Here is a 55,453-nt window from a genome sequence, read left to right on the forward strand (position 1 = left end):
ACCACTCTCAACTTCAAATCTCTGTAAGTACTTGATTTTCAAGTTCTTTCAGCGCTTCGTCGCTGGGAGTGGTGCGCATTATAGGGAGTTTAAATCGGCCGTCAACGACTAATTTAAACTTTCTTCACTCAGCGACCAGGGAGACGCGAGCGAAAGCCTTCTTGCCGGCCTGCAGGACATGGGTAGCGCCTACCTTGAAGACAAAGCTGCGATCCACAGCCTCACCATCCACCCGCACACCGCCGGACGACAGCAGGTCGCGAGCGACAGCCGAGTTCTTCACCAGGCCTGCCTTATTAAGGACGGCACCAATGGGCAGGTCTTCCGTAGCGGCGACCTCCACTTCCGGCAGGTCTTCCGGCAGCTCACCCTCTTTCAGGCGGTTGCCAGCAGACTTGTGCGCGGAAGCAGCCGCTTCCTCACCATGGAAGCGGGCCACGATCTCTTCCGCCAGCTTGATCTTGATGTCGCGGGGGTTGGCGCCAGCCTCGACGTCTTTCTTGAAGCCCTCGATCTCTTCCATGGAGCGGAAGCTGAGCAGCTCGAAGTAACGCCACATCAGGGTATCCGGAATGGAGACCAGCTTGCTGTACATGACGCCCGGCGCTTCCTGGATGCCGATGTAGTTGCCCAGGGACTTGGACATCTTCTTCACGCCATCCAGGCCTTCGAGCAGCGGCATGGTCAGGATGCACTGAGGCTCCTGCTCATAGGCACGCTGGAGCTCACGCCCCATCAGCAGGTTGAACTTCTGGTCGGTGCCGCCGAGCTCGACGTCCGCACGCAGTGCTACCGAGTCGTAGCCCTGGACCAGCGGATAGAGGAACTCGTGAATGGCGATGGACTGATTGCTGGCATAGCGTTTGCTGAAATCATCGCGTTCCAGCATACGAGCAACGGTGTACTGGGAAGCCAGACGAATGAAATCAGCGGGGGAAAGCTGGTCCATCCAGGTGGAATTGAAGGCTACTTCGGTCTTCGCGGGGTCGAGAATCTTGAAAACCTGGGCCTTGTACGTCTCGGCGTTGTCGAGAACCTGCTCGCGGGTGAGGGGTGGGCGGGTAACACTTTTCCCGCTGGGGTCACCGATCATCCCAGTGAAGTCACCGATCAGGAAGATCACCTGATGGCCCAGCTCCTGGAACTGACGCAGCTTATTAATAAGGACGGTGTGTCCCAGGTGCAGGTCGGGAGCGGTCGGGTCGAAGCCGGCCTTGATACGCAGGGGCTGGCCGCGCTTGAGCTTTTCGATCAGCTCGGCCTCCACGAGAATTTCGTCTGCACCGCGCTGGATCAGCGCCAGCTGCTCTTCGACCGACTTCATTGCAGGTTCCTGTACGTTGCGAATTGCGAAAGGGAACCAACGATACAAGAACAGGCACTAAAAACAAGTTTTGCCCAGCGCCAGAAGACAGGACGTCAGAAGCCCGACATCAGGGTTGCTTCAGAGGGAATTTGGTTATATTTTAGGCAGTTATTTCACATTCCAAAAACACCACTCACGCCATGACGCAATCCGATCAGAAAGCGCCGTACTACCCGAAGAGCCATCTGCTGGCCGCAAGCGGTGTAGCAGCGCTCCTCAGCCTGGCTCTGCTGGTGTTCCCCTCGGCCGAGGTCGAGGCGAAGAAGACCACGCTCAATCTCGAGCTGGAAAACAGCACCGAGCAGATCCTCCAGGAAAAAGACGATCTTCGACCCAATGCGGTCACGGAAGACGACGGCTCTTCGCCTTTTGCACAGATAGAAGGCCAGCCGGACAACCAGAACAGCGCCGGGAAAGACGCGGAAAAGAAGAACGATCTCGCCGATTCGAACCAGCAACCCTCCCCCTCCGCTTCCGCAGACCCTGCGTGGAAAAGCGTGACCGTGGGCAAGGGCGATACCCTTTCTACCGTGTTCGCGAAGGCCGGCCTGCCGGCGAACGTCGTGCACGACATGCTTGCCGCCAGCAAGGACGCCAAGCAGTTCACCCGTCTTGATATCGGCCAGGACGTGGACTTCCTCATCGACACCAAGGGCGAGCTACAGGGCCTGAAGGTCAAGCGCAGCGACCTGGAGACCATCAGCCTGAACAAGTCCGCCAAGGGCTATGACTTCAAGCGCGACCTGGTCAAACCCTCGGTGCACGCGAACTATGCTCACGGCCGCGTCGACAGCTCGCTGTTCGTCGCCGGCAAGAACGCCGGGCTGTCCCACGACCTGATCATGTCGATGGCCAACATCCTCGGCTACGACATCGACTTCGCCCAGGATATTCGCGAAGGCGATTCGTTCGACGTGATCTACGAGTCCCAGCAGGTGCAGGGCAAGCAGGTCGGTACCGGCAGCATCCTCGCGGTGCGCTTCGTCAACCGCGGCAAGGAATACACTGCGGTGCGCTACACCAGCAAACAGGGCAGCACCAGCTACCTGCGCGCCGATGGCAGCAGCATGCGCAAGGCGTTCATCCGCACTCCGGTGGACTTCGCCCGTATCAGCTCGCGCTTCTCTATTGGGCGTTTCCACCCGATCCTGAACAAGATTCGTGCACACAAGGGCGTAGACTACGCGGCGCCTATCGGTACACCGATCAAGGCGACCGGCGACGGCAAGATCCTCGAAGCCGGCCGCAAGGGTGGCTACGGTAACGCCGTGGTGATCCAGCACGGCCAGCGCTACCGCACCGTGTACGGCCACATGAGCCGCTTCGCCAAGGGCATCCGCTCCGGCGTGGCGGTGAAGCAGGGCCAGATCATCGGCTACGTCGGCATGACCGGCCTCGCCACCGGCCCGCACCTGCACTACGAGTTCCAGGTGAACGGCCAGCATGTCGATCCGCTGAGCGCCAAGCTGCCGACGGCTGATCCGCTGTCCGGCCCGGAGCGCAAGCGCTTCATGGCACAGGCGCAACCGCTGATCGCGCGCATGGACCAGGAGAAGGCAACCTTCCTGGCCCTGAACAAGCGCTGATCCATGCCGCTCTATCTGGGGGTGATGTCCGGTACCAGTCTTGACGGGCTGGACATCGCCCTGATCGAGCAAGGCGAGCAGACCACTCTGCTCGCCTCCCACTACCTCCCCATGCCTGCTGCGTTGCGCGCCGACCTTCTGGCACTCTGCTCTCCCGGCCCTGACGAGATCGCCCGCTCCGCCCTCGCGGAAAACAGCTGGGTACGCCTGGCTGCCCAGGGCATCAATGAACTCCTCGCCCGCGAGAAACTGAGCGCCAGCGCCATTCGCGCCATCGGCAGCCACGGCCAGACCATTCGCCACGAACCGCATCTGGGCTTCACCGTGCAGATAGGCAACCCGGCACTGCTCGCCGAACTGACCGGCATCGATGTCGTCGCCGACTTCCGCCGCCGCGACGTAGCCGCCGGCGGCCAGGGCGCACCGCTGGTGCCCGCTTTCCACCGTGCGCTGTTCGGCAGCGAGGGTCGCGAGTGCGCCATCCTGAATGTGGGCGGTTTCAGCAATGTCTCGCTGCTCAGCCCTGACAAACCGGTTCGCGGATTCGACTGTGGCCCCGGCAACGTCCTGCTGGATGCCTGGATTCAGGAGCAGCGCGGCGAAGCCTATGACCGAGATGGCGCCTGGGCTGCCAGCGGCAGCATCGACCAGACGCTGCTGCAGAAGATGCTGACCGATGACTTCTTCGCGGCAAAAGGCCCGAAGAGCACCGGACGGGAGCGCTTCAACCTGAACTGGCTGAACGCAGTCCTGGCCGGCCACGGCCCGGCAAAGGCTGAAGACGTGCAGGCAACCCTGCTCGAACTGACCGCGCAAAGCATCGCCGCCGCACTATTGGATGCGCAGCCCGGCTGTGAAGAAGTAGTGGTTTGCGGTGGCGGCGCCTTCAACGCGACACTCATGCAACGACTGGCCGCGCACATGCCTGGCGCCAGCGTGATCAGCAGCCTCGAGCGTGGCGTACCACCGGAGTGGATGGAGGCAATGGCCTTTGCCTGGCTGGCCCATCGCTTCTTCGAACGCGCGCCCGGCAACTGCCCGGAAGTCACGGCGGCGCAGGGACCCCGTATCCTCGGCGCGCTCTACCCCGCCTGAGTCCGACGCACAAACAAAAACGCCGCGCATCTGCGCGGCGTTTTCGCTGCTACGGCATCAGATCGAGAAGGACTGACCGCAGCCGCAGGTGGTCGCTGCGTTCGGGTTCTTGATGACGAACCGCGAACCTTCGAGGCCTTCCTGATAGTCCACTTCCGCACCGGCAAGGTACTGGAAGCTCATCGGATCGACCACGAGGTTGACGCCATCGCGCTCGACGATGGTGTCGTCGTCCGCGGTGTCTTCATCGAAGGTGAACCCGTACTGGAAGCCCGAACAGCCACCGCCCGTGACGAATACCCGCAGCTTGAGGCGCGGATTGCCTTCTTCGTCGATCAGGTTCTTCACCTTGTTCGCAGCGCCTTGCGAGAACATCAGCGGAGTGGGGGTGAAGGTTTCGATGGTCATGGTGAAAACTCTCCCGGCCGAGGCCGTACGTTACAACATTGCGGACCATTATCCGCTTACCCCAGAAAAACGGTCAACTAATCCGACTCATCCATTGGTCCAGATCAATCGACCGCCTTCCGGGGCAGTCTTTCCTTACGGCAGCAGCGCGACGTTGGACAGGCCCAGGTGCTCGTCCAGGCCGAACAGGATGTTCATGTTCTGGATCGCCTGGCCGGATGCACCCTTCACCAGGTTGTCGATGACCGAGAGGATCACCACCAGGTCTCCTCCCTGCGGACGGTGTACCGCGATGCGGCAGACGTTGGCGCCGCGCACGCTGCGGGTTTCCGGGTGGCTGCCTGCCGGCATCACGTCGACGAACGGCTCGTTGGCGTAGCGCTCTTCATACAGCTTCTGCAGGTCGACGCCACGGTCAGCGACGCGCGCGTACAGGGTCGCGTGGATACCGCGGATCATCGGGGTCAGGTGCGGCACGAAGGTCAGGCCGACATCGCCCTTGGCTGCGCGACGCAGGCCCTGGCTGATTTCCGGCAGGTGACGGTGACCTTTCACCGAGTAGGCCATCATGCTTTCACCGGCTTCGCAGAACAGCGAACCGACCTTGGCACCACGGCCAGCACCGCTGACGCCGGATTTGCAGTCAGCGATCAGCTGGCTGGCATCGGCCAGACCGTTCTCCAGCAGCGGGATGAAACCGAGCTGGGTAGCGGTCGGGTAGCAGCCGGGAACGGCGATCAGGCGCGCGGACTTGATCGCCTCGCGATTCACTTCCGGCAGACCATAGACGGCTTCGGACAGCAGTTCGGGCGCACCGTGGGGCTGGCCGTACCACTTGGCCCATTCCTCCGCGTCCTGCAGGCGGAAGTCTGCGGACAGGTCGATCACCCGGGTACCGGTCGCCAGCAGTTCGCCAGCCAGTGCGTGGGCCACGCCGTGCGGAGTGGCGAAGAACACCACGTCGCATTCGCCCAGACGCTTCACGTCCGGCACGCTGAAAGCCAGGCAGTCGTAGTGGCCTCGCAGGTTCGGGTACATGTCGGCGACTTTCACGCCCTCCTCGGACCGCGAGGTAATCACCTCGACGCGAGCCTGGGGATGCTGTGCCAGCAGGCGCAGCAGTTCCACGCCCGTATAACCCGTACCGCCTACGATACCGACCTTGATCATCTGCCTGTCACTCCACCTATGGGGCCAAATTCAGGGGCAGCCATGATATGAGCCGCTGCCCCCGCTGAACAGAGCGAATGCACGCAGGTTTAAGAGCCTTTGGTCGGAGCCAGGGTTTCCTGCATCTGACGAGCGAGCGCGTGATAGATCGGCAGCGGGTTCAGGCGCGCCGATACACCACTGGCCAGCAGCGTGGCGGCGAGGATGGGGATCAGCATGTCCGGGCTGTGGGACATCTCGACGGTGATCACCGTGGCGGTGAGCGGCGTGCGCGTGACCCCGGCGAGGTAGGCGGACATCCCCAGCAGCGCCACTGCTGGCAGGCTTGCGCCGGGAATCAGCGGCGTCAGCCAGGGCGCCAGACTGGCGCCTACGGTGAGCGAAGGCGAGAACAGTCCGCCTGGAATGCCGGCGATGAACGAGATCACGTTGGCGATGAACTTCCACAGGAGGAAGTCCTGCCCCACCACCGGCTGCCCCTCGAGGATGGACCGGGTCTCTGCGTACCCGGTGCCGAACACGTGCTGCCCGGACAACAGGCCGAGCAGCGCCAGCAGCAGACCACACACCGCCGCGAAACGGATCGGCCAGCGCCCGCGCCAGCGACTGATGAAGCCGAGCGGGCCGCGCTGGGTCGGCAGCACGAGCCGGCAGTAGAGGCCGCCAAGCAAGCCACCGAGCACCCCACAGACCACCACGGCGATCCATGCCGGGCCCAGAGGCATGCTTTCCGAGAGGCGACCGAAATAGCTGTAGCTGCCCATCAGGCCGAGCGTGACCATGCCGCCGAGCAGGACAGCGGTGAGCACCAGCCCGCTGAAGCGTTGCTCGAAGGTGCGGCTCAGCTCCTCGATGGCGAAGACCACCCCGCCCAGTGGCGTATTGAAGGCGGCCGCGATGCCCGCCGCACCGCCAGCGATGATCAGGCCGGACACCGTGCGCTTGTCGTAGAGCCCCAGGCGACGGCCAAGCGAATACATAAGTGCCGCGCCAATATGCACGGTCGGGCCCTCGCGGCCGGCCGAGGCCCCCACCAGCAGCGCCAGCAAAGTCATCGCCAGCTTGCCCACGGCAATCCGCACCGATAGCAAGGCATTGCGTGTGCGGCTGCTGCGCTGCTCCAGCGCCACGATGACCTGTGGAATGCCGCTGCCACGAGTGTTCTTCAGCGCTCCCTGGGTCAGCCAGACCAGGCCGGCGAAGCCCAGCGGGCAAAGCAGCCACGGCCACCACGGGCTATGCGCGACCACGCCGCGGAAGGTCGCGCTGGCGAGGTCCGCCAGGTGGGCGAAGGCCAGGGCCACCAGCCCGACCAGCAGCGCACCGAGCCAGAACGCCAGGTTGCGCCGCCACTGGCGCAGCAATGGGTGTCGCGCCAGCGGGCGCTTGGGGACGGTACGAGCAGACGAGTCACCAGTCGGCTCGCTGGAACTCTCCGGCGGTGCAGGTTCTGACATGGACACGAAGCCGGGCATCTTCCGGATGCCATGCGGCGCGCGCGGCAAACAGCCACGGACGGAAGAGCTCAGTGTAATAGACGCAGGGATGACGCCATTGCACGGCGCCACTACTATCGGCTCACCGTGATCCGAGGAAGTCCTGATGCTTTACCTGTGGTTGAAAGCCTTTCACATCATTGCCGTGGTCTGCTGGTTCGCCGGCCTCTTCTATCTGCCGCGACTGTTCGTCTACCACGCCATGAGCGAGGACGCCGCCAGCCGCGAGCGCTTCTGCATCATGGAGCGCAAGCTGTACCGCGGCATCATGGGCCCGTCGATGATCCTCACCATCATCCTCGGCGCCTGGATGCTCTACCTCAACCCGGCCTGGCTGACCCAGGGCTGGATGCACGCCAAGCTGACCCTGGTGGTCCTGCTGATCGGCTACCACCACGCCTGCGGCGCCATGCTCAAGCGCTTCGCCCGTGGCGAGAACGGCCGCAGCCATGTGTTCTACCGCTGGTTCAACGAAGTGCCGGTGCTGTTCCTGATCGCCATCGTGATCCTGGTGGTCGTCAAACCCTTCTGACCCCGACAAGGAGACTGTCATGTCCCTGCCCGCCCTGCTCGACCGCCGCCTGCGCATTCCCCTGGTGGCGGCACCGATGTTCCTGGTCTCCAACCCGCAACTGGTGCTGGCCTGCTGCAAGAGTGGCATCGTCGGCAGCTTCCCGGCGCTGAACCAGCGCGAGAGCAGCGGCTTCAAGGCCTGGCTGGAAGAGATCGAGGCCGGGCTGGCGGCCGACCCGCAGGCCGCGCCCTATGCGGTAAACCTGATCGTCCACAACACCAACCCGCGCCTGCAGGAAGACCTCAAGCTCTGCGTCGAGCACAGGGTGCCCATCGTCATCACCAGCCTGGGCGCAGTGCGCGAGGTGGTAGACGCAGTGCACAGCTATGGCGGCCTGGTATTCCATGACGTCACCACCCGCCGTCATGCCGAAAAGGCGGCGGAAGCCGGCGTCGATGGCCTGATCGCCGTGGCCGCCGGCGCCGGTGGTCACGCCGGCACCTGGAGCCCGTTCGCGCTGGTTGCCGAGATCCGCCAGTTCTTCGACAAGACCCTGCTGCTGGCCGGCTGCATCAACCACGGCCACGAAATCCTCGCCGCCCAGGTGCTGGGCGCCGACCTTGCCTACCTCGGCACCCGCTTCATCGCCACCCGCGAGAGCGCCGCCTCCGAGGACTACAAGCACATGCTGCTCAACGCCCGCGCCGCCGACATCATCCACACCCCCGCCGTCTCCGGCGTGCCGGCCAGCTTCATGCGCCAGAGCCTCGAGGCTGCCGGCTTCGACATGCAACGGCTGAACGACAAGGGCGCGCTCGACTACGGCGAGAAGCTCAAGCCGGTCAGCGACGAGGCCAAGGCCTGGAAGACCGTATGGTCCGCCGGCCAGGGTGTCGGCGATATCCGCGACCTGCCCGCAGTGGGCGAGTTGATCGCGCGGCTCGACCACGAGTACCGCCAGGCCCTGACCCGCAGCGCCGGCCTGTCCAACCAGTTGCTGGTCTGAGCTGCGGCACCGCTCACGATATATCCGCCGGGGCCGCTTGTTGGCCCTCGGCGGCCCGATTACGCTGTAGCGATTCCAACATAGCCAGAAGACAAGGATGCCCCGATGGATCAATCCCGCTTCAAGATCGTGTTCGACGGCGCGCTGATGCCGCAGACCCCCCTGGAAACCGCCAAGGAGAACCTCGCCCGCCTGTTCAAGAGCGACGCCGCGAAGATCGAAGCGCTGTTCAGCGGCCAGCCGGTCGTGCTCAAGCGCGACCTCTCCGACGATGAAGCCGACAAGTACCTGCGCGCCCTCCACGGCGCCGGCGCCAACGCCCGCAAGGAAGCCGAAGGCGTTGCCGGTTTCAGCCTGGTGGAGACCGATGACCATCCCAGCGAAGCGACCCTGGCCGCTCGTGCCGCCGGCGAAAACACCAGCAACGAGCAGATGACCTGCCCCAAGTGCGGCCATGAGCAGGCCGCCGCCATCGAGTGCAGCGCCTGCGGCATCGTCATCGAGAAGTACCTGGCACGTCAGGCCGAGCTGGCAGCCAACCCGGTGCCCACCGTGGCAGCCACGGCTCCGAACGCGCCGGCCTCCCCCTATGCACCGCCCCAGGCCAAGGTCGGCGACGACCTGCCGGAGTTCGGCGAACTGAAAGTCCGCAGTCTGTCAGGCCGGATCGGTCGCGTGCGCTACCTCGGCTGGTCCGCCGCGCTGTCCTTCATCGTCTTCGGTGCCTACCTGGTCGCCAGCCTGCTGATGGCCGTTTCGATGCCCCTGGGCGTGGTCGCCATCGCCGCAGTAGTCATCGCCGCCATGGTCTTCAGCGTCCCCATCGGCGTGCAGCGCCTGCATGACCTGGGCTGGTCCGGCTGGCTCTGGCTGGTCCTGCTGGTGCCCTTCGTCAACGCCGTCCTCAGCCTGCTGATGCTGTTCATGCCCGGCGAACAGAGCACCAACCGCTTCGGCCCGCCGCCGCCGCCCAACAGCACCGGCGTCAAGGTCTTGGCCTTCTCCTGGCTGCTGTTCCCGGTGTTTGGCGGTATCCTCGCCGCCATCGCGATCCCGGCCTATCAGAGCTACGTCGAACGCGCCCAGGCAGCGCAGGCCTCGCAATACCAGCAAGGCGACGAGGCTGCCGATCCGGCTGCCAGCGCGGAGCCCTCCGACGGCGACTTCAGCAGTGGCGACACCGAAGGCGGCGACTCGGATCAGTAATGCAACAACCCGTGGCGGGCGTGGTCGAACGCCACCCCGTCACAGAGACTCCTGAATGCCTCGTTTTGCCCTCATCACCGGCGCTTCCAGCGGTATCGGCCTGGCCCTGGCCGAAGCCCTCGCGCGCCGCGGCCAGGCACTGATCCTGGTAGCGCGCCAGCGCGATGCACTGGACAGCGCCGCCTGCGAGTTGTCTCAGCGTTTCGGGGTGGAGGTGCTGTTCCGCGTCTGCGACCTGTCAGAACCGCTGCAGATCTCAGGCCTGCTGCACGAGCTGGAACAGAGCGGGCGGCAGATCGAGCTGCTGGTGAACAATGCCGGCGTCGGCACTTCCGGCGCCTTCATCGACCAGGACTGGTCCCGCGAGCAGGAACTGCTGGAGCTCAACGTCCTGGCCCTGGCCCGCCTGTGCCACGGCATCGGCGCGATGATGGAGCGCACCGGCGGCGGGCGGATTCTCAACGTCGCCTCCATGGCCAGCCTGCTGCCTGGTCCGTGGATGAGCAGCTACTACGCCAGCAAGGCGTTCGTACTGCATTTCTCCGAAGGTCTGCGCGAAGAACTCAAAGGCCGCGGCATCAAAGTCTCGGTGCTGTGCCCAGGACCGACCCGCACGGCCTTCTACCGCAATGCCGATATGCGCCTGGGCAAGCTCGACGACGGCAAGCGCGTCATGACTCCCGAGGAAGTCGCCTTCCTCACCGTGAAAGCGCTGCGCCGCGCGCCCGCGCTGATCATCCCCGGCTGGCGCAACCGTCTGTTCGCCTGTGGCGTGCGCCTACTGCCACGCTGGGTCATGCGCAAGCTGGCCGGGCGCATCAACCGCCTGGCGCTGGCCAGCTGATTCAGGCTCAGTCCGCGCGCACGGTACGGCCGTCGGCCCACTGGCGCAGGGCGGCCAGCTCTTCCGCCATGACCACCGACAACGGTGCGGTGCGGCGGATTTCCTCCAGCAGCAGCGTCTGATCCACCGCCTTCTGCCGTGCCTGCGCGGCGTAGAAGGCGCCCACCACCGCCTGCTCGATCTCCGCCCCCGAGAAACCGTCGGCCGCTTCGGCCAGCTCGCCCAGATCGAACTGCGTCACCTCCAGCTCCCGGCGCACGAGGTGAATACGGAAGATGTCCATGCGCACGGCATGATCGGGCAGATCGACGAAAAACAGCTCGTCGAAGCGCCCCTTGCGCACCAGCTCCGGCGGCAGCCGATCGATGGCGTTGGCGGTCGCCACCATGAATACCGGCGCCTTGCGCTCGGCCATCCAGGTCAGCAGCGTCGCCAGAACGCGCTGACTGACGCCGTTGTCCTGATCCCCCGTGGCCACGCCTTTCTCGATCTCGTCCGCCCAGAGCACGCAGGGCGCCATGCTGTCCGCGAGGCGCAACGCCTCGCGCAGATTGCGTTCGGTCTCGCCGAAGTACTTGTTGTAGAGGCTGCCGAAATCCAGGCGCAGCAATGGCAGTCCCCAGAGGCCGGCAACGGCCTTGGCCGCCAGGCTCTTGCCGCCGCCCTGCACACCCACCAGCAGCACGCCCTTGGGCAGGTCCTTCTCCTTGCTCTCGGTGAAGGCGCTCTGCCGCTCGCCCAGCCAGCGCTTGAGGTTGGCCAGTCCGCCCACTTCGGCGAAGCGTGCGGTGTCGTGTTCGAAACTGAGGACGCCGTCGAGGTTGAGCAGCTCGAACTTGGTGCGATTGAGCTCCGGCAGGTCTTCCTGGGTGATCGCCCCGTCGTTGCAGATCACACTGCGCGCCAGCAGCCGGGCCTCGCCATGGGTCAGGCCGCGCAGGTTCTTCACGACCTGGCGCAGGGTCCGGTTATCCGTGCGTACCCGCGCGCCCTTGTTGCGCTCGCTCCAGCGGCTCGCCTCCTCGCGCACCAGCCCCACCAGCTCATCCTCGGAGGGCAGCGACAGGGCAAAGCGCGCGGCGAAGCGCTGGACTTCGGCGGGCAGCTTCAGCGCATGGGAAACCAGCACCACGGTCGGGCGGAAATTGCCCTCGGCCATGGCGATCTCCTTGAGCAGACGCACGGCGCGCGGGTTATCCACCAGATAAGGATGCAGATCGCAAAGCACATAGAGGTTCGGCTGCGGGTCGGCCTTGATCAGACGCAGCGCATTCTCCGCCTCGCGACTGTCGTTCTCTCCCTGGGGCTCCCCGCCAAAACCGAGGCGCTGCAGGCCTTCGGTCGCCGACCACAGCTGCAGGTTGAGCCCACGGCGTACCGCGAGGCCGGTCAGGGTCTCCAGCACACGGGGTTCATCCCAGGACTCGATGACAATCAGCTTGACCCTGGAGTCGAGCACCAGGCCCAGGTCATGGATATCGTTCTGCACGCTCGCTCCTTGCGTTGGCCGGCCCGAAACTGGGCGCGACGGTCGACGGCCGCTAAACTGCTGCTCCTGACCCCACCGCTGGAGGAGCAATTCGTGGACTGTCTGTTCTGCAAGATCGTCGCCGGGGACATTCCCGCGCGCAAGCTCTATGAAGATGACCAGGTCATCGCCTTCCACGACATCGGCCCGCAGGCGCCGGTGCACTTCCTGGTGATTCCGAAGAAGCACGTTTCCACCCTCAACGACCTGACCGAGGCGGACAAGCCGCTGGCCGGCCACATCCTCTTCACCGCCCAGCGCCTGGCGAAGGAGCAGGGCTGCGACGAGGGCTTCCGCGTGGTGATGAACTGCAACGACCTGGGCGGCCAGACCGTGCACCACATCCACATGCACGTGCTGGGTCAGCGCCAGATGCACTGGCCGCCGGGCTGACCATCGGCTGATCGGGCAGAAGAAGCTGCGCGCACCTCGGCAAGACCTGTCATCCGCCATCCGGTAAACTGCCGGGCGAATGTTCCTACTCGGAGGTGCGCCATGTCCGCCGACCGTCACTACTCCCCCGCCGACCGCTTCCTGCTGCAGGCCGATGCCGCGCTGCGCACCCTGCTCCCCTTCAGCGGTCACCCGGGACGTCCGTCCCCTGCCATCGTCCAGCCCGACGCCGAGCTCAGCGACACCGATGCCCGCCACGTAGCCGGCCTGATGCGCATCAACCATACCGGCGAGGTCTGCGCCCAGGCGCTGTACCAGGGCCAGGCACTGACCGCCAAGCTGCCGAAGGTGCGCAAGGCCATGGAAGAGGCGGCCGACGAGGAAGTCGACCATCTCGCCTGGTGCGAACAGCGCATCCGCGAGCTGGGCAGCCGCCCGAGCGTGCTCAACCCGATCTTCTACGGCCTGTCCTTCGGTGTCGGCGCTGCCGCCGGGCTGATCAGCGACCGCGTCAGCCTGGGCTTCGTCGCAGCCACCGAGGACCAGGTGTGCAAGCACCTGGACGAACACCTGGCGGAAATCCCCGCCGAGGACCAGAAGTCCCGCGCCATCCTCGAACAGATGCGCGAAGACGAGGAGCACCACGCCACCAGTGCCATCGAGGCTGGCGGCCTGCGCTTCCCGGCACCGGTGAAGTTCGGCATGACGCTGCTGTCCAAGGTAATGACCAAGTCCACCTACCGGATCTGATCCCGAAGGCAACAAAAAAGGGCGCCCAGCGGGCGCCCTTTTTTTATCGCACGGAAGATCAGCGCGGCATGTTGCGCGCGTAGAAGATCTCCAGCATTTCGTGTCGCACTCGCTCTTCCACCTGCTTGCGCTGTTCGGGCGACAGGTTGCTGGTCGCATCCCCGAACAGGTAGTTGTCCAGGTCGAACTCCTTGAGCAGCATCTTGGTGTGGAACAGGTTCTCCTGGTACACGTTCACGTCGGTCATCTGATAGGCCTCGTACGTGTCGTCGGAGAGATAGTTCTGGATCGAGTTGATCTCGTGGTCGATGAAGTGCTTCTTGCCTTCCACGTCGCGGGTGAAGCCGCGCACGCGGTAATCCACGGTGACGATGTCCGAGTCGAACTGGTGGATGAGGTAGTTGAGCGCTTTCAGCGGCGAGATGACGCCGCAGGTCGACACATCGATGTCCACCCGGAAGGTCGCGATGCCTTCCACCGGATGGATCTCCGGATAGGTGTGCACGGTGATATGGCTCTTGTCGAGGTGCGCCAGGATGGTTTCCGGTAGCGGCCCCGGGGACTCCTCGATCTGGCTGTCGGTCGGGGTGACCGGCTGCTCGGAGATCAGGATGGTTACGCTGGCGCCTTGCGGATCGTAATCCTGACGGGCGATGTTCAGGATGTTTGCGCCAATGATGTCGACAACATCGGTGAGGATCTGCGTGAGACGTTCGGCATCGTACTCTTCGTCGATGTACTGCACGTAGGCCTGCTGGTCTTCAGGCGTCTCGGCATAGCAGATGTCATAGATGTTGAAGCTCAAGGTCTTCGTCAGGTTGTTGAACCCGTGGAGCTTGAGTTTGCTTTTCACCGTGGGATAACTCTCATCAAATGCGGCTCTGCCGCGTGGTTGAGCATGCCCGTCAGATGCGTACGGCGGCACCTGCGTAGGACGGTTTACACCTCTTCGCGATGGCGATTGTGGTTGCTTGGTTTCGGGCCGGATGGCCCTGAAAAAAGGTGGCGCATTATGCAGAGGTCAGGCGACCTCTGCCAGAGTTTGCGCACCCTTGATGATGAAAGGATGAAGGGGGCTGTCAGCCCAGCTCCACGATCTCGTAGTCGTGGCTGATCTCGACGCCGGCGCGGCCGAGCATGATCGACGCGGAGCAGTATTTCTCGGCAGACAGTTCCACCGCGCGCTTCACCTGCGCTTCCTTCAGGCCACGACCCTTGACCACGAAATGCACATGGATCTTGGTGAACACCTTGGGGTCTTCGTCGGCACGCTCGGCTTCGAGGAAGGCCTCGCAGCTTTCCACGGGCTGGCGGCCCTTCTTCAGGATGCTGACCACGTCGAAGTTGGTGCAACCGCCCAGGCCGAGCAGGAGCATTTCCATGGGGCGCACGCCCAGGTTGCGGCCACCGGCGTCTGGCGGGCCGTCCATCACCACGACGTGGCCGCTGCCGGATTCACCGAGGAACATCGCCTCACCCGCCCACTGGATTCGCGCTTTCATTGCAAGGAACTCCGCCGGAAAAAAGGGGCGACAGCTTATCACAGGCCCCTAGCACGCCCAGTGGGAGCGATGGCTGTTACCCAGGTCTCATTTCCACACGGCCAGTATGCATTTATCACTTAAGCTGGCGCCGGTTTACTGGCACACTCTCAGAAATTGCCTACACGAACGTTCCAGACTTCCGATTGCTGGTAACACGTCGTCTGTTAAGCTCTTGCTGATTTACATACATGCAAGACTGCTCAGCAAGGCAATCATGCCGCCCTGGGGATCGAGGGGGATCGCGCCAGGGACGCACGGCACTACAGCTGAACATAAAAAATCATTAGCGCCTGTTGTGCAAAGGCCACTCTTTCTACTTTCCGGGACTCGGGCATGGTAGCTATTACCCTCACACCCAAAATCAAGAACCTCGACAAGTTGCTCGCGCACTGTCATCGCCGCCGCTTCACCGCCAAGAGCACCATCATCTACGCCGGTGACCGCTGCGAGAGCCTGTTCTTCATCATCAAGGGGTCGGTAACCGTCCTGATCGAGGATGACGACGGCCGCGAGATGATCATCGGGTACCTCAACACTGGCGACTTCTTCGGGGAGATGGGGCTCTTCGAGAAGGAAGGCAGCACCGGCCAGGAGCGTAGCGCCTGGATCCGCGCCAAGACCGAATGCGAAGTCGCCGAGATCAGCTACGCAAAGTTCCGCGAACTGAGCCAGCAGGACCCGGAGATTCTCTTCACCCTGGGCAGCCAGATGGCTGACCGCCTGCGCAAGACCACGCGCAAGGTCGGCGACCTGGCCTTCCTCGACGTCACCGGTCGCGTCGCACGCACCTTGCTGGACCTGTGCCAGCAGCCGGACGCCATGACCCACCCGGACGGCATGCAGATCAAGATCACCCGCCAGGAAATCGGCCGCATTGTCGGCTGCTCTCGCGAAATGGTCGGCCGCGTGCTCAAGAGCCTGGAAGAGCAGGGCCTGGTGCACGTGAAAGGCAAGACCATGGTGGTCTTCGGCACCCGCTGAAGAGTCGCCAGAAAGCAAAAAAGCCGGCAATCGCCGGCTTTTTTGTGTCCGCAGGATGCGTCAGTCCGGATCGGCACCCAGCTTGACCTTGCTGCGCTCGGGGAAGAACAGGCGCTTGAGCTCGGTGCCCGGCTCGTCGGCGCGCATGAAGGCTTCACCGACCAGGAAGCCGAACACATCGCTGACTTCCATCAGCTCGACATCCGCGCGGTTGAGAATGCCGCTCTCGGTGATCACCATACGCTCGCGCGGGATCTCCGGCAGCAGGTCCAGGGTGGTCTCCAGACTCACCTCGAAGGTGTGCAGGTTGCGGTTGTTGATGCCGACCAGCGGGGTGTCCAGGGTCTTCAGTGCGCGCTCCAGCTCCGGCGCGTCATGCACTTCCACCAGCACATCGAGGCCGACGTCCTTGGCCACCGAGGCCAGCTCGGCCATGCGTACGTCATCCAGCGCCGAGACGATCAGCAGGATGCAGTCGGCGCCGATGGCGCGAGCTTCCACGACCTGGTACGGATCGATCAGGAAGTCCTTGCGGATCACCGGCAGCTTGCAGGCCGCGCGGGCTTCCTTCAGGTAGGCGTCGCTGCCGAGGAAGAAGTCGATATCGGTCAGCACCGAGAGACAGGCTGCGCCGCCCTCTTCGTAGCTGCGGGCGATATCGGCAGGGTCGAAGTTCTCGCGCAGGATGCCCTTGCTCGGGGAAGCCTTCTTCACCTCGGCGATCACCGCCGGCTCACGGCGCTTCGCGCGCTCCAGCAGGGCATTGGCGAAACCGCGCGGGGCATCAGCGGCACGCGCCAGCTGCTCGAGCTCGGCGATGCTCACGCGGGTGCGGCGTTCGGCGACTTCTTCGGCCTTGCGGGCCAGGATCTTCTGCAGAACCGTCGGCACACTCACTGTGCATTCTCCTCTCGGTAAACGGCGGTGAAGGCCGCCAGCTCTTCCATCTTCTCCCGCGCCAGCCCGGTGTGCAGGGCGTCGTGGGCCAATTGCATGCCTTCGTGCAGACTGGTGGCCAGGTCCGCGGCGTAGAGCGCGGCGCCGGCGTTGAGCACGATCAGCTCGGCAGCCTTCTGCCCGGCCTCGGTCTTGCGTCGGCCGAGGGCATCACGGATCAGCTCCAGCGACTGCTGCGGGCTGTCCACGGTCAGGCCGATCAGGCTCTGGCTCTTGATGCCGAAATCTTCGGGCTGCACTTCGTATTCGGTGACCACGCCGTCCTTCAGTTCGGCAACGTGAGTCGGCGCGGCGAGGCTGAACTCGTCCAGGCCATCGCGCGAATGCACCACCAGGATGTGCTCGCTGCCCAGGCGCTTGAGCACCTCGGCCAGCGGGCGACACAGTGCCTGGCTGAACACGCCGACCACCTGGTGTTTCACGCCCGCCGGGTTGGTCAGCGGGCCGAGCATGTTGAACAGGGTACGCAGGCCCAGCTCGCGGCGCGGCGCGGCGGCGTGCTTCATGGCCTTGTGGTGGACCTGGGCGAACATGAAGCCGACGCCCACGGTCTCGATGCAGCGCTTCACCTGGACCGGCTTGAGGTCCAGGTAGATACCGGCGGCTTCCAACAGGTCGGCGCTGCCGCTCTTGCCGGAGACCGCACGGTTACCGTGCTTGGCAACCTTGCCGCCAGCTGCGGCGACCACGAAGGCCGCCGCCGAGGATACGTTGAAGATGTTCGCGCCGTCGCCGCCGGTGCCGACCACGTCGACCACGTGCTTGAGGCTGTCCAGCTCGACCTGGTCGGCCAGCTCGCGCATCACCGCCACGGCGCCGACGATCTCGTCGATGGTCTCGCTCTTCATGCGCATGCCCATGAGGAAAGCGCCGATCTGTGCGTCGGTGCACTGCCCGGTCATGATCTCGCGCATGACGTCCTGCATTTCCTCGGTGGTCAGGTCCAGCTGGTTGACCACGCGGCCGAGGGCTTCCTTGATGTTCATGCGCGCACTCCGCCGGTCTGCTTGAGGAAGTTGGCCAGCATCTCGTGGCCCTGTTCGGAAAGGATCGACTCGGGGTGGAACTGCACGCCCTCGACGTTCAGCGTCTTGTGGCGCAGGCCCATGATCTCGTCAACCGAGCCGTCTTCCAGCGCCGTCCAGGCGGTAATCTCCAGGCAGTCGGGCAGCGTCTCGCGCTTCACCACCAGGGAGTGGTAACGGGTCTGGGTCAGCGGATTGTTCAGGCTGGCGAATACGCCCTGGTCCTTGTGGAACACCGGGCTGACCTTGCCGTGCATGACCTGGCGGGCCCGTACCACGTCACCGCCGAAGGCCTGGCCGATGGACTGGTGGCCCAGGCATACGCCCAGCAGCGGGAGCTTGCCGGCGAAGCGCTCGATGACATCCAGGGACACGCCCGCCTCGTTCGGCGTGCACGGGCCGGGGGACAGGACGATGCGTTCGGGGTTGAGCGCGGCGATCTCGTCGACGCTCAGTTCGTCATTGCGAATGACGTGGATGTCGGCCTTCAACTCGGCGAAGTACTGCACCAGGTTGTAGGTGAAGGAATCGTAGTTATCGATCATCAGCAGCATGTCTGCTCGAACCTCATGATTGCACTGCTTTCGGATCGCGCCATCGTCGACACCCGTTGCGGCCTCGCGGGCTGCGCGAATCTGGCAATTATGCCAGCGGATGGGGGAAATGGACGCGTAAGAAGAGACCGGCGCTATGCCGGGAAAGAAGGAATCAGGCGCGCCAGCGCCAACGGGCGAATGCCTTGAGGAGGGAGGTGATGATGCGGGTGCTGTGGATCACGGTTGCGGTCTCGCCTAGCGATGGCCGAACAGTAGCCCAAGGCCGGGCGCCAGCGCAATACGCGCGGCGGCCCTGCCGACGAAGGTAGGAAAGTTCAGCGGCACGCATCGAGCGCGGCGCGCAGGCGGGTTTCGTAGGCCAGGTGCTGCTGCCGCTCGGCCAGCAGCGCGCGCACCTTGGTTTGCAGATCGTCCGCCGGGCGCAGGTCAGCAGTGGCGAATCGAGGGGGTTCGACGACCGGCACCTGGCAAGGCACCGGGACGGGAAGGCGCACCTCCACCGGTACCGGCGCGGTCGACGCGCAACCCGCCAGGAACAGCACGGGAATGAGCAGCAGCTTCATGGCAAAAGCTCCCGGTCGATCAGCTGACGAACCACGGTGCACTCCTCACCCTCGCTGCGCTCCAGCAGCAGCCGGCTGGCAGCGGCCTCATGGCTCTGCGCCTGTTCGCGGGCTTGGGCCAGCGCGCGCTCGACGGCGTCCGCATGCTGGCGGGCAGCCTGCTCCAGCGCTTCGACCTGGATGTTCTGCAGCGCCAGCTTCGATTCCAGAGCTTTGCCGGCGTCGCTGCAACGAGCCTGCTCCAGGTGCAGGCTCTCCAGCTGCCCACCATAGAAGCGCGCGGTCAGCCAGCCACCGATGCAGCCCCCCATCAGAAAGCCGGTCAGGCCCAGCGCCAGCCAGAAGCGGCTCATTGCAGAACCTCCAGCGCACGGCGCCAGAGCTGCGCCCGTTCCTCCAGGCCATTCAACCCACCATTGATTCGTCGGGTGATGTCCTCGAAGCGCCCCGCATCGGCCAGCTCATTGAGCCCGCTGCACTGCCACCACCAGGCGGCGGTACGACACGCCCAGCGCGGTTCCGCCAGCAGCTGCGGGCGGGCGACAAAAGGTTGCGCGAGCCCTTCGCCGACAGAACGGTAATTGCTCCGCCCGGTCACCTGCAGCAGCCCCCGTCCCCGAAAGCGCCAGCCATCGCCGGAGGCCTCGTCGCCGTTGCCGTTGCGCCCGGCGTAGACAAGGTTGGCGATGCGCTCCGGCTGGTACGCCACCTCCCGCGCCAGCGCCGTCGGCGAGCCGTCGGCACTGCGGAAGCGCCGGGGCCAGACGGCAGCGAGACGCTGAGCACTGTAGGTCAGGCTTTCCACGCAACGGGTCAGCTGCGCACTTTCGTGGCCCACCTGGGCAATGAAGGCAGCTCCGCGCTGCGGCGTGTCGATACCGAAGTCGCGCATCGCTGCCTCCAGCACCGGCAGAAAAACGCCCGCGACGGGGCGGGCGCTGGGCAGGATCAGCAGAAGCTGACGTTCATCGATGAGCATGTCAGCCGCCCTCTCCCGCCTTGCCCTTGCCCTGCGCGCCGCCGTTGCACTGCACCGTGGTGGTCCAGCCGCCTGCGGAAAAATGCTGGGTCACCGAGTCGATCAGGTAGCGGCCGTCGAGCCCGGTCTTGAAGCCCTTCAGATCAATGGTCAGCTCGGCGAACAGGTCGGCACGGCCGGGCATGTCCAGCTGCACTTCAGCGCTGTTGCGATTGAACTCGGCCAGCCGTGCGGCGGCGACCCGCCGGGCGGCTGCCTCATTAGGCTGCGGGTGACGGTCGCAGTGCTCCGCGGCCACCAGGGACGGTGCATCTGCGTTGGCCACGCGCACCTGCTGCTGCACGCCATCGACACCGCGATAAGGCACTTTCACCGCCGCCACCACCTTGCGGTCATCCAGGCTGAAGCGGAACGAGGCGACATCCCCTCGCCCCAGTACCGGTATTTCCAGGGCCTGGCCACTGGCGCTGCGGCCGGACTGGCGCGGCTGCACCAGCAGGCTGTTGTTCGCCAGTTTCGCGGTGCAGTCGTACAAGCGCGCCAGCCGGGTGATGAAGTTGAAATCCGACTCGCGGATCTGGTCGACCCGCTCGACCAGCGTCTCGACGTTGCATGCCGCGCGCCAGCCGTTGCGTGCAGCGATATCGGCAACGATGGTCGCCAGGCTCGCCCCTTCCCAGCTGCCGTTGCGGCTCGCCTTGCCCTGGCCGCGCATGTCGCCACTCTTGCCCTTGATCACCAGGTTGTCCGGCATGCCGCTGTAGGTCAGCGTGTCCACTACGTAGCGGCCCATGCGGGCGAGCGCTGCGCCGTCGTAGCCGAGGAAGACTTCCAGCGCGGCGCCACGGCGCGGCAGGACCACGGCACCGTCGCGATCATCGATGGTGATCTGCAAGGTGTCCGACTCCAGGCCAGGCTTGTCAGTCAGCTGCAGTTCGATCAGCCGGTCGCTGACCAGCGGGGTGATGTCTGCACCGTCGGCGCTGATGCGAAAGACTGGTTTCATAGCCCCCTCCAAATGAAAAGGCCCCGCGTGAGCGAGGCCTGGTTACTGATGCGAATGCCGGCGGTCACTCCCACAGGCGCACACCGGGGTCCGCTGGCACGGCCATCTCCGGCAGGCGGATGACCACCCCGGCCCGCAGCGGTTGCGGCTCATCCGCCAACCCGGGATTGGCATCCAGCACGCCCTCCACGCAACCGTTGAGATGCCCGTAGCGCTGGTAGCAGAGCCGGTCCAGCAGGTCGCCGTCAGAGCTTCTGACTATCGTCGTCGCCATAGCGGATGAACTCCAGGTCGAGGGATTGCTGACGCGGTACGCCATTGGCGAACAGCGCCTCCTGCGTTTCGGTGATCTTGCTCAGGCACCAATTGCCCAGGTCGTCGCCACGGCCGGTACCGAGATGGACCGGCTCGCGCAGTTGGGCAATGTCCCGCAGCATCCGCGGCTGGTTCCAGCCGACCCGCTGCGAGGCGTCGCCGGCACGAATGAACAGTGGCATCACCACGCCATTGAGCGTGAGGGTTTCCGGGCCCAATCCGACGCTCTGCTGCGCGCTGCGCCGGCCCAGTCGCGCCTGCTCCTTCCAGGCATAGCTGGTGCTGCGAGTCAGGCGCTGGAAGCCGGTGGTGTCGACGTTGAAGTAGTAGGTCTGCTCGGTCGACTTCAGCGGCGTCATGATCAGCAGATGCTGCGGCACCTTGCACATCTGCTCGGACGGATCGAGCTTGGGCGCCAGCACCGAACTGGGCAGGATGTTCTGCAGGCGCGGATCGATCCTGCCCAGCACCTTGTTCACCGCCTGGCCGGCATTGTCGACTTCCTCGCCCAGCAGCTTGATCCGCTCGTTCACCTCGGCAGCGACCTTTCGGGTCTTGTCGAGATTCTCCTGCAGCTTTTCCTGCTCGGTCTGAGCCCTCTTCACCACATCCTGCAGCTTGCCCTGAGCGCGTACGATGCCATCGGTGACGCGCTTGAGCCTGGCTGCCGCCTCGGGCGTAACGCCGGGCAGGCCTTCGAGCGCGGCGACGCCGCTGCGGATGTGCAGCATCGCCTTGTCCACCGGCGCGGCAACCTGTTCCAGGTCGCGCCGAGCAGCCGTGGCAGCGCCCGCAATCATGCCGAGGCCGGTATTGAACTGTTCCAGATAGGTCATGGGGCCTCCTTACATGACGACGGTGTCGAACAGCGCGTTGCGCTGCCGTTCCTGCTGGGCCTCGGCGATCAGCCGGCGCATGGCCGGGATCAGCTCGTCGAGCAGCTGCTGCGGATTGACGATGTTGCCCGCCACGTTGATGCTCACCTGCGGCGAAAACTCCCAGTTGGGCGGGCCACTGGCAACGACTGCCGAGGCCACAGGAGCTGCGGGTGGGGGCGGAACCGGCTGTGGGTTCCGGGGATTCTCCGACGGCCCGAATAGCGCTCCGGCCCTGCCGCCGATCCACTCGCCTACTGTCGCGCCGATGGCGCCTCCGACCAGCGTCCCCACCACCGGAATCGGGATCAGCGTGCCCAAGGCGGCACCGGCTGCCGCGCCAATGGCGGAGCCACCGGCCTTGCCGTAGCCAACCGCCTTCTGCGCGGGCGACTGATCACTGGCGTAGACCGAGGCGGCATCGGCAATCGCCATCGCGGCGCTCACCGGACCGAAACGTCGCAGCCCTGTCCCAGCGCCCCGCACCAATCCGCCCACCGCCCTTCCGAGTCCGGACGCACCCACGCTTCGCACCAGGCCTGCGCCACGACGCAGGATGCCGCCTGCGGCGCGACCGGCACGCGAAGATCGTACGGATTGGGCAACCCTGCCGAGCCTGCCAGAAACTGCTCCAGCAACTCGCCCCAGAGCGGACCTGGCGCGTTGAAAGATCCCTCCGCGCGATCCCTGGCCAGCACCACTGGGCTTCGGCTTGCCGCCGTTCTTGCCCTTGCCTTTCCCCTTGTCTTTGCCTTTCGACCCGCCATCGAACGGGTCGCAACAGCCGAATACAGGCCAATTGGTGACGAAGACTTTCTGAATGTCCGACTTGCCGCCCAGCAATGGCTTGGCCGCGAAGAGTCCACCGGCAATCGCCGCCGCCGAGACAGCCAGCAGCTTGTGATGGTTGAGCAGGGTGTCGCCTATCCCCAGCATCGCGCCAGAAATCAGCTGCTCCGTCTCTTCCAGCTCGCCGAGCGGAGAGTCACGGTACTTGTCCACGCCCGAGTTCAGCACATCCGGCGGCGCAGCGGGCGTCCCTTGCCGGGCTTGCAGCAGATTCCCGACCTTCTGCGTATCGCCGGGGCGAAGCGCCTGCAGACCATTGAGCAGATCACGACTGAGCGACTCGACCGATGGAGCCTCTTTCTGGCCCCGCCATGCCACCGTACTCAATGCGCGCTCAAGGTCGGCCGCGCTCTTGATATCACCCTTCTGCTGCAGCGCGCTGACGAGCTGAGCCGTGGTTTCGACCGAGACGCCCTGGCCCTGGGCAAATTTCGCCGCCACCGGCAGCATCGCCACCATATCGTTCAGCGGCACCTTGCGCTCCACCAAGACCTGCGCCAGGTCCAGCACCTTGTCGCGAGGCATCGCCGCCTCACGACCCGTTTCTACAACCCGATCACCGAGCGCCGCTTCAGCCGTGGGATCGTAGGGCTGCCCCGCCGCCTCGCGGACCTGCATCAGGCGTCCGCGATACGCCAGTGTCATACCGATCGAAGAGCGTAGAACGTCCCCGACGGAGCTCAGTTCGAGCAGCGGCTTGGTCGCCGCCTCCAGGCGCTGCCAATCGTTCGCCGGAGTACTCGTTTGCGCAGCCATGCTGACGACGATCTTCGGCAGACGAATATCCAACGGCCTCGGCGCCAGCAGATCGATGATCCGCCGCAGCGCCAGCCTCGCTTCCCCCGCGTGCGCTCACTGGCGCGATGGCGGATGTCCTGGTTGCTCTGAACGGCATCGATGCCATCCACCAGCGCGCGCAACGGCAGACTCGCATCCAGTTTTCCAACGAGGGTCCCCAGGCGCATGGTGGAGTCCGCTATCACCCGCCCGAGCGTACTGCCCAGACCGACGACGGTCGCCACCAGCACTTCCGGCTTTTCACTCATATCCATTTCACTCGCCCTCTGACGACTTTCGCCACTTCGACGACAAGGGAGCGCTGGTCACCCGGCGCTCCGCGAGGGCGAACTAGCTCGCGTCGTCCCCCAGCCACCAACGCAGGTCGCTGAGGGTCATGCGTTCCAGTTCGCCGGCCGTGAAGCCCGACTCAGTCGCCAGTCGCCGCGCCAGCTGGCGCATCAGCGCGAAGCTCATCGCCGTCTTCTCGCACCAGGCGAAAGTAGGCGTGCTGCAGACGCTGGTAGTCACTGAGCTTGAGCCCCTCCAGGTCCTGGCGGCTGACCTGCAGCAGCGAGGCGAACAACTGCAACTCGCGCTCCTCGTCATCGCTGGCGACCTTGCTGGCCAGGCGGATGTCGCGCACGGTCGGCGCACGCAGAGTGAGTGCGTCGACGTCGACGCCGTTGCAGGAGGTCGGGCGGGACAGTTTCACCACCGCCGCGTCCTCGGACAGGGTCAGCCACACGGGCTGTTTGACGGAGTCTTGCATCACGGTTCTCCTCAGACGCCCAGGTCGTTACGCATGGCGGCGAGCTGGTCGACGCCGTCGATCTTGCGCACCGAATTGGCCGGGTCGATCTCGAACATCTCGCGGCCCTCGACTTCCAGCTTGTAGTAGGAGACGGCCACGCTGTAGGTACAGGCGGCCAGGTCACCGGCCTTCCAATCGCCCGGATTGATCTCCTTGAGCAGGCCGCGGACCGTGGCGACCACCGGCACGGTGCCGCCCTTCTGGGTCTTGAAGGAGCCGCGGAAGGTGCCGTTGAACGCACCCTGGTCGCTCAGGCCGAAGAACTTCATGGCCTCGCGGCGCGCGCCGTTGGTGGTGAACTTGGCCTCCATGGCTTCCAGGCCGACGTCGAGCAGGACCGGAGCGTCCATGCCGCCGGCACGGTACTCCTGGGTCTTTACCTTGAGGGTCGGCAGGGTCAGGGACGGCACGTCACCGGCGAAGCTGACGCCGTCGACGAAGAGGTTGGTGTTGGTGAGAATCTGCGGAATCATCTGGTGTTCTCCTTAAGCTGCGTCCAGGACTTCGGTGAGCCACTGATCGGTCACCTCGACGCGGAAGTTGGGGTTCTCGGCAGGCGGTACGTCGGTGAAGCGGATGTTCCAGTACACCTTGCCCTGGGCCAGCTGGCTGGCGGTGTTGAGTTCCGGGTCGGCGTAGACCTCGAAGTCGATCACCGCGCCCTGGTTCTTCAGGTCGCGCATGAAGGCCTGCAGGCCCTCGGTGACGTCCTTCACATAGGTCTTGGTGATACCGCGGTCGACCGCCCACTTGTGCCCGGCGAGGATCGCGTCCATCACCATGTCCATGGTCCGCACGCGGGTCACGAAGGCCCACTTGGCATCGCTGGAGAGGGTGCGGTTGCCCCACAGGCGGTAGCCGTCGTCACGGATGATGGTGGTGATGTTGGCGTTGTTCAGCAGGTTGGCGCGGCAAGTCTCGTCGCCGTCGAGGAACTCGATGGGGCGGCCGGTGCCGGTAATGCCAAGCAGCTCCTTGTTCGACGGCGAGGACCAGAAGCCGTACTGGCTGTCGGTCCAGGCGAACAGCGCGGCGGCGTTGGCCGAGGCCGGCGCATCGACGGTGGCGCTGCTGGCGGTATCCCAGTACTGCACACCCGGATCGACCAGGTAGATGCGCTTGCTGCCGAACTCGCCGGCGTAGGCGATGGCCGCCTCGTCGGTGGTGTTCGGGCCGTCGACGATGGCGATGGCGCGCAGCTTCTCGGCCAGCGCGCCCATGGCGGTGGCCACCGCCTGGGTGGCGGAATGCTTCGGCGCGACCAGCAGGCGCGGCTGGGCGTTGAAGCGCGACTTGCCGTCGAGCAGCGCCTGCAGGCCGGTACGCTGGCCTGCTTCGGTGACGGTGCCGATGATCGCGGAAGTCAGCTGCGCAGCATCCTCGACTTTCGCCACGCCCACCGCCACGACCACCGCAGCGGACTGGGTGAAGATGGCGGTGCAGGACTTGTAGATCGCCGAGGCGGTGCCGAACGCGGCGGCCGCTTCACGCAGGCTGGTAAGCAGCACCGGCACATCGGCCTGCGCGGTCAGCTTGGCATCGGGGGTGAAGGTGTCCACCAGGCCGATGATCGAGGACGACGGCAGCGCAATGGTGCGCGCACCGACGTCGACATTGGTCACGGTGACGCCGTGAAAGAAGCTCATAGGGTTTTCTCCAGACATAAAAAAACCGCCGGGAGGCGGTTGGGTGGTTTGCCCTGGTCGCGAGGTGCGAAGGGCAGTACTCAGAGGTAATCAAGTAAACAATTGGCTATTCGCAGTTAACACAAGACGAACATCGCCGTAGCACTCCTTGCAGACTGCCCACTCCATTGATCTAGAACCCAATGGCGAACCATCGGAACGCCACGGTTCCAGGAACCACCAGATCACCGGTGTTCGTGTAGACCTTTCCGGCTCGGTACAAGATGAACTGGGAGTTACTGATGGCCGATACTCCAACTGGAATGCAGCTATTGCCGGAGTCAGTCGCTACTATTTGTAGGCACGCAGAAGGAAATGGAGCGGAAAAAGAGAAGTTTCCCGACGCTGCTCCTATCGCTGTGGAATTCGCGCCCCACTGAATGATCAAACCGCTCGGAAGCCTTTGGTATCCATTGGATCCCTGAAAAGCTGACATGCCCACGGAGTATTTTAGCGCCGCAACCCCGTGAACTGCCCAGATACCTCCTTCGCGTACAAAGAGGACACTTTCTCCGTTCAACAACTTGATGCTGCCGAGCAGGTTTCCCTCAGGACTGATCTGGTTGCCGCTTTTGCTTGCCACTGTTATGGGGACCGTCGCTCGACAGTGCATTGCAATCGTTGCTCCCGGTACCACATCAGCGGGGTTCGGCAAGGTCACGGTATACTCCACGCCTCCACCAAGACCGATCGCAAGCCCACAATCAGCCGAAGACAATAACGTTGCGGCCTGAATGGAACGGGTATTGGCAAAGTTTCCAACAGCCCTCTGCACAAATTCAGTCGATGCAACTCGTGTCGTTGCATCGAACAATGGGGCTGTGGGTGCCGTCGGACTTCCCTGCAAAGGCGTATTCACAAAGTCAAGCTCAGGCGAATACACATCCACGGTGTTGCAGACCAGCATTCGCTGTCGACCTTGGGTTACAGGCACGCCGCTACCAGTCAATGTTTTCAGCGTCAGCGTGAAGGGTCCACTGGTGCGGTTGTGCACCACCCATTGCCGATAGACGCTGGGCACAATCACGCTGATATTGGCCGTAAGCGCGCCAGTAAAGGTCAGCATGCCGTACCCTGCTTCATCAGCCGTCAGGGTTACGTCATCCCCGCCAGCAACAGACTTGCTCATACTCCCGGCGACCAGGTTCCGAACATACGAGGTAGTAGCCAGGCGAGAGGACAGATCGCCTTGAACAGGGTTCGGAGCTGTAGGCGAGCCGGAAAACGCCGGAGACGCCAGCTTCGCCAATCCATTGGTAATGTTCTGGAACGCCAGCGACGTGGTGCCCAGGACAATCGCGCCATCGGTCACCAACTGCCAGACGCTGTCCGCCTGCGCAGTACCGCTCTCAACCGTAACAGTCAGGCCCGGAGTGACCTCGCTGTTCTCGTCTGCATCGGTCGCGCGTTTCCAGACACCGGCGGCAACGACATACAGCCCATTGTCCACGGCGCTGGCCTGGTTCTTCACCAGCACACGGTCACCCGCCGCGAGCGCGACACCATCGACTGTCTGCAGTCCGCTCAGCGTGATACTCGCAGTGGTCGCAGCGCGCACGGACTGTTTGTAGTCCAACCGGTTCAGCGCCGTGACAATGGAATTATCCACATACTCCCGCGTCGCCAGCACCACGCTCGGATCGATCTTCAGTTCCACCGACGCGGCATTGCTGACGATCAGCACGATGCGCACGGTCTGGGTGCGGCCGCTGCCTTCGGCCAGTTGCGGTTTGTAGGACGGCGCGCAGTTGGCGTAGGCGATCAGCGCGCCGGCTTCGTCGTACAGGCCCATCTCGCGGATCCACCAGCCACCCACGTCCTCGGGGATGACCTGTTCGGCGATGATCTGCGCGCTGTTCGCCGGGTCGACGCTCAGGCGGTTCAGTGGTGCGCGGCGGACTTCGTTGACCAGCTGGGTACGGCTGGCATCGGGGCTGGGCACATTGCCGCCACCGTCGCCCACCGCGAGCTGGGTGATTTTCAGGGTAGTGCCCAGCGCGGTGGCATTCGCCAGCTTGCCGGCACCGATCGTGGTGAGAAGTGCGTAGTAGGTTACTGCCATGGGTAGACACTCAAGCTATCGATGGTGTGTTCCCGGCCCGGCAAGCCGTGGCTGCCGATCGCTTCGATCACGTCCGGGAGGTAGGGGTAGACGGTGACGATGTCGCCGTCGTATTGCCCGGAGCCGACGGTGATCCGCCCCTGGGATTCCAGGCTGATATCCAGCCCGATGAGGTGTCGCGTGAGCGGTTTGGCGTCTTCGATCAGGCGCTCCACCTCCTGGTACATCTCCTCGCTGATACCGCTGTCGAGCACGCCGATGCGCAGGCGGAAGGTGCCCGGCTCGCCCATGGGCGAGCCCTGCCACCACTCGATGATCTCGATCAGGTAACCCAGCGGCTCGATCACCCGCCGCAGCGCGGCGATGGTTCCCTTGTGCTGGTGGATGCGGAAGGCTGCAGCCACCGCCTTGCGCTTCACCGCCTCGTTCCACGCCGGATCCCAGCGGTCCACCGACCAGGCCCAGGCCAGATAGGGCAGCAGCGCGACGGGGCAGCGTTGCGGGTCCATCAGCTCACGCAGTGGCACCGGCAGGTCGGCGACCTGTACGTCCGCCAGTACCCGCTCCAGCGACGTCGAGTTGATAGGCAGCAGGCGGCTACTCATCCGAACCTCCCACGCGGATCTGGTAGCCGCTGCAGTACGCCGCCTGGGTCGAATCGAGCACCACGTCGGCAGCCGGCTTGGCCAGCTCCACGCGCTGCACGCCTTCCACATGCAGCGCGGCGAACAATGCGCTGCGGCGGATGTCGCGTCCGATACGGCGCTGGGTCGCGATGTAGGTCTGCAGCGACGCCTCGGCGGCCTGCTGGATCAGCTCGGCTTCCGGGCCCGGATAGATGTAGAGCAGCGCATCGACCTGGTAGGGCACGATGGTTGCGGACTGTACGGTGAGACGGTCGCCGACCGGGCGCACGTCTTCGTCGTTCAGCGCCTTGCGCACGGCATCCAGCAGGTCGGCCGACGCCGCGCCATTGCCTTCGGAAGACAGCACGCTGACCAGCGCCTCGCACGGCTGCGGACTGATCGCCGAGGCATCGGCAATACGCCCGTCGGCGCCAAGCGCAAAGGCCACGTAGGCATTGCGTGGGCCGGCCACCGAGAGCTGGTCGAAGGCCAGTTGCGTGCGATTGCGCAGCGAGTCATCGCCCTCCAGCACGGCCGGAGTCGGTGGCGAGGTCGTGGCATCCGCCTGCTGGATCACCAGGCGCTTCACGTTGTAGCCGGCGGCCAGTTGATCGAGGTCGCCCTGTGTCGCATAACCGAGCATCACCGCGCGGGCGGCATCGTTGATCCGCGCGCGCAGCAGCAGCTCGCGATAGGCCGCCAGCTCGAGCAGCTTGACCACCGGATCGGACTCCACCGCAGCGGTCCAGCCTTCGCCCATGGCGCCGCGAAAATCTGCCAGCAGCTCTTCGTAGAGCGTCTCGTAGTCGAGGTTCTCCACGACCGTGGGAGCGGGCAGTTGGGACAGGTCGATCAGGCTCATGCCGCCACCTCCAGTCCGATCTCGTCGCCCAGGTAGACGCCGCGCAGGCGCAGCGAAACGCTGCCGGCGACCACCGCCACCACCTGCACCGAACTCAGCCGCAGACGCGGCTCCCAGCGGCCGACGGCGCGGGCCACTTCAGCCTGTACCGCGCCCTTCCAGCCTTCGGTCACCGGCAGGTCGACCATGCGCCGCAGGCGGCTGCCGTACTCGGGGCGCATGCGCCGGCTGCCCAGCGGGGTGGTGAGGATGTCCTCGATGGATTGCTTCAGGTGCGCCAGCGCGCTCAGCGGCTGGCCGTTGCGTCGATCCATGCCGATCATGGCCGCGCCCTCCGTCGCTCAGGGTGCGCACGGGAAAAGTTGCCCATGGCAGGTCTCCAGAAATGCAGAGGCCCGCGCGAGGCGGGCCTGGGTTGGAAGTCGAACCGACTTCAATGGGTGTGGTGGTTGCTGTTGCCGGCGGTGTCCATGATCGAACCGGTGCTGCTGATATTGCCGTTCACCGTCAGCGCACCCTGGATGCTCACCGGGCCGCTCAGCTGGATGCTGGCGGCGGTGACAGCCACCGCTCCAGGGTCGATCACCACCTGCGTGCCACCGACTTTCACCGTGGCGCTGCCGGCGGGCAGCTGCAGGTCATAGCGGTGCGCCTGCCAGTCGTAGCTGAGCACCGCGCCATCAGGGAAATGCCAGCTCTCCACCTCGCCGCGATTGTTCGGCGGCGCCGAGGCCGCGCCGAACAGCCCCGGCACGAAGGTGCCCATGGCCGCCACGCCGGACGGACTGAGCAGCACGCCCTGCTCGCCCAGGCTCGGCGCACGCCAGTGCCGCGCGGCACCGGCGGCCTGGGCATGCCAGCGCACCCAGGCGCTGGTCCACTCGCCGGAGCGCACGCGCACCCGCGCCGCCGCCAGGTCCACGGCCACCACTTCGCAGGGCATGACCAGCGCAGCGAGCATGCGGTCGTGTTCGGCGCTCACGTAGTCCTGGTTCATTGCGTGGCTCCCGGGTCGAAGTAATCGTCCTCGTGGCCGGGCCCGGTCTGCGGGTCGAAGCCGAGCCTGAGGCTGCCCGGCGGCTGGTCCTCTCAGGGCCACTCGGCCTCGCCCAGCAACACGGGCTGCTGCCATTCGACCAACCACACTCGGCAGGCCGTGAGCACCGGGATGTCGAGCTCCGGCTGGGCCTGGATGAAGCTCACCGGCTCCAGTTCCAGCCCCCAGTTCTGTGCACGCAGCAGTACCGCCAGCGCCGCGACATTGCGCAGCGCCAGTTCCTCGGCCTCGGCATCGTCGCGCGCCACCAGCAGGCGCGCCTGCAGCCGACAGATCAGTGCCGTCTGGCCATTGCCAGGGTCCTGGCCCGGAAGCATCCCGGCATACTCCAGCGCCAGCGCGGGGAGTGTTGCCGGGACCTGCTTCAGCGGGCCGCGCAGATAAGCGCCGATCTCGCCCAGTCGTGCGGTCAGCGTCTGTTCGACCGCATCGAGCAACAGCGCCAGGGTCAAAGGTTGTTCGGACATGTCGTCTCCTTGCTGCTTCACTCTGGTCCGCGCTCGCTCGGCGGCAACTCGCAGACACCCAGGCGTTTCGCCGCCCAGCGTTCATAAAGGCCGACGGCAATCTCCGCGCCGGCCGCCGCGGTCAGGCTGCCGATCGCGGCAGCCAGGGTCAGCGAGGCACCGCAGGCCATGGCCAGAAACATCACCGCCATGCCGCAGACAATGGAGGCGCCTGAGCGCAGCGCCAGCCGCCGCAGCAACCGCCAGCCACCCAGGCCCGCCTTGTCGGCGCGCCACATTTCACCGCTGATGCCGCCCGCGACGGCGAGCAGGATCAGCCCCCACAAAGGCACGTCGGCCAGGGTCTGAGGTTCGTTGCCCATTGGCTCACCTTGGATAAAGACGCCCGCGAACGGGCGAAACCGGCGGCTATCAGCCAGCCGGGGATGACTGCCGACGTCCTCGCCGGCCACCCGCCGCAACGACGGATCAGAAAAACGCGGGCATGAAAAAACCCGGCTCACTGGCCGGGCTTTTCGGGGTTTCGCGTTGTGCTCCCTGGGGACGCACCTTTACAAGAATGACTACTTTTTACCCCCCGATTCCCGCCGGAACAAGGCTTCTCGGGGAATACGCTGCAATACGCAGATGACACACCGCAATGTGCTGTCGAAACGCCGAAATCCGGCATCGGAAATTTCAGAGAGCCTTGCTCATCAGCACAGTGGTGAAGCCGCTGTGCCACTCCTCGTCCGGGTAGTAGTCGATCTCCGCATAGCCGTGCTTGCCGTAGAAAGCGCGCGCCTGCTGGTTGAAGGTGTCGGTCTCCAGGCGAACACATGCACTGCCGTTACGGCTGATGGCAGCCTCTGCGTGATTCAGCAGCGCCGCACCGATTCCCAGACGCTGATGACGGGGAGAGACATGTAGGGCATCGATGAAGTCATCGCGCCAATCGAGCAGGCCGACTACCTCGCCAGCCATGCAAGCGACCGCGAAATGCGCCAGGCGCTCGCGAACATAAGTAGAGGTGTGCGCGGAGGACTCGAAGCGCGCGATGGCTTCCGCGCTCAGCGCCGGCTTCCAGGTGGCTTGGTAGGTTTCACCGAGAATGCGCAGGATGGCCTCGGTGTCGGCGGCCTCGGCACAGCGAATCAGGAGTGGTGTCGTCATGGGCCGCGAGCATAGCTCCGGGCACACGCGAAAAGCACGAAGCCCGGCGCAGGGCCGGGCTTGGGATGAAGAAGGGAAAGGATCAGGCGACGCGGCGCATCAACCGCGACTGGATGCTCTGGTGCGCCACGTGCAGGCGCAGGTAGAAGGTGTTGCGGCTGCAGCGGCAGTGCCGGTACTTCTGCGAAGCCTCGCTGTCGCGATTGAGGTAGTGCTCGGTGACCACGTCCTTCTGCTCGTCGGGCAGGTGGTTGATGATCAGGTCCAGTTCGGCAACGCGGTCGAGGATCACCTTGCTGCCCCGCGTGCCGCGAATCATCTCGCCCTTGTTGGCCATCATCATCGCCAGCAGGTTGCCGCCGGCATAACCGCCACCAGCGCTGCCCGGGTTGTGCATCTCTTCGGCCCAAAGCTTGAGCATTTCATCGATGGGTTTGATCACGGCGTTTCTCCCGCGCGGCTCAGTGCCGCCGCTCCAGTTCATCCAGGGCCTGGCAGTCGATGCAGCGGGTGCAGCCCGGCGCCGCCAGGCGGCGCGCCGGCGGGATGTCGTCGCCGCAATCCTCGCAATACTCGGTGGAACTGATCGCCGCCGAGGAGCGACGGCTGTGCAGCATGTCCGCGATGCGCTCCAGCATCAGGTCGTTGGCGTAGTCGGCGATATCAGCCACGGCGCACCTCCGCATCGGCGAGGGATTCGGGCTGCATCGTGCAGTTCGGGTGTTGGTTCATGAAGGTCCTCCTGGCGACATGCCCTCCGTGGTCGCCGTGCTTCGGCCGCCTGGGGTGGTCAGTCGCGATCTGTTCGTCACGGACGCCGACTCGTCGGGCGGCATCCCTTGCCGGTACGCGGGCGGCGCCTCCCTGGCCCACCCGCGTCCTCCAGCCTGCCCCGCTAGTGACGGTCTGCAGGCAACCCACGGCCTCCTTGCCGCAGTGAGGGGGAAGCCACGGCCTCCCTTCAGCCGAACCGGTTCTCGTGCCTCCGGTGTGCTGCTGGCTTTCATGATTACAACTATAGCTATATTTAGTCAACACCAAAGCTATTTACACGCTACAACCCAGGAGGTAGAGTGCCGCCATGGACAAGACTCCCTCATCAACGCTGGCCGACCGCCTGAAACAGGCGATGGCCTCGCGCAACCTCAAGCAGGAAACCCTGGCCGAAGCTGCCGGGGTTTCGCAGAACACCATCCACAAGCTGACCTCGGGCAAGGCGCAGAGCACGCGCAAGCTGATCGAGATCGCCAGCGCGCTGGGGGTCTCGCCGACCTGGCTGGCCACCGGCGAAGGCACGCCGGCGCCGGGCACCAGCACACCCGCGCCACGCCCTGCCGATGGCAGCCCGCTGCGACTGGAACCGCTGCACCCATGGGATAGCGACACACCGCTGGACGAGGACGAAGTGGAACTACGCCTGTACAAGGAAGTGGAACTGGCGGCCGGCGCTGGCCGCACCGCAGTGCGCGAGATAGAGGGGCGCAAGCTGCGTTTCTCATACGCCACATTGCGCGCCGCAGGGGTCGACCCGGCGGCGGCGATCTGCGCCCAGCTCACCGGCAACAGCATGGAGCCGCTGATCATGGATGGCTCCACCATCGGCATCGACACGGCCACCACGCACATCACCGACGGCGAGATCTACGCCCTGGAACACGAGGGCATGCTGCGGGTGAAGTTCGTCTACCGCCTGCCCGGCGGCGGCATCCGCCTGCGCAGCTTCAACCGCGACGAATACCCCGACGAGGAGTACCCGGCGGAGCAGTTCGACAGCGGGCAGATCCGCCTGATCGGCTGGGTCTTCTGGTGGTCCACGGTGCGCCATCGCCGCGCCCCGACCCTGGTTCGCTGAGCCCGTTTCACGATGAAAAAGCCCCGCTTCGGCGGGGTTTTTCCTGAGTGTCGATTGAAGAGAAATACAACCTTTGCTATATTTACTCCTGTCGCCACCACCATCGGAACAGGAGAGTCCCATGCAGTCGACCGCAGATGTCCGCCCCGCCCCGCGCCCGGAGACGGTGAGCCTGGTCTATCAGATCTTCGGGGATGTCCTGGTGCCGCTGGAGCAGGTGCGCGAGCGCTGGTTCCGCAACCTGAACCGGGAGAATTTCAGCAAGGCGCTGTCCTGCGGGCGCATCGCCCTGCCGGTGACCACGCTGGATGATAGCCACAAGGCGATGCAGTACGTCGCGGTGGATCACCTAGCGGCCTATGTGGAGGAGCGCTCGCAGCAGGCCGATGCCGCGCTGGCGCGGCGCAAGGCGAGCCTGCAGGTGGTATCCCTGTAGGAGCGAGCTTGCTCGCGAACCCGCTCGGCGACGGAAAAACCGGCTAAATCTTCGCGAGCAAGCTCGCTCCTACGAAGGGCTGACGCTGCTGATATCCCTGCGCAGGGCTTCTCCACTCACCCCAGCCGACAACTTTGAGCCCAATAAAAAAGCCCCGCCGAAGCGGGGCTTTTCATCGAACCGACAACTCAGTCGCGGCCATGCACCTTGGCGGTGTGCTCGGCCAGCGCCACGGCGCGGAACATCGCGCGGCGCTTGTTAATGGTTTCTTCCCACTCCGCCGCCGGCACCGAGTCGGCGACGATGCCGCCCCCGGCCTGGACGTGGAGTTCGCCGTTCTTGATCACCGCGGTGCGGATGGCGATGGCGGTGTCCATGTTGCCGTTCCAGGCGAGGTAACCCACGGCGCCACCGTAGACACCGCGCTTGACCGGCTCCAGTTCATCGATGATTTCCATCGCGCGAATCTTCGGCGCGCCGGACAGGGTGCCGGCCGGCAGGATGGCGCGCAGGGCGTCCATCGCGCTGAGCTTCTCGTTCAGCTGGCCGTTCACGTTGGAGACGATGTGCATCACGTTGGAGTAGCGCTCGATGACCATCTGCTCGGTGACCTTCACGCTGCCGGTCTGCGACACGCGGCCGACGTCGTTGCGGCCCAGGTCGATGAGCATCAGGTGCTCGGCGATTTCCTTGGCGTCGGAGAGCAGATCCTCTTCCAGCGCGCGGTCGGCCTCTTCGGTCGCGCCACGCGGGCGGGTGCCGGCGATGGGGCGCACGGTGACTTCGCCATCCTCGACGCGCACCAGCACTTCCGGCGAGCTGCCGACGACGTGGAAGTCGCCGAAGTTGAAGAAGTACATGTAGGGCGTCGGGTTGAAGCAGCGCAGTGCACGGTACAGGTCGATCGGCGCTGCGCTGAAGTCGATGGACATGCGCTGCGACGGCACGACCTGCATGCAGTCGCCAGCCAGGATGTATTCCTTGATGGTGCCGACGGCGCGCTCGTAGTCCTCGCGGGTGAAGCTGGCGCGGAACTGCGGTTCCGGGGCGTTCACGGCGCTGAAGTCCAGGCCGCGGCGCGGGGTGATCGGTTGGCGCAGGCGCTCCAGCAGTTCTTCCAGCCGGGCCAGGCCCTGGTCGTAGGCATCGGCCTGCGCCGGGTCGGCGAGGACGATCGCGTGCATCTTGCCGGCGAGGTTGTCGAACACGACGACCGCGTCGGAAACCATCAGCAGGATGTCGGGATTGTTCAGCGGATCCGGATTCGGGCACTGCGCCAGACGCTGCTCGACGTAGCGCACGCAGTCATAGCCGAAGTAACCGACCAGGCCGCCGTTGAAGCGCGGCAGACCGGCGATGGTCGGCACGCGGTAGCGGTCCTTGAACTCCTCGACGAAGGCCAGCGGGTCGGCGCATTCGAAGCTCTCGGTCTCGATGCCGTCGACCTTGATGCTCGCCTGGTGGCCGTAGACACGCAGCACGGTGCGACTGGGCAGGCCGATGATCGAGTAGCGGCCCCACTTTTCGCCGCCCTGCACGGATTCGAGCAGGTAGGTGTTGGGGCCGTCGGCCAGCTTCAGGTAGATCGACAGCGGGGTGTCGAAGTCGGCAAGGGTTTCGCAGGTCAGCGGAATGCGGTTGTAGCCTTCGGCGGCCAGGCGCTGGAATTCTTCGCGGGTCATGATCAGCCTCGTGGAATGAGGAGGTAACGGACTTGGTTGCACACACACGCCGGGCGTACCGGCCAAAGGATGTCAGGCGCGCCAGCGCCAGCGGGCCAGGGCCTTGATGACCTTCATCCAGAGTGTGTGGGAAGCCGTTTCCACGGTGCTGTCTCGCTGAGCGGGAGTTGAGGCGGAGTCGGGCAACACTATCGCTTTGCCCGAGTCGAAGCAAGGCAGCAGATGGCGCAGGTCGTCGAGCACCAGTGTCGGGGTTTCCTCGGCGATGGGGCGGCCGTGGTTGTAGCCGTAGCTCAGGCCCACGCTGCGCACGCCGGCGGCCTTGGCAGCGAGGATGTCGTTGCGCGAATCGCCGACGAACAGGGCCTGTTCCGCCGACACGCCGGCCATCTTCATCACGAACAGCAGCGCAGCCGGATCGGGCTTCTGCTGCGGCAGGGTGTCGCCGCCGATGATCCAGCGGAAGAACTTGCCCAGCTTCATCTCATCCAGCAGCGGGCCGACGAAGCGCTCGGGCTTGTTGGTGATCAGCGCCAGCTCGACGTCGCGCTTCTTCAGCCACTTCAGGGTCTCGATCACGCCGGGGTAGACCACGGTCAGCGCATGGCTGTCGGCGTAGGCATCCATGAACAGTTCGAGGGCGCGCTCGGTGTCTTCCTCGCTGACGCCATCGTGTTCGATGTCATTGGCCAGGGCGCGGCGCACCAGCACCCGCGCGCCGTTGCCGACCCAGTGACGCACCGCCTCCAGGCCAGCCGGCTGGCGCCCGAGCGCCAGCAGCATCTTGTCCACCGCCGCGGCGAGGTCTGGGACGGAATCCACCAGGGTGCCGTCCAGGTCGAACATCACCAGACGCGGCAGCCCGGCGAACGGCAGTTGTGCAGCACTCATCACTTGCGCGCCTGCGCCAGCTCAGCGTGCATGGCGCGGATGACCTCGGCGTAATCCGGTGCGTTGAAGATGGCAGAGCCGGCGACGAAGGTGTCGGCGCCCGCTTCGGCGATCTCGCGGATGTTCTTCACGTTCACCCCGCCGTCGATCTCCAGGCGGATGTCACGGCCGGAAGCGTCGATCAGCGCGCGGGCTTCGCGCAGCTTGTCGAGGGTGCCGGGAATGAACTTCTGCCCGCCGAAGCCGGGGTTCACGCTCATCAGCAGGACCATGTCGATCTTGTCCATCACGTACTTGAGCGCGTCCAGCGAGGTGGCCGGGTTGAACACCAGGCCGGCCTTGCAGCCGCCGTCCTTGATCAGTTGCAGGGAACGGTCGATGTGCTGCGAGGCTTCCGGGTGGAAGGTGATGTAGGTGGCGCCGGCTTCGATGAAGTCGCCAATGATGCGGTCCACCGGGGAAACCATCAGGTGCACGTCGATGGGCGCGGTGACGCCGTACTTGCGCAGGGCCGTGCAGACCATCGGGCCGATGGTCAGGTTCGGCACGTAGTGGTTGTCCATCACATCGAAGTGAACGATGTCGGCGCCGGCAGCGAGCACCTTGTCCACATCCTCGCCCAGGCGGGCGAAGTCGGCGGAAAGGATCGACGGAGCGATGGCGTAGGGTTGCATGGCGCACCTCTGTGGGCGGAAATCACGGATGGCGCGCATTGTAGCCGCTCGAACGGCTCGAAGGGGATCGGGCCGATAGTCGAAGCGAAAAGGACGGTTTCAGGCGGGAAAGCGGGCAAAAAAAATCGCGGATCGATCCCGCCCCTGTGGGTGAGCACAGGGACGCAACCGTCCGCGAAACACTGTGAATCAGGAAGTCGGTGCGGTACGCAGTTTCTCGCTGCGGCCGCGCAGCCACTCGAGGGTGAGCAGGAGCACGACGGAGAAGCCGATCAGCAGGGTCGCCGCAGCGGCGATGGTCGGGCTGAGGTTCTCGCGGATGCCACTGAACATCTGGCGCGGCAGGGTGGCCTGCTCGGGGCCGGCGAGGAACAGGGTCACCACCACTTCATCGAAGGAGGTAGCGAAGGCGAACAGCGCGCCGGAAATCACCCCCGGAGCGATCAGCGGCAGGGTGACCTTGAAGAAGGTCAGCACTGGCGGCGCGCCCAGGCTGGCGGCGGCGCGCACCAGGTTGTAGTTGAAGCCCTGCAGGGTCGCCGACACGGTGATGATGACGAACGGCACACCCAGTACCGCGTGGACGATGATCAGCGAGATGTAGCTGTTGCCCAGGCCCAGCGGCGCGAAGAACAGGTAGCTCGCCACGCCGATGATCACCACCGGCACCACCATCGGCGAAATCACCAGACTCATGACCAGCGCCTTGCCGCGGAACTCGCCGCGGGTCAGGCCGATCGACGCCAGGGTGCCGAAGACCATCGCCAGCACGGTGGCCGCCGGGGCGACGATGATGCTGTTGGTCAGCGCACGCATCCACTCGGCGGAGTTGAAGAAGTCGGCGTACCAGCGCAGGGAGAAGCCCTGCAGCGGGTAGACCAGGAAGGTGCCGGAGTTGAACGACAGCGGCACGATGACCAGTACCGGCAGCACCAGGAACAGCAGGATCAGGCCGCAGAGGATGCGCAGGGTGTAGAACCACACGCGCTCGACCGGGGACATGTAGGGGCTCAGCATCTTCTTGTTCTCCTCATCAGCCCAGGCGCAGGCGGCTCGCGCCCACCAGCCAGCCATAGATCACGTAGAGCACCAGGGTGGCGAACAGCAGCAGGCCGCCCAGGGCCGTGGCCATGCCCCAGTTGATGGTGGTGTTGGTGTAGAAGGCGACGAAGTAGCTGACCATCTGGTCGTTCGGGCTGCCCAGCAGGGCCGGGGTGATGTAGTAGCCGATCGACAGGATGAACACCAGCAGGCAACCGGCGCCGACACCGGCCACGGTCTGCGGGAAGTAGACCTTCCAGAAGCTGGAGAACGGATGGCAGCCCAGCGAAATTGCGGCGCGCATGTAGCTGGGGGAAATGCCCTTCATCACGCTGTAGATCGGCAGGATCATGAACGGCAGCATGATGTGGACCATGGAGATGTACACGCCGGTGCGGTTGAACACCAGCTGCAATGGCTCGTCGATCAGGCCCATCTTCAATAGCGCGCCGTTGATCAGGCCGCCCGACTGCAACAGCACGATCCACGCGGCGACGCGCACCAGGATCGAGGTCCAGAACGGCAGCAGCACCATGATCATCAGCAGGTTGGACTTGCGGGTCGGCAGGATCGCCAGCAGGTAGGCCAGCGGGTAGGCCAGCGCCAGGCAGATCAGGGTGATCACCGCGCCCATCCAGAAGGTGCGGGCGAAGATGTCCAGGTAGATCGACTGGTCCGGCGTTGCGCGGGCGATTTCGCCCAGGTCATCGATACGGTGATCGAGCGCCGCCAGCAGGTAATAGGGCGTGACGGAGCTGGCGTTGCGACGGATCGCCTGCCAGTAGGCCGGGTCGCCCCAGCGCTCGTCGAGTGCTTCCATTGCGTCCTTGTACGACGCCGGCTGCTCCTTGAACGGCAGCGCGCGAGCGGTCTTGGACAGCAGGCTGCGGTAGCCGGCCAGTTCCATGTTCAGGCGCTTGGACAGGTCACCGATGGTCTGGTTCTTGCGCGCGGCGACCAGGTCGTCGCTCAGCGCCTTGTACACCGCGTCCGAAGGCAGCGACTTGCCGTCCCACTCGGAAATGGCGTTGACGGTCAGCGGCAGCGCACCGACGACCTCGGGGTTGTTCACGCTCTTGTAGAGCAGTGCCGCGATGGGCACGAGGAAGGTCAGCAGGAGGAAGACCAGCAGGGGCAGGACCAGCGCCTGCGACTTCAGGCGGTTCATCCGCTCCGCGCGCGCCAGGCGCTGCTTGAGGGTGGGGCCGGCGACCTCGTTCATCGACACAGCGGTGGCCATAGCGAACTCCGGTAAAACGGGCCGCCCGGGAGCGGCCAAGGTGTGGTGTCAGGAGGAGCCGCCGCGAGAGGGGGTGCGACGGTTCCGGTCCGCCACGGTCCGGGCGACCGTGGCGGTAAGGGCTTGCTTACTTGGCGGCCCAGGCGTTGAAGCGCTGCTCCAGCTGCTCGCCGTAGTCAGCCCAGAAGGTCACGTCCATGCCCACCTGGCCCTGCATGTTTTCCGGGGTGGTCGGCATGTCCTTCAGCAGCTCCTTGCTCAGCAGCGGTACGGCGTTCTTGTTGACCGGGCCGTAGGCGATGTTCTCGGAGTAGGTCTTCTGCTGCTCGGGTTGAACCGAGAAGGCGATGAACTTCAGGCTCTCGTCGACCTTCTTGGCGCCCTTCGGGATTGCCCAGGCGTCGAAGTCGTAGATGCCGCCGTTCCAGACGATCTTCAGGTTGCTCTCTTTCTGCACGGCGGCGATGCGGCCGTTGTAGGCGGAGCTCATGACCACGTCACCCGAAGCGAGGTACTGCGGCGGCTGGGCGCCGGCTTCCCACCACTGGATGTTCGGCTTGATCTGGTCGAGTTTCTTGAAGGCGCGGTCCTGGCCTTCCTTGGTGGCCAGCACCTTGTAGACGTCCTTGGGCGCGACACCGTCGGCCATCAGGGCGAATTCCAGGGTGTACTTGGCGCCCTTGCGCAGGCCGCGCTTGCCCGGGAATTTTCTGGTGTCCCAGAAGTCGGCCCAGCTGGTCGGTGCGGTCTTCAGCTTGTCGGCGTTGTAGGCCAGCACGGTGGACCAGACGAAGAAGCCCACGCCGCAGTTGCTGACGGCGCCCGGTACGTAGTCTTCGGCCTTGCCGAGGATGGCCGGGTCGATGGTTTCGAACAGGCCTTCGTCACAGCCGCGGGCCAGTTCCGGCGACTCGACCTCCACCAGGTCCCAGGAGACGCTGTTGGTATCGACCATGGCCTTCACCTTGGCCATCTCGCCGTTGTACTCGCCGGCGACGATCTTGTTGCCGGTGCTCTTCTCGTAGGGGCCGTAGAACGCCTTCACCTGGGCGTTCTTGTTGGCGCCGCCGAAGGACACCACGGTCAGGTCGGTAGCGGCCATGGACTGGGCCGCGAAGGCCACGCCCAGGGTCAGCGCTGCGAGTTTGAGCCCCGATGCTTTCAAGGACTTCGACATTATTGTTGTCTCCACAGTGTGCAGGTTTGTTTTTCTTGGATGCGTCCGGGAGTGGCCGGGCCGCGCTGTTACGCCGCGGACAGTGGGTCGAGCGCGCGGACGTGCTCGACTTCCCAGCCCAGCGGAACCACGTCGCCAACACTGAGCGCAGGATCGAGCTCGGCGATCGGCTGTTTGACGAAGAAATCGGTACGGCCGCAGACCTCCAGGCGAATGCGCACGTGGTCACCCAGGTAGATGAACTCGGCGACGCGGCCGGAGAAGCGGTTCGCGCAGTTTTCGCTGTGGCCGTTCAGGCGCACGCGCTCGGGGCGGATCGACAGGCTGACGGTGTCGCCGACGCTGCCGACGTTGACCGCCAGTGCCTCGACCTTCTCGCCACGGGCCAGGCCCACGGTGCAGCGGTCGCCATCGCGGGCCTGGAGCTGGCCAGCGATGCGGTTGTTCTCGCCGATGAAGTTGGCGACGAAGGAGTTGCGCGGGTGTTCGTAGAGTTCGGCCGGCGGGGCGATCTGCTGGATCTCGCCCTGGTGGAACACGGCCACGCGGTCGGACATGGTCAGGGCTTCGCCCTGGTCGTGGGTCACGTAGACCACGGTCACGCCCAGGCGCTGGTGGATGTGCTTGATCTCCATCTGCATGTGCTCGCGCAGCTGCTTGTCGAGCGCACCCAGGGGTTCGTCCATCAGCACCAGTTGCGGCTCGAAGACCAGCGCACGGGCCAGGGCCACGCGCTGCTGCTGACCACCGGAGAGCTGGCCGGGATAGCGGCCGGCGAAGGTGTCGAGCTGGACCATGGACAGCGCACGCTTCACGCGCTCGCTCACATCGGTCTTGCTCATGCCGCGAACGGAGAGCGGGAATGCCAGGTTCTCGGCCACCGTCATGTGCGGGAACAGGGCGTAGTTCTGGAACACCATGCCGATGTCGCGCTTGTGCGGGGGGACGTTGTTGATGGCGCGGCCGGCGAGCTGGATTTCACCGGCGGTAGGAGTTTCGAAACCGGCCAGCATCATCAGGCTGGTGGTCTTGCCGGAACCGGAAGGCCCCAGCAGTGTCAGGAATTCGCCTTTGCGAATGTCCAGATTGAGGTCCTTCACGATGAGGGATTCGCCGTCGTAGCTCTTCTGCACGCCACGGAAACTCACCAGCACATCGTTTGCCTGATTCTCGGCCATCACCGCACCTTTGTATTTTTGTAAATGCCGTTGATCTCAAGACTAGAGAAGCAGAACCGGCGCGCAAATCGGGCGGTATGAGAGATTGCTATAAGGCTTAGAGAGGATGCTTTGTAGGGCTCGCCCTACAAAAAATGGCGAAACAGACTGCCGACCAGCTTTGTGGTCGGCAGCCCGGCGATCAGCGCTTGGCCCAGGCCTGGAAACGCTGCTCCAGCGCGTCGCCGTGCTCGGCCCAGAACGCCACGTTCATGCCCACGGCATTGGCGATGTTCTGCGGCGCGGTGGGCAGGTTGGCGGCCACGTCCGGCGCCAGCAGTTCCACGGCCTTGCGGTTGGTCGGGCCGTAGGAGATGTTCTCGGCGAAAGCCTTCTGCTGCTGCGGCTGGCCGGCGAAGTTGACGAACTGTTCGGCCAGCTCCTTCTTGAACACACCCGAGGGCAGCGCCCAGAAGTCGAAGTCGTAGATGCCGCCGGCCCAGACCATGCGGAAGCCCTTCTGCTCGGCCTGCGCGGCGGCGATCCGGCCGTTGTAGGCGGAGCTCATCACCACGGTGCCATCGGCGAGGTCGCGCACCGGGTCCTGGCCGGACTTCCACCAGTTGATGCTCGGCTTGAGTTCGTCGAGCTTGCGGAAGGCGCGGTCGACGCCATCGTTAGTGGCGAGCACCTTGTAGACGTCCTTCGGCGCCACGCCATCGGCCATCAGGGCGAATTCCAGGCTGTACTTGGCGCCCCAGCGCAGGCCGCGCTTGCCGGGGAACTTCTTCGTGTCCCAGAAATCAGCCCAGCTGCTGGGCGTGCCCTGCAGCTTGCTCTGGTTGTAAGCCAGCAGCGTGGTCCAGACGAAGATGCCGACGCCGCAAGGCTGCACTGCGCCAGGAACGAAGTCGGCAGTGTTGCCCAAGGACTTGGGATCGAGCTTCATGAACAGCCCTTCCTCGCAACCGCGTGCGAGCTCGGGGGCCTCGACTTCCACCACGTCCCAGGACACATGGCTGATCTCCACCATGCGCTTGAGCTTGGCCAGGTCGCCGTTGTAGGAACCGTGTACGACGGCGTTGCCGGTCACTTCCTTGAACGGCTTGTAGAAGGCCGCTTCCTGCGCCTGCTTGTTGGCGCCACCGAAGGAAATCACGGTGACGTAGTCCGCCAGCGCCGGCATCGCAGCGCTCCCCAGCAGGCCGAACAGCAGCCCTCCCCTTACCGCTCGCAACATCTTCTTCTCCTTGTTATCACGACGTACTGCATGAAGCCGGCAATCATTCCCTGCCTCACGCCCGCTAGATAGACGGTGTGTTACAGAAATCGGACACGTCGCACAGAGTGGAGGGAAAATTCAGCGAGCGATCTGCCGCAGGTCAAGCCGGCGTCGCAGATGGTTCAGACGAGCTTGTGCTCCATGGCGTAACGCACCAGGTCAGCCACCGAGTTGGCATTGAGTTTCTGCATCAGCCGCGCCTTGTGGGTGCTGATGGTCTTGCTGCTGACCGCCAGCTGCTGGGCGATTTCGTTGACGCCCTCGCCCTGTACCAGGCGCTCGAATACCGAGAACTCGCGCTCCGACAGCAGCGCATGGGGCGGGCGCGAATCAGTCAGGCCGACCTCGAAGACCATGCGGTCGGCGAGATCGGGATCGATGTAGCGGCCGCCGCTGGCGACCTTGCGGATCGCCGTGAGCAGCAGCGCCGGGTCGCTGTCCTTGGTGGCGTAGCCGGCGGCGCCAACCTTCAGCGCACGGGCGACCATCTGCACTTCGTCGTGCATCGACAGCATCAGGATCGCCGGCGGGTTGTTCAGCGCGCGGATGCGCGGGATGGCCTCCAGGCCGTTGACGCCCGGCATGGAGATGTCCAGCAGGACCACTTCGCAGGGCGTCTGGCGCAGGGTGTCGAGCAACTGCTCGCCGTTGGTGGCCTCGCCGACCACTTGCAGGTCCTTGGCCATGCCGATCAGCTGCTTGATGCCCTCGCGCACGATCGTATGGTCTTCCGCCACCAGCACTCGAATCACCGCCTTTCCTCCCGTTCCACGCTTGTCATTGTCGTTATGGTTTTCGCCCGTTCACGCACTTCTGGAGCGCAACGGCACGCGGATCCACAGCGTGGTGCCCTCCCCGGGCTGGCTGTCGATCTGCAGGGTGCCGCCGAACATCAGCACCCGCTCGCGCATGCCCACCAGGCCGAAGGAAACGCCCTGGCGCGTGGCGTTCGGATCGAAGCCCACGCCGTCGTCGGCGATGCGCAGGCACAACTCGCGCCCTTCGACGCTCAGCTGCAATTCCACAGTATGCGCCTGGGCATGGCGCATGACATTGGTCAGCGCCTCCTGGAGGATGCGGAACAGCCCGATGGCCTTGGCGTCGGACAGCTCCGGCGGATTCTCCGGCACCTGCACCAGGCAGGGAATCTGCGTGCGCGATTCGAAGCGGCGCGCCTGCCATTCCACCGCCGAGCCGATGCCGGCATCGAGGATCGGCGGGCGTAGCGCGGTGGCCACGTCGCGGACCAGTTGGAACAGCTGGGCGATCAGCCGCTTCATGTTGTCCAGGCGCTCGCGCAGGCCGCTGTCCAGCTCGGCGTAGGCCAGTTCGCACATGGAGGTTTCCAGCTTGAGCACGGTGAGCACCTGGCCCAGTTCATCGTGCACTTCGCGGGCGATGCGCGCCTTCTCCTCCTCCCGCACGCTCTCCAGGTGCGCCGACAGCTCGCGCAGCTGCGCGCGTGAGTCCTGCAGTTCCAGCTCGATCTGCTTGTGCTCGGTGATGTCCCAGACCACGCCGTCCCAGGCCGGGCGACCGTCGTCCAGGGTACGCACCGTAGCCTTGATATCGACCCAGCGCGGTTCGTGGCTGCGGGTGAGGATACGGCCCTGCCACAGCCAGTTGCGATGGCCTTCCACCGCGTCCAGCTGGCTGGCCAGGTAGCTCTCGCGCTCGGACGGATGCACCAGGCCCATGATGCCCAGGCCGCTCTCGCGCAGGTAGCCGGGCGAGTACCCCAGCGAGGTTTCGCTGCCGCCGGTGATGAAGCTGATATAGGCGAAATCGGAGTCATCGTCCGGCGCATTGGGCTCCAGGCGGAACACCAGCCCCGGCACGTTGGCGGCGATGCCCTGCAGGCGCGCCTCGCTCTCTTCCAGCGCGGCGCGGGCGCGGCGGCGTTCGGTAACGTCAGTGAGGAACACCAGCAGGTACTCCGAATCGCCGAAACGCAGGAAGCTCAGCGAAACGTCCGCCGGCAGCCACTGGCCGTCGGCGCGCAGGCAGCGGGTCTCGAAGCTCAGTGGCGCCTCGTCGGCGTTGCGCGCGCGGCGCCAGAGGTTGAGCCAGCGGTCCATGTTCAGCGTCGGCTCGAAGTCCGACAGCGGCCGATCCACCACCGCTCCCGGCAAGTAGCCGAGCATCTCTTCGGCCGCGCGGTTGGCGTAGCGCACGTGGCTGTCCCAGTTGACCCAGAGGATGCCGACGGTGCTGCTGTCGATGGCGAACTGGGTCAGGCGCAGGGCCTGTTCCGCCGCCTGGCGCAACTCGATATCGCGGCGCGCGGCGAGCAGGCGCGACTCCAGCGCGCGGTGCTGGCGACGCAACCAGAGCAGCGCGGCAACCGCCAATAGAAGCAGCAGGCCGAGCAGGATGCAGAGGTTCTGCCAGAAGCCGGGGGAGGAGCCCAGGCGCGGGTAGGTCGGTTGCAGCCAGCGTTCGTGGAGCTGGTCGAGGTCCTTGGCGGGTACCGCGCGCAGAGCCGCGTCGATGATCCCCGCCAGCTCCGGCAGACCGCGCCGGGTCGCCACGCGCAGCAGCTGCGGATAGCCGATGTCGGCCACCACCAGCAGGCCGGTGAATTCGGTTTCGCGGGTCAGGCGCGCCAGCTGCGCCTCGTCGATCACCGCGTAATTGGCCTCGCGACCGAGCACCTTGCGCAGCACTTCGCGGTCGCTGTCGACGACCTGCAGGGTCAGACCCGAGTAGGTGCCACGCAGGTAGTCCACCACCGGGCCGGGACCGCGCACGGAAACGGACTCGCCCTCGCCGAGGGTATCCAGCTCCACCGAGGTGCCGCTGCGACGGTCTCCCACAACGAGACGCGGAACGCGCAGGTAGGGATCGGAGAACAGCCAGTCGCGCAAGGTCGAAGGTGTCTGGCTGACGCCGGGCGCAAGATCGATTTCGCCAGCGCGCACCGCTTTCTCCAGCGCGCCCTGGTCGGGAAAGGTGCGCCACTCCAGGCTGACGTGCAGGGACTTGGCCAGCCACTCCAGCAGTTCGACGTTGGCCCCGGAGAGCTGCTGCAGGCGGCGATCCTGCTGCACATAAGGTGCCTCGAGCACCGCGCCGACACGCAGCTGCGGATGCTCGGCAAGCCACGCGAGTTGCGCCTGATCCAGGGTCAACGGTGGCGCGGCAGTTTCCGCCACGGCCAGCAACGGCAGGCAGCAGAGCCAGGCCAGGCAGGCTTTCCAGAACAGACGTCTCATGCCGACAGCACCATGGATTTCACTCGGGTCAAAGCAAATGGCCGGCATACCTTACAGCAACCCTGGTTGAACCCGGCACGCCTGCGCCTGACAAAGCTAATACAAGCCGCTAGGCTGGCCGCTCTCGCGCCCGCCGCTTGCTGCCGCCAGACAGGGATATCTTTGATGCCGCATTTGCCTCGCCCGACGTTTCTCGCCCTCAGCCTGTGCTTCGGCCTCGCGCCGCTGGGGGCCAGTTGGGCCGAAGACGCCAAGCCCGCCGCTGAAAAACCGGCTGCCACACCGGTCGTGCGTCCGGCAGTGAGCGAGCGCAGCCAGGACGAAGCCAGCGGCCTGGGACGCCAGTTGCCCGAAAGCGAGCGCCAGGAACTCAAGGCCGGCGACGAAACCTTCCTGGCTCTCTGGCTGCCGGCCAATGCTGCCGACGCATCGGGGGCGGTGATCCTGATACCCGGCGATGGCGAGAGCGCCGACTGGCCGGTAGCGATCGGCCCGCTGCGACGCAAACTGCCCGATGCAGGCTGGCAGACCCTCGCCGTGACCCTGCCCGACCCGCAAAGCACCGCGCCGGTCCCGCGGCCGAAGGAATCGCCGGACAAGGCCAGCGCCGATACCGACGCCACGGTCGCCGACAGCGCCAGCAAACCCGAAGTGAAGGGCAGCGAAGGCAGCGCGATCCCGACACCGGAAAGCACCGGCGAAGCCGGCAGCGCGGAGCCGGCCCAGGCCAGCGCCGAAGCTCCGCCGCCGCCCACCGACCCGGTGGAGCTGCGCAAGGCCCACGCCGAGCGTGTGCTGGCACGCATCCAGGCGGCCGTCGAACTGGCCCAGCAGCACAACCCGAAAACCATCGTCCTGCTCGGCCATGGCACCGGCGCCTACTGGGCGACCCGCTACCTGGGCGAACGCACGCCAGCCGAAATCAGGAACCTGCTGCTGGTGGCGCCCCAGATGCCGCGCGACTTCAAGCCGTCGCTGGACGAAACCGTGCCACTGCTGAACCTCGCCACCGGCGACTTCTATTACAAGGACAAGGCGCCTGACGTGGCCGCCGCGAAACTGCGCCTGCAGGCGAGCAAGCGGCAGAAGGCACCGAACTACGTGCAGATCGGCATGAATGCCCTGCCTGCCGACCTGGGCACCGAGCAGGACCAGCTCTACCGGCGCATCCGCGGCTGGCTGTCGATGCACCTGGAGCCGATCGAGCAGCCCTGAGGGCCGCCCGACTCAGCGAAAGCCGCGACGCTGGCGCACCAGCAGGTAGGCATCCTGGATCTCGCGGGTCCGGCTGGTCGCCGCGGCAATCCGCTCCGGGCTCGCACCCAAGCCTTCGAGCTTGTCCGGGTGGTTCTGGCTGATCAGCTTGCGGTAGGCGCGCTTGATCTCTTCCGGTTCGCTCTCCAGCGTCACGCCCAATAGTCGCAGCGCCGCGGTGTAGGACTCGCGCGGCCTGGCGGGCGGCTTGGGCGGTTCGGCGCCCGCCGACAGCGCGAGAACCCTGGACCGGGAAAGCCCCAGCGAATCGCCCCACTGCAGCAGCAGGTTCTTCTGCGCAGCGTTCGGTGCGCCGCCGGCCCAGGCCATACGCCAACAGGCCTGGATCAGGCCTTCGGCCGTAGCCTCCTGGCCGTGGCGCTGGTGCAAGCCGGCGTCCAGCAACTCACCACCGAGCTTGCCGCGACCGAAGGCATCGATGGCCTGGCGACGAGCCTTGTCATCCAGTTGCAGACGCTGCATTTCCGCCCGCGCCTGCTGGATGTGAGCATCGATCACACGCCCACGGCTCTTGGCCAGCCGGCCAAGCAGCAGGAAGAGCAACTCCTGGTCGCCAACCCTCGGCCCGCCGCGCAACTGATCGAACAGCCCCGCCCAGGTGCGCTGCTTCAGGCGCCGGTCGAGCACCTGTCCCAGCAGAGCACCGAGCATGGCGCCCGGAATGCTTGCCAATGCCCAGCCGGCGATGACGCCTACCAAGGTGCCCGGCCAGAACACCTCAGCCCTCCGCCAGCTGGCGTTCGACTTCCGCCAGGCGCTCGTGGGTGCCCACATCGATCCAGCGACCCCGATGATGGACGCCGCTCACCCGGCCGGCTTCCATGGCCTGGCGCAGCAGCGGTGCCAGCTTGAAGGCACCAGGCTCGCAGCCCTCGAACAGCTCGGGGCGGAGGATGGCGATTCCACTGTAGGTCAGGCTCGGCTGGCCTTCGCAGTAATCGCTGACGCGGCCTTCGCTCAGGCAGAAATCACCGCGGGTGTGGTGACCGGGGTTGTCCACCAGCACCAGGTGCACCAGATCGTCCTCGGCCAGCGCGCCGAGCAGGCTCGCGTAATCGAAGTCGGTCCAGATGTCGCCGTTGGCAATGACGAAGGCCTCGTCACCCAGCAGCGGCAGCGCCTTGAAGATGCCGCCACCGGTTTCCAGCGGTTCGCCCTCGGGCGAGTAGCAGATGCTCACGCCGAAAGCCGAACCGTCGCCCAGGTGATCCACGATCTGCTGGCCGAGCCAGGCGTGATTGATCACCAATTGATCGAATCCGGCCCGGCGCAGTGCCTGCAGCTGGTACTCGATCAGCGGCACGCCACCGGCGCGTACCAATGGCTTGGGCGTATGCAGGGTCAGCGGACGCAAGCGTTCGCCCTTGCCCGCAGCGAGAATCATGGCCTTCATGCGGGATGCGTCTCGTCTTTGGGCAGATCGGCCAGCAGCGCCGCGAGGTCAGCGAGTTCCGGCCGGCGCACGATGACACTCTCCAGGTAGCGGAAGAACCGCGGCACGTCGCCCAGGTAGCGCGGCTTGCCGTCGCGGTGGCAAATGCGGGCAAAGATACCGATGACCTTGAGGTGACGCTGGGCGCCCATCAGGTCGCTGGCACGGAAGAAGGTCTCGAAGCTGTCCGGCAGCGGGATACCGGCGGCCTGGGCCTTGCGCCAGTAGCGCGACAGGCCGTCGTGCACGCGCGGCTCCGGCCAGCTGAGGAAGGCGTCCTTATAGAGGCAGGTCACGTCGTAGGTCACCGGGCCATGGACCGCGTCCTGGAAATCCAGGATGCCGGGGTTCGGCTCGCTGAGCATCAGGTTGCGCGGCATGTAGTCGCGGTGCACGAAGACGCGCGGCTGCTCCAGGGCGCTTTGTACCAGCAGGTCACAGGTACGCTCCCAGCGGGCGAGCTGCTCGCCTTCCAGCGTCACGCCCAGGTGGCGTTGCAAGTACCAGTCGGGGAACAGCTGCAGCTCGCGGCGCAGCAAGGCCTCGTCGTAGGCCGGCAGACGCTCGGCGACGTCCACCTGCTGGAAGGCCACCAGGGCGTCGAGGGCATCCTCGAACAGTTCCTCGGCGTTCTGCGCGGTCAGTACATCCAGGTAGGTCTGGCGGCCCAGGTCATCGAGCAGCAGGAAACCCTGCTCGACTTCTTCGGCCAGAATCTTCGGGACGTGAACGCCGGCCTCGGCCAGCAGACCGGCGACCTTGATGAAGGGCCGGACGTTCTCCTGGGGCGGCGGCGCGTCCATCACGATCAGGCTGCGACCTTCACCCTGCCAGCGGAAATACCGGCGGAAACTGGCGTCGCTGCTGGCTGCGGTGAGGCTGGCCTCGGGCACCGGGCCCCAGCCCTGCGCGTTGAACACTGCGGGCAAACTCAAGTCCAACCAGCCGATCATCTGCTGGTAACGGGCATCCTGTGACATCTTTATGGGTTCTCCACGGCCCTAGCCGTTGCGCGGGTCATGCTTTATTATCCAGCATCTTTTTGAGCCCATCGAGAGGCGTGCGGTCCGCTTTGGGCCGATGGCTCGCAGGAAGCCCGGATTAACAAGATGGCAGTGAATTTCCCCGTGTTCCGTAGAAAATTCCCCTTACTGGTGACCGGTGGCCTGCTGGCTATCCAGCCGCTCGCCTCTGTGACCGCGGCACCCGGTGAGCAGTTCGCCTGCCAGCCCTCCGCGTCCGGCGCCTGGGACTGTTCCTCGCAGAACAGCGCCAGCAGCGTACCGCGCCCACAGCACGGCGCCAGCTCGGTCAGCGCCGGCGGCACCGCCGCCGCCAGCAGCTCGAAGTCCTCGGGCAGCTCGAGCAGCAGTGCCGGCGAAGAGCCGAAACAGCTGGTCACCGAGTCCGGCGGCCGCGGCCTGAAGTCGCGCAGCAACGACTACAGCCACCTCGACTGGATCCCGCGCGACAAGCTCACCGCCGCCCAACAGGCGGAAATGGGCCCGTACTGCAGCGGCGCCTATGTCGAGCCGACCCGCCCGGGCATGAACGACAAGACGCCGAACGACGAGGCCCCGACCTACGTTTCGGCGAAAGTGTCCCGCTACGAGCAGGAAAAGCAGGTCGCCACCCTCGCGGGTAACGTGGTCCTGCGCCAGGGCAGCATGCAGGTGGAGGCCGACGAGGCCAACCTGCACCAGGCCGAGAACCGCGGCGAACTGGTCGGCAACGTCAAGCTGCGCGACAACGGCGCGCTGATCGTCGGCGACCACGCCGAACTGCAACTGGACAACGGCGCGGCGAAGATCGACAACGCCGAATACGTCATGCACCAGGCGCAGATCCGCGGCAGCGCGCTGTACGCCAAGCGCCAGGAAGACGCGATCATCCAGCTCAAGGACGGCACCTATACCCGTTGCGAACCCAGCAGCAACGCCTGGGTCCTCAAGGGCAACAACATCAAGCTGAACCCGGCTACCGGTTTCGGCACCGCGACCAACGCGACCCTGCGGGTGAAGGACATTCCGGTCTTCTACACCCCGTACATCTATTTCCCGATCGACAACCGTCGTCAGTCCGGCTTCCTGGCGCCGTCCTTTGCCAGCTCGACCGATACCGGTTTCACGCTGACCACTCCGTACTACTTCAACCTGGCGCCCAACTACGACGCCACGTTGTACCCGCACTACATGGTCAAGCGCGGCCTGCTGATGGAAGGCGAGTTCCGCTACCTGACCCACAGCAGCGAAGGCCAGGTCACCGCGGCCTACCTGAACGACAAGAACGACGATCGCGAGGACTTCCCGCAGTACACCGACACCCGTTGGCTGTATGGCTGGAAAAACGTCAGCGGCCTGGATTCGCGCCTGATGGCGCAGGTCGACTACACCCGGATCAGCGACCCGTACTACTTCCAGGACCTGGATACCTCGCTGGGCATCGGCTCGCCGACCTACGTCAACCAGCAGGGCGTCCTGACCTATCGTGGCGACAGCTATACCGCCAGACTGAACGCGCAGTCCTACCAGCTGGCGACCGTGACTGACGTCACCCCGTACGATCGCCTGCCGCAGCTCACCCTGGACGGCAAGCTGCCGTTCAACCCGGGCGGTCTGAACTTCACCTACAGCACCGAGGCCGTGCGTTTTGACCGCGATCTGGATGAGGGCTATTACCGCATCGATGTCGATAACCCGACACTCTATCCGCGCCCGGATACATCCCTGACCGGTCTCGCCCGTGCGAATGGCGATCGCTTCCATGCCGAGCCGGGTGTCAGCCTGCCGATGAACCGCAGCTGGGGCTTCATGACCCCGACCGTCAAGGCGTTGTACACCAAGTACGACCTGGACCTGGACGGCAAGGGCAAGGCCACACTGCCGTCGTACATCGACTATGAAAACAGCCCGGATCGCTCGCTCGGCCTGGCCAAGCTGGATTCGGGACTGTACTTCGACCGCGATACCACCTTCGGTGGCACCAAGTTCCGTCAGACCCTGGAACCGCGCGCGATGTACCTGTACGTCCCGTACAAGAACCAGGACAACCTGCCGACCTTCGACACCGGCGAGTTCACTTTCAGCTACGACTCGCTGTGGCGTGAAAACCGCTTCACCGGCCGTGACCGTATCGGCGACGCCAACCAGCTGTCCCTAGGCCTGGGCTCGCGCTTCATCGAAGACAATGGTTTCGAGCGCGCCTATATCGCCGCCGGCCAGATCTACTACTTCAGCGACCGCCGCGTACAGCTGCCGGGCCTGACCGAAGACGACCTGCGTGCCAGCGGCGCGAAGAATCCGGACGCCGATACCTGGCGCTCGCCCTACGCGCTCACCGGCATCTACCGCTTCGACCATGACTGGTACGCCAGCTCCGACTTCAACTGGAACCCGAACACGCACCACACCGACAACGGCAACCTGATGTTCCACTATCAGCCCGAAGCCGATCCTCGCAAGGTGCTGAACGCCGGCTACCGCTACCGTGCAGACAGCAAGCGCTTCAACCCCAACTCCGGGCAGTTCGAGTACGGCAGCGATGAGTACAAGATCGAACAGCATGACTTCTCGTTCATCTGGCCGGTCCTGCCACAGTGGGCCGCCATCGGCCGCTGGCAGTTCGACTACAACCAGAGCCGCACGCTGGAGGCCTTCGGTGGCTTCGAGTACGACAGCTGCTGCTGGAAGCTGCGCCTGATCAATCGCTACTGGGTCGACTACGACGACGAGGAGTTCGTGACCTCCACGTCAAAGGCCGATCGCGGTGTATTCCTTCAAATCATCTTGAAAGGCCTTGGCGGCGTGGTTGGCAACCAGGTGGAAGGCTTCCTCGACCAAGGTATCCAGGGTTATCGTCAACGTGAAGACAATGCTATGTAAGGCCCTGCGCCCGCTGATGCTGGGCGCGCTGTTGGCAAGTTCCGTCGTGCACGCCGAAGTGGTTCCGCTGGACCGTGTGGTCGCCATCGTCGACAACGACGTGGTGATGCAGAGTCAGCTGGACCAGCGCCTGCGCGAAGTCCGTGCAACCATCCAGAAGCGCGGCGCGCCGCTGCCGCCCGAGCACGTGCTGACCCAGCAGGTGCTCGAGCGTCTGATCATCGAGAACATCCAGCTGCAGATCGGTGACCGCTCCGGCGTTCGCATCACCGACGAAGAGCTGAACCAGGCCATGGGCACCATTGCCCAGCGCAACAACATGAGCCTGGACCAGTTCCGCGCCGCCCTGTCCCACGATGGCCTGTCCTATGACGAGGCCCGCGAGCAGGTCCGCCGCGAGATGATCATCAGCCGTGTGCGCCAGCGTCGCGTAGCGGAGCGCATCCAGGTCAGCGAGCAGGAAGTGCAGAACTTCCTGGCTTCCGACCTCGGCAAGATCCAGCTCTCCGAAGAGTACCGCCTGGCCAACATCCTGATCCCGGTCCCCGACAGCGCCTCGCCGGAAACCGTGCAGGCTGCGGCCCGTCAGGCCCAGGAAATGTACGAGCAGCTCAAGCAGGGCGCCGACTTCGGCCAACTGGCGGTGTCCCGCTCGGCCGGCGACAACGCCCTGGAAGGCGGCGAGATCGGCTGGCGCAAGGCTGCCCAGCTGCCCTCCCCGTTCGACAGCATGGTCGGCAGCCTGGCAGTGGGCGACGTGACCGAGCCGGTCCGCACCCCGGGCGGCTTCATCATCATCAAGCTGGAAGAGAAGCGCGGCGGCAGCAAGATGCTGCGTGACGAAGTCCACGTCCGCCACATCCTGCTCAAGCCCAGCGAGATCCGCAGCGAAGAAGAGACCCAGCGTCTGGCCGAGAAGCTCTACGAGCGCATCCAGGCCGGCGAAAGCTTCAGCGATCTGGCGAAGAAGTTCTCCGAAGACCCGGGCTCCAAGCTCAACGGTGGCGACCTCAACTGGGTCGACCCGGAGTCCCTGGTACCGGAGTTCCGCGAGGTGATGAACAACGCGCCGCAAGGCCAGGTCACCAAGCCGTTCCGCTCGCCGTTCGGCTGGCACGTGCTGGAAGTCCTCGGTCGTCGCGCCACCGACAGCAGCGACAAGTTCCGCGAGCAACAAGCCGCCCAGACCCTCCGCGCACGCAAGTACGACGAGGAACTGCAGGCCTGGCTGCGCCAGATCCGCGACGAAGCCTACGTCGAGATCAAGCAGTAAGCAGCGCGAGTCGCTCAATAAAGAAACCCGGCCATGGCCGGGTTTCTTTTTGCCTGTCGAAAGCTTCGAAGAACCAGGGCTTCGTCGTAGAGTAGGCCCATCCGCTGCAACTCCCGATTCGAGAGCTCCTGATGAACACTTCCCACCTTTTCGCCCTCACCCCCGGCGAGCCCGCCGGCATCGGCCCCGACCTCTGCCTGCTGCTGGCCCGCGAAGCGCAACCACACCCGCTGGTCGCCGTCGCCAGCCGTGAACTGCTGGCCCAGCGCGCCGCCCTGCTGGGGCTGAACATCGACCTGCAGGACGTCGGCCCCGGCCAGTGGCCCAGCACCGCTGCCCCGGCCGGCACCCTGTATGTCTGGGATACCCCGCTGGCCGCCCCCGTCGAACCCGGCAAGCTGAACCAGGCCAACGCCGCCTACGTACTGGA

General features: G+C 65.0%; 58 protein-coding genes (1 of these 58 cut by a window edge). 15 read left to right on the forward strand and 43 right to left on the reverse strand.

The window, feature by feature from the left end:
* Positions 1–124 precede the first annotated feature (124 nt).
* Positions 125–1,324 (reverse strand): tyrosine--tRNA ligase, encoded by a 1,200-nt coding sequence (gene tyrS, locus IB273_RS26370; protein WP_081520746.1) that lies wholly within the window; start codon positions 1,322–1,324, stop codon positions 125–127.
* Between the two features lie 182 nt (positions 1,325–1,506).
* On the opposite strand from tyrS, the gene IB273_RS26375 reads away from it, so the two are divergent.
* Positions 1,507–2,952 carry a peptidoglycan DD-metalloendopeptidase family protein gene (locus tag IB273_RS26375; protein WP_151189258.1) on the forward strand — a complete coding sequence of 482 codons (1,446 nt, stop codon included), beginning with the start codon at positions 1,507–1,509 and terminating at the stop codon, positions 2,950–2,952.
* Between the two features lie 3 nt (positions 2,953–2,955).
* Positions 2,956–4,047, forward strand: a complete 1,092-nt coding sequence (locus IB273_RS26380) for an anhydro-N-acetylmuramic acid kinase (RefSeq protein ID WP_192225408.1) — start codon at positions 2,956–2,958, stop codon at positions 4,045–4,047.
* 57 nt (positions 4,048–4,104) lie between these two features.
* Here the strand turns inward: IB273_RS26380 and erpA are convergent, their stop codons facing one another.
* The 3 genes from erpA to IB273_RS26395 form a co-directional block, all read right to left on the reverse strand.
* Complete coding sequence (erpA, locus tag IB273_RS26385) at positions 4,105–4,455, reverse strand: iron-sulfur cluster insertion protein ErpA (RefSeq protein ID WP_045212604.1); 351 nt, start codon at positions 4,453–4,455, stop codon at positions 4,105–4,107.
* Positions 4,456–4,590: 135 nt separating this feature from the next.
* On the reverse strand, positions 4,591–5,625 hold the full coding sequence (gene argC, locus IB273_RS26390; RefSeq protein ID WP_192225409.1) for an N-acetyl-gamma-glutamyl-phosphate reductase: 1,035 nt from the start codon (positions 5,623–5,625) through the stop codon (positions 4,591–4,593).
* An 89-nt stretch (positions 5,626–5,714) separates the two neighbouring features.
* The gene (locus tag IB273_RS26395) at positions 5,715–7,082 is read right to left on the reverse strand and encodes a chloride channel protein (RefSeq protein ID WP_225610305.1); all 1,368 of its coding nucleotides are present in this window, start codon (positions 7,080–7,082) and stop codon (positions 5,715–5,717) included.
* Positions 7,083–7,227: 145 nt separating this feature from the next.
* Here IB273_RS26395 and hemJ point away from each other — a divergent pair, with 145 nt between their 5' ends.
* The 4 genes from hemJ to IB273_RS26415 all read left to right on the forward strand — a co-directional run bounded on the left by hemJ (position 7,228) and on the right by IB273_RS26415 (position 10,691).
* Positions 7,228–7,653: a protoporphyrinogen oxidase HemJ gene (hemJ, locus tag IB273_RS26400; protein ID WP_081520750.1), complete on the forward strand. Its 426-nt coding sequence runs from the start codon at positions 7,228–7,230 to the stop codon at positions 7,651–7,653.
* 19 nt (positions 7,654–7,672) lie between these two features.
* Entirely contained in the window at positions 7,673–8,641 is a 969-nt protein-coding gene (locus IB273_RS26405) for an NAD(P)H-dependent flavin oxidoreductase (RefSeq protein ID WP_192225410.1), read from the forward strand.
* A 105-nt stretch (positions 8,642–8,746) separates the two neighbouring features.
* Positions 8,747–9,847 (forward strand): DUF805 domain-containing protein, encoded by a 1,101-nt coding sequence (locus tag IB273_RS26410; protein WP_192225411.1) that lies wholly within the window; start codon positions 8,747–8,749, stop codon positions 9,845–9,847.
* Positions 9,848–9,902: 55 nt separating this feature from the next.
* Positions 9,903–10,691 carry an SDR family NAD(P)-dependent oxidoreductase gene (locus IB273_RS26415; protein ID WP_045212616.1) on the forward strand — a complete coding sequence of 263 codons (789 nt, stop codon included), beginning with the start codon at positions 9,903–9,905 and terminating at the stop codon, positions 10,689–10,691.
* A 7-nt stretch (positions 10,692–10,698) separates the two neighbouring features.
* On the opposite strand, the gene IB273_RS26420 is transcribed toward IB273_RS26415, so the two are convergent.
* Positions 10,699–12,180, reverse strand: coding sequence for an AAA family ATPase (locus tag IB273_RS26420; RefSeq protein WP_192225412.1), 1,482 nt, complete (start codon positions 12,178–12,180; stop codon positions 10,699–10,701).
* A 93-nt stretch (positions 12,181–12,273) separates the two neighbouring features.
* Here IB273_RS26420 and IB273_RS26425 point away from each other — a divergent pair, with 93 nt between their 5' ends.
* Positions 12,274–12,612: a histidine triad nucleotide-binding protein gene (locus tag IB273_RS26425; protein WP_081520754.1), complete on the forward strand. Its 339-nt coding sequence runs from the start codon at positions 12,274–12,276 to the stop codon at positions 12,610–12,612.
* A gap of 102 nt (positions 12,613–12,714) precedes the next feature.
* On the forward strand, positions 12,715–13,362 hold the full coding sequence (gene coq7 / locus IB273_RS26430) for a 2-polyprenyl-3-methyl-6-methoxy-1,4-benzoquinone monooxygenase (RefSeq protein ID WP_081520755.1): 648 nt from the start codon (positions 12,715–12,717) through the stop codon (positions 13,360–13,362).
* 58 nt (positions 13,363–13,420) lie between these two features.
* On the opposite strand, the gene speD is transcribed toward coq7, so the two are convergent.
* Together speD and IB273_RS26440 are read right to left on the reverse strand one after the other, a co-directional pair.
* Positions 13,421–14,215 (reverse strand): adenosylmethionine decarboxylase, encoded by a 795-nt coding sequence (gene speD / locus IB273_RS26435; RefSeq protein ID WP_017517341.1) that lies wholly within the window; start codon positions 14,213–14,215, stop codon positions 13,421–13,423.
* A 226-nt stretch (positions 14,216–14,441) separates the two neighbouring features.
* Positions 14,442–14,864 carry an OsmC family protein gene (locus IB273_RS26440; protein WP_192225413.1) on the reverse strand — a complete coding sequence of 141 codons (423 nt, stop codon included), beginning with the start codon at positions 14,862–14,864 and terminating at the stop codon, positions 14,442–14,444.
* Positions 14,865–15,239: 375 nt separating this feature from the next.
* Here IB273_RS26440 and crp point away from each other — a divergent pair, with 375 nt between their 5' ends.
* The gene (gene crp / locus IB273_RS26445) at positions 15,240–15,887 is read left to right on the forward strand and encodes a cAMP-activated global transcriptional regulator CRP (protein WP_024763566.1); all 648 of its coding nucleotides are present in this window, start codon (positions 15,240–15,242) and stop codon (positions 15,885–15,887) included.
* Between the two features lie 60 nt (positions 15,888–15,947).
* Here crp and trpC read toward each other — a convergent pair whose 3' ends face one another.
* The 23 genes from trpC to IB273_RS26560 form a co-directional block, all read right to left on the reverse strand.
* Entirely contained in the window at positions 15,948–16,784 is an 837-nt protein-coding gene (gene trpC, locus IB273_RS26450; RefSeq protein WP_081520757.1) for an indole-3-glycerol phosphate synthase TrpC, read from the reverse strand.
* Entirely contained in the window at positions 16,781–17,830 is a 1,050-nt protein-coding gene (gene trpD, locus IB273_RS26455; RefSeq protein WP_081520758.1) for an anthranilate phosphoribosyltransferase, read from the reverse strand. Before trpD ends, trpC begins: the two co-directional genes overlap by 4 nt.
* A complete protein-coding gene (locus IB273_RS26460; RefSeq protein ID WP_192225414.1) occupies positions 17,827–18,423 on the reverse strand; it encodes an aminodeoxychorismate/anthranilate synthase component II in 597 nt (198 codons plus the stop codon). The genes trpD and IB273_RS26460 overlap by 4 nt, the downstream gene beginning before the upstream one ends.
* 317 nt (positions 18,424–18,740) lie before the next feature.
* Complete coding sequence (locus IB273_RS26465; RefSeq protein WP_081520760.1) at positions 18,741–18,989, reverse strand: hypothetical protein; 249 nt, start codon at positions 18,987–18,989, stop codon at positions 18,741–18,743.
* Positions 18,986–19,342, reverse strand: coding sequence for a hypothetical protein (locus tag IB273_RS26470; protein WP_192225415.1), 357 nt, complete (start codon positions 19,340–19,342; stop codon positions 18,986–18,988). Before IB273_RS26470 ends, IB273_RS26465 begins: the two co-directional genes overlap by 4 nt.
* A complete protein-coding gene (locus IB273_RS26475; RefSeq protein WP_081520762.1) occupies positions 19,339–19,968 on the reverse strand; it encodes a glycoside hydrolase family 19 protein in 630 nt (209 codons plus the stop codon). The genes IB273_RS26470 and IB273_RS26475 overlap by 4 nt, the downstream gene beginning before the upstream one ends.
* A 1-nt stretch (position 19,969) precedes the next feature.
* Entirely contained in the window at positions 19,970–20,974 is a 1,005-nt protein-coding gene (locus tag IB273_RS26480; protein WP_151189163.1) for a phage late control D family protein, read from the reverse strand.
* 64 nt (positions 20,975–21,038) lie between these two features.
* On the reverse strand, positions 21,039–21,248 hold the full coding sequence (locus IB273_RS26485; RefSeq protein ID WP_192225416.1) for a tail protein X: 210 nt from the start codon (positions 21,246–21,248) through the stop codon (positions 21,039–21,041).
* Entirely contained in the window at positions 21,220–22,125 is a 906-nt protein-coding gene (locus IB273_RS26490; protein ID WP_192225417.1) for a phage tail protein, read from the reverse strand. The genes IB273_RS26485 and IB273_RS26490 overlap by 29 nt, the downstream gene beginning before the upstream one ends.
* A 9-nt stretch (positions 22,126–22,134) precedes the next feature.
* Positions 22,135–23,802 (reverse strand): glycine zipper domain-containing protein, encoded by a 1,668-nt coding sequence (locus IB273_RS26495; protein ID WP_192225418.1) that lies wholly within the window; start codon positions 23,800–23,802, stop codon positions 22,135–22,137.
* A gap of 418 nt (positions 23,803–24,220) precedes the next feature.
* Entirely contained in the window at positions 24,221–24,562 is a 342-nt protein-coding gene (locus tag IB273_RS26500) for a phage tail assembly protein (protein WP_192225419.1), read from the reverse strand.
* Between the two features lie 11 nt (positions 24,563–24,573).
* A complete protein-coding gene (locus tag IB273_RS26505; RefSeq protein WP_081520768.1) occupies positions 24,574–25,077 on the reverse strand; it encodes a phage major tail tube protein in 504 nt (167 codons plus the stop codon).
* 12 nt (positions 25,078–25,089) lie between these two features.
* Positions 25,090–26,250, reverse strand: coding sequence for a phage tail sheath family protein (locus tag IB273_RS26510; RefSeq protein WP_081520769.1), 1,161 nt, complete (start codon positions 26,248–26,250; stop codon positions 25,090–25,092).
* Positions 26,251–26,422: 172 nt separating this feature from the next.
* Complete coding sequence (locus tag IB273_RS31530) at positions 26,423–28,351, reverse strand: phage tail protein (RefSeq protein ID WP_225610306.1); 1,929 nt, start codon at positions 28,349–28,351, stop codon at positions 26,423–26,425.
* A complete protein-coding gene (locus IB273_RS26520; protein WP_081520770.1) occupies positions 28,342–28,956 on the reverse strand; it encodes a phage tail protein I in 615 nt (204 codons plus the stop codon). Before IB273_RS26520 ends, IB273_RS31530 begins: the two co-directional genes overlap by 10 nt.
* Positions 28,949–29,839 (reverse strand): baseplate J/gp47 family protein, encoded by an 891-nt coding sequence (locus IB273_RS26525; protein WP_081520771.1) that lies wholly within the window; start codon positions 29,837–29,839, stop codon positions 28,949–28,951. The genes IB273_RS26520 and IB273_RS26525 overlap by 8 nt, the downstream gene beginning before the upstream one ends.
* Positions 29,836–30,162 (reverse strand): GPW/gp25 family protein, encoded by a 327-nt coding sequence (locus tag IB273_RS26530; RefSeq protein WP_192225420.1) that lies wholly within the window; start codon positions 30,160–30,162, stop codon positions 29,836–29,838. The genes IB273_RS26525 and IB273_RS26530 overlap by 4 nt, the downstream gene beginning before the upstream one ends.
* 110 nt (positions 30,163–30,272) lie before the next feature.
* The gene (locus IB273_RS26535) at positions 30,273–30,836 is read right to left on the reverse strand and encodes a phage baseplate assembly protein V (protein WP_081520773.1); all 564 of its coding nucleotides are present in this window, start codon (positions 30,834–30,836) and stop codon (positions 30,273–30,275) included.
* A gap of 92 nt (positions 30,837–30,928) precedes the next feature.
* Positions 30,929–31,363 (reverse strand): hypothetical protein, encoded by a 435-nt coding sequence (locus IB273_RS26540; protein ID WP_225610307.1) that lies wholly within the window; start codon positions 31,361–31,363, stop codon positions 30,929–30,931.
* Between the two features lie 17 nt (positions 31,364–31,380).
* Entirely contained in the window at positions 31,381–31,725 is a 345-nt protein-coding gene (locus IB273_RS26545) for a phage holin family protein (protein ID WP_081520775.1), read from the reverse strand.
* A 316-nt stretch (positions 31,726–32,041) separates the two neighbouring features.
* Positions 32,042–32,515: a GNAT family N-acetyltransferase gene (locus IB273_RS26550; RefSeq protein WP_192225421.1), complete on the reverse strand. Its 474-nt coding sequence runs from the start codon at positions 32,513–32,515 to the stop codon at positions 32,042–32,044.
* An 82-nt stretch (positions 32,516–32,597) separates the two neighbouring features.
* The gene (locus tag IB273_RS26555) at positions 32,598–32,957 is read right to left on the reverse strand and encodes a hypothetical protein (protein WP_045212666.1); all 360 of its coding nucleotides are present in this window, start codon (positions 32,955–32,957) and stop codon (positions 32,598–32,600) included.
* 19 nt (positions 32,958–32,976) lie between these two features.
* A complete protein-coding gene (locus IB273_RS26560) occupies positions 32,977–33,186 on the reverse strand; it encodes a TraR/DksA C4-type zinc finger protein (RefSeq protein WP_192225422.1) in 210 nt (69 codons plus the stop codon).
* 410 nt (positions 33,187–33,596) lie between these two features.
* Here IB273_RS26560 and IB273_RS26565 point away from each other — a divergent pair, with 410 nt between their 5' ends.
* A complete protein-coding gene (locus IB273_RS26565; RefSeq protein ID WP_081520778.1) occupies positions 33,597–34,367 on the forward strand; it encodes an XRE family transcriptional regulator in 771 nt (256 codons plus the stop codon).
* 121 nt (positions 34,368–34,488) lie between these two features.
* On the forward strand, positions 34,489–34,803 hold the full coding sequence (locus tag IB273_RS26570; protein WP_081520779.1) for a pyocin activator PrtN family protein: 315 nt from the start codon (positions 34,489–34,491) through the stop codon (positions 34,801–34,803).
* Between the two features lie 188 nt (positions 34,804–34,991).
* Here IB273_RS26570 and trpE read toward each other — a convergent pair whose 3' ends face one another.
* The 10 genes from trpE to IB273_RS26620 all read right to left on the reverse strand — a co-directional run bounded on the left by trpE (position 34,992) and on the right by IB273_RS26620 (position 47,162).
* Complete coding sequence (gene trpE / locus IB273_RS26575; protein ID WP_081520780.1) at positions 34,992–36,485, reverse strand: anthranilate synthase component I; 1,494 nt, start codon at positions 36,483–36,485, stop codon at positions 34,992–34,994.
* 72 nt (positions 36,486–36,557) lie between these two features.
* Positions 36,558–37,376: a phosphoglycolate phosphatase gene (locus IB273_RS26580; RefSeq protein ID WP_192225423.1), complete on the reverse strand. Its 819-nt coding sequence runs from the start codon at positions 37,374–37,376 to the stop codon at positions 36,558–36,560.
* Positions 37,376–38,050, reverse strand: coding sequence for a ribulose-phosphate 3-epimerase (rpe, locus tag IB273_RS26585; protein WP_015475282.1), 675 nt, complete (start codon positions 38,048–38,050; stop codon positions 37,376–37,378). The genes IB273_RS26580 and rpe overlap by 1 nt, the downstream gene beginning before the upstream one ends.
* Before the next feature lie 189 nt (positions 38,051–38,239).
* A complete protein-coding gene (locus IB273_RS26590) occupies positions 38,240–39,067 on the reverse strand; it encodes an ABC transporter permease (RefSeq protein ID WP_045214142.1) in 828 nt (275 codons plus the stop codon).
* Between the two features lie 16 nt (positions 39,068–39,083).
* A complete protein-coding gene (locus IB273_RS26595; protein WP_081520782.1) occupies positions 39,084–40,331 on the reverse strand; it encodes an ABC transporter permease in 1,248 nt (415 codons plus the stop codon).
* A 127-nt stretch (positions 40,332–40,458) separates the two neighbouring features.
* Positions 40,459–41,508: an ABC transporter substrate-binding protein gene (locus IB273_RS26600; RefSeq protein WP_192225424.1), complete on the reverse strand. Its 1,050-nt coding sequence runs from the start codon at positions 41,506–41,508 to the stop codon at positions 40,459–40,461.
* A gap of 68 nt (positions 41,509–41,576) precedes the next feature.
* Complete coding sequence (locus tag IB273_RS26605) at positions 41,577–42,686, reverse strand: ABC transporter ATP-binding protein (RefSeq protein WP_081520784.1); 1,110 nt, start codon at positions 42,684–42,686, stop codon at positions 41,577–41,579.
* Between the two features lie 181 nt (positions 42,687–42,867).
* The gene (locus tag IB273_RS26610) at positions 42,868–43,905 is read right to left on the reverse strand and encodes an ABC transporter substrate-binding protein (protein ID WP_192225425.1); all 1,038 of its coding nucleotides are present in this window, start codon (positions 43,903–43,905) and stop codon (positions 42,868–42,870) included.
* A 164-nt stretch (positions 43,906–44,069) separates the two neighbouring features.
* Positions 44,070–44,699, reverse strand: a complete 630-nt coding sequence (locus IB273_RS26615; RefSeq protein ID WP_081520786.1) for a response regulator transcription factor — start codon at positions 44,697–44,699, stop codon at positions 44,070–44,072.
* Positions 44,700–44,750: 51 nt separating this feature from the next.
* Positions 44,751–47,162 carry a PAS domain S-box protein gene (locus IB273_RS26620; RefSeq protein ID WP_192225426.1) on the reverse strand — a complete coding sequence of 804 codons (2,412 nt, stop codon included), beginning with the start codon at positions 47,160–47,162 and terminating at the stop codon, positions 44,751–44,753.
* 165 nt (positions 47,163–47,327) lie between these two features.
* Between IB273_RS26620 and IB273_RS26625 the strand changes: the two genes are divergently transcribed.
* The gene (locus IB273_RS26625) at positions 47,328–48,377 is read left to right on the forward strand and encodes an alpha/beta hydrolase family protein (protein WP_192225427.1); all 1,050 of its coding nucleotides are present in this window, start codon (positions 47,328–47,330) and stop codon (positions 48,375–48,377) included.
* 12 nt (positions 48,378–48,389) lie between these two features.
* Here the strand turns inward: IB273_RS26625 and IB273_RS26630 are convergent, their stop codons facing one another.
* From IB273_RS26630 to IB273_RS26640, 3 genes are read right to left on the reverse strand one after another with little or no spacing between them, the layout of a single operon-like run.
* On the reverse strand, positions 48,390–49,154 hold the full coding sequence (locus tag IB273_RS26630) for a DnaJ domain-containing protein (RefSeq protein WP_081520789.1): 765 nt from the start codon (positions 49,152–49,154) through the stop codon (positions 48,390–48,392).
* A gap of 1 nt (position 49,155) precedes the next feature.
* Positions 49,156–49,830 (reverse strand): N-acetylmuramate alpha-1-phosphate uridylyltransferase MurU, encoded by a 675-nt coding sequence (murU, locus tag IB273_RS26635; RefSeq protein WP_192225428.1) that lies wholly within the window; start codon positions 49,828–49,830, stop codon positions 49,156–49,158.
* A complete protein-coding gene (locus IB273_RS26640) occupies positions 49,827–50,849 on the reverse strand; it encodes an aminoglycoside phosphotransferase family protein (RefSeq protein WP_081520791.1) in 1,023 nt (340 codons plus the stop codon). Before IB273_RS26640 ends, murU begins: the two co-directional genes overlap by 4 nt.
* Positions 50,850–50,978: 129 nt before the next feature.
* On the opposite strand from IB273_RS26640, the gene IB273_RS26645 reads away from it, so the two are divergent.
* The 3 genes from IB273_RS26645 to pdxA form a co-directional block, all read left to right on the forward strand.
* Entirely contained in the window at positions 50,979–53,750 is a 2,772-nt protein-coding gene (locus tag IB273_RS26645) for an LPS-assembly protein LptD (RefSeq protein ID WP_192225429.1), read from the forward strand.
* Entirely contained in the window at positions 53,731–55,023 is a 1,293-nt protein-coding gene (locus tag IB273_RS26650) for a peptidylprolyl isomerase (protein WP_139791707.1), read from the forward strand. Before IB273_RS26645 ends, IB273_RS26650 begins: the two co-directional genes overlap by 20 nt.
* A 131-nt stretch (positions 55,024–55,154) precedes the next feature.
* Positions 55,155–55,453: the 5' portion of a 4-hydroxythreonine-4-phosphate dehydrogenase PdxA gene (gene pdxA, locus IB273_RS26655; protein WP_151189146.1), read on the forward strand. It continues 703 nt past the right edge of the window; the window shows 299 of its 1,002 coding nt (coding positions 1–299); its start codon is at positions 55,155–55,157; its stop codon lies off the right edge, out of view.

It is taken from the genome of Pseudomonas sp. PDM19 (assembly GCF_014852215.1).
Classification (GTDB): Bacteria; Pseudomonadota; Gammaproteobacteria; order Pseudomonadales; family Pseudomonadaceae; genus Pseudomonas.

Coding starts and splice junctions, on each gene's coding strand:
- IB273_RS26580 (WP_192225423.1), bottom strand. CDS start 37,376: ATGAGTGCTGCACAACTGCCGTTCGCCGGGCTGCCGCGTCTGGTGATG.
- IB273_RS26465 (WP_081520760.1), bottom strand. CDS start 18,989: ATGAAGCTGCTGCTCATTCCCGTGCTGTTCCTGGCGGGTTGCGCGTCG.
- IB273_RS26460 (WP_192225414.1), bottom strand. CDS start 18,423: ATGCTGCTGATGATCGATAACTACGATTCCTTCACCTACAACCTGGTG.
- IB273_RS26545 (WP_081520775.1), bottom strand. CDS start 31,725: ATGGGCAACGAACCTCAGACCCTGGCCGACGTGCCTTTGTGGGGGCTG.
- IB273_RS26610 (WP_192225425.1), bottom strand. CDS start 43,905: ATGTTGCGAGCGGTAAGGGGAGGGCTGCTGTTCGGCCTGCTGGGGAGC.
- argC (WP_192225409.1), bottom strand. CDS start 5,625: ATGATCAAGGTCGGTATCGTAGGCGGTACGGGTTATACGGGCGTGGAA.
- IB273_RS26470 (WP_192225415.1), bottom strand. CDS start 19,342: ATGAGCCGCTTCTGGCTGGCGCTGGGCCTGACCGGCTTTCTGATGGGG.
- IB273_RS26620 (WP_192225426.1), bottom strand. CDS start 47,162: ATGAGACGTCTGTTCTGGAAAGCCTGCCTGGCCTGGCTCTGCTGCCTG.
- IB273_RS26625 (WP_192225427.1), top strand. CDS start 47,328: ATGCCGCATTTGCCTCGCCCGACGTTTCTCGCCCTCAGCCTGTGCTTC.
- IB273_RS26565 (WP_081520778.1), top strand. CDS start 33,597: ATGGACAAGACTCCCTCATCAACGCTGGCCGACCGCCTGAAACAGGCG.
- IB273_RS26520 (WP_081520770.1), bottom strand. CDS start 28,956: ATGAGTAGCCGCCTGCTGCCTATCAACTCGACGTCGCTGGAGCGGGTA.
- trpE (WP_081520780.1), bottom strand. CDS start 36,485: ATGACCCGCGAAGAATTCCAGCGCCTGGCCGCCGAAGGCTACAACCGC.
- IB273_RS26525 (WP_081520771.1), bottom strand. CDS start 29,839: ATGAGCCTGATCGACCTGTCCCAACTGCCCGCTCCCACGGTCGTGGAG.
- IB273_RS26645 (WP_192225429.1), top strand. CDS start 50,979: ATGGCAGTGAATTTCCCCGTGTTCCGTAGAAAATTCCCCTTACTGGTG.
- IB273_RS26405 (WP_192225410.1), top strand. CDS start 7,673: ATGTCCCTGCCCGCCCTGCTCGACCGCCGCCTGCGCATTCCCCTGGTG.
- IB273_RS26500 (WP_192225419.1), bottom strand. CDS start 24,562: ATGCAAGACTCCGTCAAACAGCCCGTGTGGCTGACCCTGTCCGAGGAC.
- IB273_RS26640 (WP_081520791.1), bottom strand. CDS start 50,849: ATGTCACAGGATGCCCGTTACCAGCAGATGATCGGCTGGTTGGACTTG.
- IB273_RS26475 (WP_081520762.1), bottom strand. CDS start 19,968: ATGCTCATCGATGAACGTCAGCTTCTGCTGATCCTGCCCAGCGCCCGC.
- IB273_RS26570 (WP_081520779.1), top strand. CDS start 34,489: ATGCAGTCGACCGCAGATGTCCGCCCCGCCCCGCGCCCGGAGACGGTG.
- crp (WP_024763566.1), top strand. CDS start 15,240: ATGGTAGCTATTACCCTCACACCCAAAATCAAGAACCTCGACAAGTTG.
- IB273_RS26480 (WP_151189163.1), bottom strand. CDS start 20,974: ATGAAACCAGTCTTTCGCATCAGCGCCGACGGTGCAGACATCACCCCG.
- IB273_RS26595 (WP_081520782.1), bottom strand. CDS start 40,331: ATGGCCACCGCTGTGTCGATGAACGAGGTCGCCGGCCCCACCCTCAAG.
- trpD (WP_081520758.1), bottom strand. CDS start 17,830: ATGAACATCAAGGAAGCCCTCGGCCGCGTGGTCAACCAGCTGGACCTG.
- IB273_RS31530 (WP_225610306.1), bottom strand. CDS start 28,351: ATGGCAGTAACCTACTACGCACTTCTCACCACGATCGGTGCCGGCAAG.
- IB273_RS26380 (WP_192225408.1), top strand. CDS start 2,956: ATGCCGCTCTATCTGGGGGTGATGTCCGGTACCAGTCTTGACGGGCTG.
- IB273_RS26485 (WP_192225416.1), bottom strand. CDS start 21,248: ATGGCGACGACGATAGTCAGAAGCTCTGACGGCGACCTGCTGGACCGG.
- tyrS (WP_081520746.1), bottom strand. CDS start 1,324: ATGAAGTCGGTCGAAGAGCAGCTGGCGCTGATCCAGCGCGGTGCAGAC.
- hemJ (WP_081520750.1), top strand. CDS start 7,228: ATGCTTTACCTGTGGTTGAAAGCCTTTCACATCATTGCCGTGGTCTGC.
- murU (WP_192225428.1), bottom strand. CDS start 49,830: ATGAAGGCCATGATTCTCGCTGCGGGCAAGGGCGAACGCTTGCGTCCG.
- IB273_RS26410 (WP_192225411.1), top strand. CDS start 8,747: ATGGATCAATCCCGCTTCAAGATCGTGTTCGACGGCGCGCTGATGCCG.
- IB273_RS26535 (WP_081520773.1), bottom strand. CDS start 30,836: ATGAACCAGGACTACGTGAGCGCCGAACACGACCGCATGCTCGCTGCG.
- IB273_RS26530 (WP_192225420.1), bottom strand. CDS start 30,162: ATGATCGGCATGGATCGACGCAACGGCCAGCCGCTGAGCGCGCTGGCG.
- IB273_RS26605 (WP_081520784.1), bottom strand. CDS start 42,686: ATGGCCGAGAATCAGGCAAACGATGTGCTGGTGAGTTTCCGTGGCGTG.
- coq7 (WP_081520755.1), top strand. CDS start 12,715: ATGTCCGCCGACCGTCACTACTCCCCCGCCGACCGCTTCCTGCTGCAG.
- IB273_RS26510 (WP_081520769.1), bottom strand. CDS start 26,250: ATGAGCTTCTTTCACGGCGTCACCGTGACCAATGTCGACGTCGGTGCG.
- IB273_RS26540 (WP_225610307.1), bottom strand. CDS start 31,363: ATGTCCGAACAACCTTTGACCCTGGCGCTGTTGCTCGATGCGGTCGAA.
- IB273_RS26590 (WP_045214142.1), bottom strand. CDS start 39,067: ATGCTGAGCCCCTACATGTCCCCGGTCGAGCGCGTGTGGTTCTACACC.
- IB273_RS26415 (WP_045212616.1), top strand. CDS start 9,903: ATGCCTCGTTTTGCCCTCATCACCGGCGCTTCCAGCGGTATCGGCCTG.
- rpe (WP_015475282.1), bottom strand. CDS start 38,050: ATGCAACCCTACGCCATCGCTCCGTCGATCCTTTCCGCCGACTTCGCC.
- IB273_RS26440 (WP_192225413.1), bottom strand. CDS start 14,864: ATGAAAGCGCGAATCCAGTGGGCGGGTGAGGCGATGTTCCTCGGTGAA.
- erpA (WP_045212604.1), bottom strand. CDS start 4,455: ATGACCATCGAAACCTTCACCCCCACTCCGCTGATGTTCTCGCAAGGC.
- IB273_RS26375 (WP_151189258.1), top strand. CDS start 1,507: ATGACGCAATCCGATCAGAAAGCGCCGTACTACCCGAAGAGCCATCTG.
- IB273_RS26490 (WP_192225417.1), bottom strand. CDS start 22,125: ATGACCTATCTGGAACAGTTCAATACCGGCCTCGGCATGATTGCGGGC.
- IB273_RS26505 (WP_081520768.1), bottom strand. CDS start 25,077: ATGATTCCGCAGATTCTCACCAACACCAACCTCTTCGTCGACGGCGTC.
- IB273_RS26550 (WP_192225421.1), bottom strand. CDS start 32,515: ATGACGACACCACTCCTGATTCGCTGTGCCGAGGCCGCCGACACCGAG.
- IB273_RS26600 (WP_192225424.1), bottom strand. CDS start 41,508: ATGTCGAAGTCCTTGAAAGCATCGGGGCTCAAACTCGCAGCGCTGACC.
- IB273_RS26395 (WP_225610305.1), bottom strand. CDS start 7,082: ATGTCAGAACCTGCACCGCCGGAGAGTTCCAGCGAGCCGACTGGTGAC.